This window comes from Leptothoe kymatousa TAU-MAC 1615 (assembly GCF_018739865.1).
Taxonomy (GTDB): Bacteria; Cyanobacteriota; Cyanobacteriia; order Phormidesmidales; family Phormidesmidaceae; genus Leptothoe; species Leptothoe kymatousa.
Genome location: NZ_JADOER010000004.1, coordinates 1 through 57,671 on the forward strand (window position 1 = coordinate 1; position 57,671 = coordinate 57,671).

The 57,671-nt window shown below is 49.3% G+C and carries 43 protein-coding genes and 1 pseudogene (1 of these 44 running past the window's edge); 15 read left to right on the plus strand and 29 right to left on the minus strand.

Going from position 1 to position 57,671, the window contains the following annotated elements; genetic code table 11:
• Positions 1-639: pseudogene (locus IXB28_RS02575) on the plus strand (hypothetical protein); the annotation flags it as partial.
• 60 nt (positions 640-699) lie between these two features.
• On the opposite strand, the gene IXB28_RS02580 reads toward IXB28_RS02575, so the two are convergent.
• Positions 700-1,404: a TIGR02466 family protein gene (locus IXB28_RS02580; RefSeq protein WP_215616992.1), complete on the minus strand. Its 705-nt coding sequence runs from the start codon at positions 1,402-1,404 to the stop codon at positions 700-702.
• Between the two features lie 119 nt (positions 1,405-1,523).
• Here IXB28_RS02580 and IXB28_RS16885 point away from each other — a divergent pair, with 119 nt between their 5' ends.
• Entirely contained in the window at positions 1,524-2,396 is an 873-nt protein-coding gene (locus IXB28_RS16885; protein ID WP_215616993.1) for a 4a-hydroxytetrahydrobiopterin dehydratase, read from the plus strand.
• Here IXB28_RS16885 and IXB28_RS02590 read toward each other — a convergent pair.
• Positions 2,386-3,951, minus strand: coding sequence for a phosphate ABC transporter substrate-binding/OmpA family protein (locus IXB28_RS02590; protein ID WP_216862949.1), 1,566 nt, complete (start codon positions 3,949-3,951; stop codon positions 2,386-2,388). The genes IXB28_RS16885 and IXB28_RS02590 overlap by 11 nt on opposite strands.
• A gap of 498 nt (positions 3,952-4,449) precedes the next feature.
• Between IXB28_RS02590 and IXB28_RS02595 the strand changes: the two genes are divergently transcribed.
• Positions 4,450-4,911: a DM13 domain-containing protein gene (locus tag IXB28_RS02595; protein WP_215616994.1), complete on the plus strand. Its 462-nt coding sequence runs from the start codon at positions 4,450-4,452 to the stop codon at positions 4,909-4,911.
• A 130-nt stretch (positions 4,912-5,041) separates the two neighbouring features.
• Here IXB28_RS02595 and IXB28_RS02600 read toward each other — a convergent pair whose 3' ends face one another.
• From IXB28_RS02600 to IXB28_RS02625, 6 genes are all read right to left on the minus strand, one after another.
• Positions 5,042-5,899 carry a carbon dioxide-concentrating mechanism protein CcmK gene (locus IXB28_RS02600; protein WP_215616995.1) on the minus strand — a complete coding sequence of 286 codons (858 nt, stop codon included), beginning with the start codon at positions 5,897-5,899 and terminating at the stop codon, positions 5,042-5,044.
• Positions 5,900-5,985: 86 nt separating this feature from the next.
• Positions 5,986-6,714 carry an LbetaH domain-containing protein gene (locus tag IXB28_RS02605; RefSeq protein ID WP_215616996.1) on the minus strand — a complete coding sequence of 243 codons (729 nt, stop codon included), beginning with the start codon at positions 6,712-6,714 and terminating at the stop codon, positions 5,986-5,988.
• Positions 6,715-6,741: 27 nt separating this feature from the next.
• Positions 6,742-8,733, minus strand: coding sequence for a ribulose bisphosphate carboxylase small subunit (locus tag IXB28_RS02610; RefSeq protein WP_215616997.1), 1,992 nt, complete (start codon positions 8,731-8,733; stop codon positions 6,742-6,744).
• Positions 8,734-8,773: 40 nt separating this feature from the next.
• Entirely contained in the window at positions 8,774-9,076 is a 303-nt protein-coding gene (locus IXB28_RS02615) for a EutN/CcmL family microcompartment protein (protein ID WP_215616998.1), read from the minus strand.
• A 3-nt stretch (positions 9,077-9,079) separates the two neighbouring features.
• Positions 9,080-9,418: a carbon dioxide-concentrating mechanism protein CcmK gene (locus IXB28_RS02620; RefSeq protein WP_006518195.1), complete on the minus strand. Its 339-nt coding sequence runs from the start codon at positions 9,416-9,418 to the stop codon at positions 9,080-9,082.
• Positions 9,419-9,472: 54 nt separating this feature from the next.
• The gene (locus IXB28_RS02625; protein WP_006518194.1) at positions 9,473-9,781 is read right to left on the minus strand and encodes a carbon dioxide-concentrating mechanism protein CcmK; all 309 of its coding nucleotides are present in this window, start codon (positions 9,779-9,781) and stop codon (positions 9,473-9,475) included.
• Positions 9,782-10,461: 680 nt separating this feature from the next.
• On the opposite strand from IXB28_RS02625, the gene IXB28_RS02630 reads away from it, so the two are divergent.
• From IXB28_RS02630 to IXB28_RS02650, 5 genes are all read left to right on the plus strand, one after another.
• The gene (locus tag IXB28_RS02630; RefSeq protein WP_215616999.1) at positions 10,462-12,297 is read left to right on the plus strand and encodes an NAD(P)H-quinone oxidoreductase subunit F; all 1,836 of its coding nucleotides are present in this window, start codon (positions 10,462-10,464) and stop codon (positions 12,295-12,297) included.
• Positions 12,298-12,307: 10 nt separating this feature from the next.
• Entirely contained in the window at positions 12,308-13,882 is a 1,575-nt protein-coding gene (locus tag IXB28_RS02635) for an NADH-quinone oxidoreductase subunit M (protein WP_215617000.1), read from the plus strand.
• Between the two features lie 8 nt (positions 13,883-13,890).
• Positions 13,891-15,033 (plus strand): CO2 hydration protein, encoded by a 1,143-nt coding sequence (locus IXB28_RS02640; protein WP_246559596.1) that lies wholly within the window; start codon positions 13,891-13,893, stop codon positions 15,031-15,033.
• A gap of 145 nt (positions 15,034-15,178) precedes the next feature.
• The gene (locus tag IXB28_RS02645) at positions 15,179-17,545 is read left to right on the plus strand and encodes a heavy metal translocating P-type ATPase (protein WP_215617002.1); all 2,367 of its coding nucleotides are present in this window, start codon (positions 15,179-15,181) and stop codon (positions 17,543-17,545) included.
• A gap of 981 nt (positions 17,546-18,526) precedes the next feature.
• Complete coding sequence (locus tag IXB28_RS02650; protein WP_215617003.1) at positions 18,527-21,499, plus strand: bluetail domain-containing putative surface protein; 2,973 nt, start codon at positions 18,527-18,529, stop codon at positions 21,497-21,499.
• A 144-nt stretch (positions 21,500-21,643) separates the two neighbouring features.
• On the opposite strand, the gene IXB28_RS02655 is transcribed toward IXB28_RS02650, so the two are convergent.
• Positions 21,644-23,812, minus strand: coding sequence for an AAA-like domain-containing protein (locus IXB28_RS02655; protein ID WP_215617004.1), 2,169 nt, complete (start codon positions 23,810-23,812; stop codon positions 21,644-21,646).
• Positions 23,813-23,825: 13 nt separating this feature from the next.
• The gene (locus IXB28_RS02660; protein WP_215617005.1) at positions 23,826-25,037 is read right to left on the minus strand and encodes an AAA-like domain-containing protein; all 1,212 of its coding nucleotides are present in this window, start codon (positions 25,035-25,037) and stop codon (positions 23,826-23,828) included.
• 790 nt (positions 25,038-25,827) lie between these two features.
• Between IXB28_RS02660 and IXB28_RS02665 the strand changes: the two genes are divergently transcribed.
• Positions 25,828-26,928 (plus strand): TIGR03032 family protein, encoded by a 1,101-nt coding sequence (locus IXB28_RS02665; protein WP_215617006.1) that lies wholly within the window; start codon positions 25,828-25,830, stop codon positions 26,926-26,928.
• A gap of 99 nt (positions 26,929-27,027) precedes the next feature.
• A complete protein-coding gene (locus IXB28_RS02670) occupies positions 27,028-31,413 on the plus strand; it encodes a beta strand repeat-containing protein (RefSeq protein ID WP_215617007.1) in 4,386 nt (1,461 codons plus the stop codon).
• A gap of 180 nt (positions 31,414-31,593) precedes the next feature.
• Here IXB28_RS02670 and IXB28_RS02675 read toward each other — a convergent pair whose 3' ends face one another.
• Together IXB28_RS02675 and psbP are read right to left on the minus strand one after the other, a co-directional pair.
• Positions 31,594-32,190, minus strand: a complete 597-nt coding sequence (locus tag IXB28_RS02675; RefSeq protein WP_215617008.1) for a Maf family protein — start codon at positions 32,188-32,190, stop codon at positions 31,594-31,596.
• On the minus strand, positions 32,191-32,739 hold the full coding sequence (gene psbP / locus IXB28_RS02680; protein WP_215617009.1) for a photosystem II reaction center PsbP: 549 nt from the start codon (positions 32,737-32,739) through the stop codon (positions 32,191-32,193).
• Positions 32,740-32,951: 212 nt separating this feature from the next.
• Here psbP and IXB28_RS02685 point away from each other — a divergent pair, with 212 nt between their 5' ends.
• Positions 32,952-33,332, plus strand: coding sequence for a 4a-hydroxytetrahydrobiopterin dehydratase (locus IXB28_RS02685; RefSeq protein ID WP_215617010.1), 381 nt, complete (start codon positions 32,952-32,954; stop codon positions 33,330-33,332).
• A gap of 158 nt (positions 33,333-33,490) precedes the next feature.
• Here IXB28_RS02685 and IXB28_RS02690 read toward each other — a convergent pair whose 3' ends face one another.
• From IXB28_RS02690 to IXB28_RS02700, 3 genes are all read right to left on the minus strand, one after another.
• Positions 33,491-34,042 carry a Uma2 family endonuclease gene (locus tag IXB28_RS02690; protein ID WP_215617011.1) on the minus strand — a complete coding sequence of 184 codons (552 nt, stop codon included), beginning with the start codon at positions 34,040-34,042 and terminating at the stop codon, positions 33,491-33,493.
• Positions 34,043-34,111: 69 nt separating this feature from the next.
• Entirely contained in the window at positions 34,112-35,635 is a 1,524-nt protein-coding gene (locus IXB28_RS02695) for a GTP-binding protein (RefSeq protein ID WP_215617012.1), read from the minus strand.
• A 27-nt stretch (positions 35,636-35,662) separates the two neighbouring features.
• Positions 35,663-37,027: a slr1306 family protein gene (locus tag IXB28_RS02700; RefSeq protein ID WP_215617013.1), complete on the minus strand. Its 1,365-nt coding sequence runs from the start codon at positions 37,025-37,027 to the stop codon at positions 35,663-35,665.
• A 65-nt stretch (positions 37,028-37,092) separates the two neighbouring features.
• Between IXB28_RS02700 and IXB28_RS02705 the strand changes: the two genes are divergently transcribed.
• Together IXB28_RS02705 and IXB28_RS02710 are read left to right on the plus strand one after the other, a co-directional pair.
• On the plus strand, positions 37,093-37,299 hold the full coding sequence (locus tag IXB28_RS02705; protein ID WP_215617014.1) for a hypothetical protein: 207 nt from the start codon (positions 37,093-37,095) through the stop codon (positions 37,297-37,299).
• A gap of 40 nt (positions 37,300-37,339) precedes the next feature.
• Positions 37,340-38,221, plus strand: coding sequence for a PRC-barrel domain-containing protein (locus IXB28_RS02710; protein ID WP_215617015.1), 882 nt, complete (start codon positions 37,340-37,342; stop codon positions 38,219-38,221).
• Between the two features lie 76 nt (positions 38,222-38,297).
• Here the strand turns inward: IXB28_RS02710 and IXB28_RS02715 are convergent, their stop codons facing one another.
• From IXB28_RS02715 to pgl, 14 genes are all read right to left on the minus strand, one after another.
• On the minus strand, positions 38,298-39,104 hold the full coding sequence (locus tag IXB28_RS02715; RefSeq protein ID WP_215617016.1) for a tetratricopeptide repeat protein: 807 nt from the start codon (positions 39,102-39,104) through the stop codon (positions 38,298-38,300).
• 238 nt (positions 39,105-39,342) lie between these two features.
• Positions 39,343-40,404: a glycosyltransferase family 4 protein gene (locus IXB28_RS02720; RefSeq protein WP_215617017.1), complete on the minus strand. Its 1,062-nt coding sequence runs from the start codon at positions 40,402-40,404 to the stop codon at positions 39,343-39,345.
• 119 nt (positions 40,405-40,523) lie between these two features.
• Positions 40,524-41,273, minus strand: coding sequence for a sulfotransferase family 2 domain-containing protein (locus tag IXB28_RS02725; RefSeq protein ID WP_215617018.1), 750 nt, complete (start codon positions 41,271-41,273; stop codon positions 40,524-40,526).
• A gap of 104 nt (positions 41,274-41,377) precedes the next feature.
• Positions 41,378-42,376 carry a glycosyltransferase family 2 protein gene (locus IXB28_RS02730; protein WP_215617019.1) on the minus strand — a complete coding sequence of 333 codons (999 nt, stop codon included), beginning with the start codon at positions 42,374-42,376 and terminating at the stop codon, positions 41,378-41,380.
• Positions 42,377-42,662: 286 nt separating this feature from the next.
• Entirely contained in the window at positions 42,663-44,012 is a 1,350-nt protein-coding gene (locus IXB28_RS02735; RefSeq protein WP_215617020.1) for an O-antigen ligase family protein, read from the minus strand.
• An 80-nt stretch (positions 44,013-44,092) separates the two neighbouring features.
• Positions 44,093-45,028, minus strand: a complete 936-nt coding sequence (locus IXB28_RS02740) for a glycosyltransferase family 2 protein (RefSeq protein ID WP_215617021.1) — start codon at positions 45,026-45,028, stop codon at positions 44,093-44,095.
• A gap of 50 nt (positions 45,029-45,078) precedes the next feature.
• Positions 45,079-46,344, minus strand: a complete 1,266-nt coding sequence (locus IXB28_RS02745; RefSeq protein ID WP_215617022.1) for a lipopolysaccharide biosynthesis protein — start codon at positions 46,342-46,344, stop codon at positions 45,079-45,081.
• A 127-nt stretch (positions 46,345-46,471) separates the two neighbouring features.
• Entirely contained in the window at positions 46,472-47,677 is a 1,206-nt protein-coding gene (locus IXB28_RS02750) for a polysaccharide biosynthesis/export family protein (protein ID WP_215617023.1), read from the minus strand.
• Positions 47,678-47,751: 74 nt separating this feature from the next.
• Positions 47,752-49,974 carry a GumC family protein gene (locus tag IXB28_RS02755; protein ID WP_215617024.1) on the minus strand — a complete coding sequence of 741 codons (2,223 nt, stop codon included), beginning with the start codon at positions 49,972-49,974 and terminating at the stop codon, positions 47,752-47,754.
• A gap of 995 nt (positions 49,975-50,969) precedes the next feature.
• Positions 50,970-52,790, minus strand: coding sequence for an ABC transporter ATP-binding protein (locus tag IXB28_RS02760; RefSeq protein WP_215617025.1), 1,821 nt, complete (start codon positions 52,788-52,790; stop codon positions 50,970-50,972).
• A gap of 190 nt (positions 52,791-52,980) precedes the next feature.
• The gene (locus IXB28_RS02765) at positions 52,981-53,679 is read right to left on the minus strand and encodes a lecithin retinol acyltransferase family protein (protein WP_215617026.1); all 699 of its coding nucleotides are present in this window, start codon (positions 53,677-53,679) and stop codon (positions 52,981-52,983) included.
• Positions 53,680-54,156: an FHA domain-containing protein gene (locus IXB28_RS02770; RefSeq protein ID WP_215617027.1), complete on the minus strand. Its 477-nt coding sequence runs from the start codon at positions 54,154-54,156 to the stop codon at positions 53,680-53,682.
• A gap of 83 nt (positions 54,157-54,239) precedes the next feature.
• Positions 54,240-54,992 (minus strand): FHA domain-containing protein, encoded by a 753-nt coding sequence (locus IXB28_RS02775; protein WP_215617028.1) that lies wholly within the window; start codon positions 54,990-54,992, stop codon positions 54,240-54,242.
• Between the two features lie 362 nt (positions 54,993-55,354).
• A complete protein-coding gene (gene pgl, locus IXB28_RS02780) occupies positions 55,355-56,128 on the minus strand; it encodes a 6-phosphogluconolactonase (RefSeq protein ID WP_215617029.1) in 774 nt (257 codons plus the stop codon).
• Positions 56,129-56,277: 149 nt separating this feature from the next.
• Between pgl and IXB28_RS02785 the strand changes: the two genes are divergently transcribed.
• Positions 56,278-57,012, plus strand: a complete 735-nt coding sequence (locus IXB28_RS02785; protein ID WP_215617030.1) for a glycosyltransferase — start codon at positions 56,278-56,280, stop codon at positions 57,010-57,012.
• Positions 57,013-57,109: 97 nt separating this feature from the next.
• Positions 57,110-57,671 carry the 5' portion of a DNA repair protein RecO gene (gene recO / locus IXB28_RS02790; protein WP_215617031.1) on the plus strand. Its footprint extends 317 nt past the window's final position, so only the first 562 of its 879 coding nucleotides appear in the window; it begins with the start codon at positions 57,110-57,112; the stop codon falls past the right edge of the window.

A 57,671-nucleotide genomic window follows, 5' to 3' on the forward strand; every position in this document is an offset into this window, starting at 1 on the left:
TCCGTTCACGATGATGGAATTGCTTACGAGCCAAGGCTTATCCAGTATGTCCTGTTAGCCGACCAGTGCCAGGTTCTTTATTCTTTGTATGTAAACAATAACGAATCCTTATTAAACCAGTTAACTTGTCTTGTTGCTGATAATACTCTTGAAGCATTCGACTTGGTGAATTTCAGATCAACACATGAAGAAAACAACGAGAAAGTTGGTTCTCTTACAAAGCAAGTAAGTTCAATCACTATAAAAGGCAGTCAAATTAACTTCCAAGATAGTCAAATAGAGGATATTCTGATGAATAACACCATCCACCAATACGGTTCTGGCGACAACATCGCAGGCGACAAAGTCATAGGCGACAAAATCAACACCCAAATCAACAACAGCCAGAACCTGACCCAAGCAGCCAAAGACATCAAAGAGTTGCTCACCCAACTCGAAACCGACTACGACGCTACCACCCCTGTTGGTCAAACTATGATGACGGCCAAGCTTGTCGAATCCGTTGACAACAACCCTACGCTCAAAGCCCGAGTCGTCAACGCCCTCAAAGAAGGGGGCAGCACCGCCCTCGAAGAAGCCATCGATCATCCAGTGGTTAAACCCGTAGTGGCTGCCCTGAAAGGGTTTATGGATGCATAATTGCCTCGGCTTGGTGGGTTGAAAATAGCGAAAACAATCCAACGGTGCGCGGTGCACACCCTACCGTCCAAATCTCTTCCACTGTTCCGGCGGCGGCAACAAAAACTCATAGCTGCCTGCCGCGCTGCCCGGTTTCGCCGCCAACACAATATCAAACGACAACGAAATCCGTTCCCCTTCCGTATGATTCACCGTCACCCCATGGCGCTGCTTCGACGGAAACAAAACCAACCGTCCCTCCGTGGGCGCATACATCGCCTGATCCTGATTTAGCCCATTCCAATCCACAACAATATTTGTATTCTCACTGCCTAGCCCAGGGCTCACCTCATTGGGCCGACTATCATCAAAAAATACCAAACTGCCCGCCTCATCACTGCCCGAGTTCGGCACCGACACATAGTACACAGCACTAACGTGGGATGTATTATGGCAGTGGGCCCCCACCTCCTGCTGATGGCGAGAGATTACAGGCCAGGCCCGCTGAATGTAAAGGTCAATCTGGTTTAGGTCCAAACCCAGCGCTTTCAGATAAGCCTGCACATGGCTTTCCACCTGGCCCACAATCCAACCAAACCGAGGATCCGTGTGGATCTGCTCTGCACCATGGAGGTCCCCCGTCCAAGCCATCTCAGGCCATGCCCTGCGCTCATAGCCATCCCGTTCTAGCTGCAGCACCGCATCCATTAGCTGCTTTTTGTGGTCCGTGGCTTCCGGCAGGTCTTCATAATAAACCGCCAGTGGAAACCAGGTATCAACGGGCATGCAACGCGTCTCCACTAAACATTTATCAACAAATATAAGCTTCTAATACATCAGCTAGAAGCCGTGATGAATCATATAGCACAATTTGAAAATTGCCGTCGAGTTAATGCGTTGTAACGGTGTCTGAGCAAATCTTTATTAGCTACCGTAGGGCTGACAGTACCTCTGAAGCAGGTCGTTTGTATAGTTCGATTACTAAAGAGCTACAGGGTGGCACAGTGTTTATGGACACGGCCGCTATTGATGTGGGCACCGAATGGGCCCAAGAATTAGAGGATGCGTTAACCGCAGCCCAAATTGTCCTGGTTGTGATTGGTCCAGACTGGTTGCGCATTAGTGATGAGTGGGGCATGCGCCGCATTGATCAACCCCAAGATTGGGTACGGCGAGAGATTGAACGAGCGCTGACGACGGATAAAAAGCTGTTGCCGGTGTTGGTGAAAGGGGCGAAACTACCCCCCGTTGATAAGCTACCGGAGTCTATTCGTGATTTGGTCCAATGGCAGGCGGTGGATATTCGTGATGCCTATTGGGATCATGATATTCAGCTGGTGCTGCAACAGCTGCGTATGGAAGTTGAGACGACCCAGGCTGATCGTGGGGAGATGGGCGACAGTCAGGTTTATCCGACGCCACCACCGGAAAAGCCTGATCCCCTTTCTGAGGAAAAGATCAGCATTGCCCTGGGTGCGTCCCTTGCGAGCTGGAAAATCGTGTCTAGCCCTTTACCTCAAGATCTGACTAAGGTTAGAACTGAGCTATGCCGTAGCTATCGGTTTAAGAGCTTTTCTGATGCCATTGGTTTTATGCACCAGGTGGCCCCTGGCTGTGACATTGCTATGCACCATCCCCGGTGGGAGAACCTTTGGCGCACGCTGAATGTATATTTGACCACCTGGGATATTGGCCATGCGATTTCGGATCGAGATATTCAGCTGGCGAAATATCTTGATCATGCCTATGGGGAATTTCCGGGGGCGGCTATTGATTAATGCGTACCAGGCGAATTTCTGTGCGCTGGTGGCGGGGATCTGCCGGGGGGATGGCGGGGAGTAGTTCGCTAAAGCCTTTGCCTTCGGCAGAAATATTGTGTTTAACCGCTTTGCTTTTGAGATAGGCGACAACGGCCTCTGCCCGGGCCTGGCTTAGGCGTTGGTTTTCGGCGGCACCACCGGTTTGGGAGGTGTGGCCAATAATTTGGATGGCTACGGTTTCGGTGTTGAACTCTTTGATTTCGTTAGCGAGTTCCGTCAGGGCTTGTTGACTTTCTTGCGCGATCGCAACAGACCCCACCTCAAACTTAATCTCCCCCTTAAAGTCCAAGTCACCGATGGGTTGCGACGCTTGAATCGCCTCAGGCGTTAGTTCCGCCGAGGTTTTGCCCGTATCTCCCCGAAGAAACCCCGCCAACTCAGGATTATCCGCCTCCACCATGGCAATTAGCGATTCCGTATTGGCCACCGCCTCCGCCATAAACTGATTGTTGTATAGCTCCTCGGCTATGGGCACATCGGTCATTTGCCCAGACAGTACCAGAATCGCCGCTGTGGCATCAATGCGCTTTGCCAGGGTGCCATCCTCCATCCAACGTCCCGCTTCGATGGAGGTAAAGAAGTCAATGCCGTCTATCACCAGATCCGTTTGCGCTTCCGATAGATCGCCATCGGTTTGGATCAAGGTTTTCAACGGACTATCGTCTTGGATTGCCTGGTCCATACGACGATAGTAGGTGGATAAAAATTCGGTCAGCTTTTGCTGCTCTTCCCAAATCAACTGATCCGAGGCCACAATCACATCCAAAATTGCCGTCGGTGCATCCTGGCTAGAAAGCACGACCGTATGCCCGCCTTCCCGCGCCTGACTCACAAACGGTTCCCAAAGCACCGCAACGGCAATATCTGCCTTAGATGTCTGTAATTCTTTCCAAGCTTCAGACGCCTCCGCCACTTTTATATGGTTAAAGTCCGATAGATTAAATCCATCAAAGCGAATGTCTAACACCTGGGCTAAAAATTCACTGGGGGTATCCGCCGCATAGGCCAAACTCAAAGGGTTCCCGTCGGCCACTAGCTGACTTAAGTCATTCAGCGACTTTAAATTAGGATATTTCGGCGTATTGAGCACCACCGCATCAGCGCCGACAGTCCGATCGATTAGGCCAACAATTTTGCCATCGGGTTCGTGTTTGAGATATTGATCCAGCGTGGTAACAATCAGGTCTGCCGTGCCATCTTCTAACCGAGCTGCCCGTGTTGCCTGGTCAAATTCATTTTCAAACCGCAGTGATATGTCGGATTGCTCAAGTTCTGCATTGAACTCGGGGGCGCGAAATGTGCTGTAGCCACTAAATGTGTCACCCAGGATCACGAGCTCACCCGTGCTGTCATCAGCACCAGCGACTGGCCGTTGCGCAGATGAGGAGACAAAGGTGCCCTTTAAACTCCAAAATCCTACGGAGACTGCAAAAATACCTAAAACGTAGACAATGGGTGGTGCTCCACCGATGCGACCTGACACGAATTCAATCTCCAGTAGCTTCCCATACATTACCTACAGGGTATGTACTATGAGGTCAGCACAATACGGAGATTGTTTTGGGATTACTTAGGGCTCAGAAATCATCGCTTTCTGAGCTTCCCTAGGGTCTTCAAACATTGCTGGGCACAATACTCTATACACTGATGGCGCTTTAAATCCGAAAAAGCAGCATTTTTGAGCAATAAGACGCATATTTTCGATATCTTCGGTGGTGCCCAAGGACCCTATCTAAAATGTGGCAGCCCCTGGCTTTGGGGCAATGTGATTTCGATCATCAAGCTTCCTCAGAATTATTCAGATAGCATTTATGGCCCCTTTAGAAAGTTTCCTCAGAATTATTCAGATAGCATTTATGGCCCCTTTAGAAAGTTTCCTCAGAATTATTCAGATAGCATTTATGGCCCCTTTAGAAAGAAATCAACTGGGACTCAGACACATCTAGGATATTGATAATCAAGCAGCGCACCAAGCGTACCCAAGCTTCACTGATTTAGGAGACACAACCCCATGAAAAATCTACTTTCTACCAGTTTGTCGGCGATTATGCTCACCGCTGTTGCCGTGCCCTTTGCCCAAATGGCTACCGTTGCTGATGCCCTAGCTGAGCAGCCCAGCGTTACTCAGGCCGTAGCGAAAAGTGTTATTTCGTCAGGTCAGTTCGTGACCGTTGAACAAGCCAAGGCCACCACGGGTACGGCCCGCATTGTGGAGAAAGATGGTCAGCGCTACCTAGAATTTGATGCTGGCTTTAGTACGGCCCGTGGCCCTGCGGTTCAGGTCGTTCTGCATACTGGAGATTCTGTGCCCGTTAGCCTGGATGAAAGTGATTATGTTTATGTGGGCGACCTGCAAAGCTTCGACGGTGCCCAGCGATATTTAATTCCTGAGGATATTAATATCGAAGATTATGAATCTGTTGCCATCTGGTGCGAAGAGTTTAACGTCACCTTTGGCTACGCAGATCTTTAAGCCCAAAACCAAGTGCTTGAAATTGATGCCATATGGGAAGCTAAGGGCAACCAAGTAGGATTGCCCTTAGCTCCTGTTGGTTACGGCGAAGGATAACAACCAGGGCATCCTTTGGGATGCATCACCCAGATTATTCAAACTCGGGTAAATCTAACGGTTTTTGTGACTGTACCTCTATGGTGGGTGGCTGAGCCTGCAACAACTCGGGCTCCGGTAAATCTAACTGCTTTTGTTTTTGCACCTCTACCACAGGAGCCTCGGCAGGCATAAGTTCTTTCTGACGCTTGTCTAGTTTCAGCGGTAGCTGTACCTTCTGTGGCTTCTCGGTCTTGGCTTGCTTCACCTTCGGTAGGCTGCGCTCTAAATCATTTAGCGGACGGGGAATAACCATCACGGCGCTGAGCTCGCCGATGCGTTCAGCTTCGTGCATACCGGCTTCCACTGCGATCGCAACATTCGACAGCGACCCACGAATCAAAATTGTGCACAGCCCTTCACCAATCGTTTCGTGGGAGATAAGCTCCACCTCCGCCGATTTGGTCATGGCATCCGCCGCACCAACCATGGCCGGAAACCCTCGGGTCTCTAACAAACCAATGGCGCCGCTACTCATATGGGTTTCACCGACGCCTTCCAATTCGCTAATTCTGGGTAAAATCGGCAGCACCTTTTCCATATCGGCCATGGGCCTAGGAATGAGGGATGACGACACCAACTGACCAAACTGTTTGCCCGTCTCCACCCCAGCATGCACCGCCATGCGCACATCGGCTACGCCACCCCGCACAATGGCGCTACATTGCCCACCGCCGGTTTTCTCGTAGCCAACGAGATATACGTTCGACGATTTCATCATGGCATCGGCCACACCGATGATGGCTGGAAAACTTTCCGTTGACACAATCCCGAGAGCTGAATCCTTTACCCGGTTCAGTAGTGACCTGGCTTTGTCTGTGGAAGTAGCGAGAGCGAAGGATTCTGCTGGCATTGTGAATCTCAAGTAGCGTTAGGCAAGGCCTTGAATCAGTGTTTTAGTCGATCAGATATTATGTATTCCCTATTCTAAGAGTCTTTTTACGATTCACCACCCGTATTTCCATTATTTAGGGGTTGGCGATGGGGAAATAATGCAGATAGTAAGCTGTTGAGGTGGTCACGACCATAAACGTCGTGATTTTGGGCGACCACAGCGGATGGTGCGGCGGATGTGGAATGAGTGCCATTGCCCTGGTTGAAAGTCTCGCCACTGCCATTTTGGTGAGCGGCAGCTGTAGGCCCCAAATCTGGCACATCAACGGGCTTGGGGGAAACGGCCTGGGGCTGAACCGTGGGAGATGTACGCGGCGTAATCGGCACAGAGGGCACTGGCCCATCCTGGGATTGAAAGTTAGGTGTGTGGAACGTAGTCCCACTTTCCTGGTGTGGAGTAGATGCACCTTGGTTCGATGGTTGGGAGCTACTGCTACTTAGCAAAGAACAAGGTGGAATAATTTCGTTGGCGGCGACCGCCGGATTCATCAGGGTGCTGGATGGCCCAATACAGGCATCTTTGCCGATGTGACCATGCCCTACAACCAACACCCCTGTACCCAAACTGGCACCGGACTCAATAAAAACGCAGCCCTTTTTGGCTTGAATAACCACCCCTGCGCCAATACATACGCCAGGGCCAACTCGGATGGAGGCACCGGGAGATGCCCGAAAGACAACACCGGGTGCGATCGCAGCAGACTCATCGATAACAATGTCGCCGCCGCGATAATAATGGGTGTGACTCACAAAATGTAGAGGCGAGGGTTCCATCGCGACGGCCCTAGAGACGACGTTAGACTATGGACGCTGAATAGTAGTTTCTAGCACACGACATTTGGCGCGGGGGTCAACGCCAACCAGACGTACATAATGGCCAGAATATTCAGCTAGCTGAGCCTTAAGGGCCGCAATCACTTCAGACGGGCGGTTACCGCTGATGGGCGTGCCCGTTTGCCATGCACCACTGCTATAGCGACGCTTGTCGGCATACTCAGTGCTGACCCGATAGCCCTGGTTTACTAACTGAGTTACCTGTTGCGCTAAATCAGCACTTACAGTAGCGCTGCTGCCGTTGCTCTTTGCGGAGCCAGCGCTACTATATCCACCTGTAGCTGGCTGAGCGGCACCATTTGATGACACATTTACTGATTGACCAGGCTTCTGGATAGTAAGAGCACGACCACGCTGTTTCACCCGGGCATCAATGGCGAAAATACGTACATAGTCGTTGCTGTGTGCAGCAAGTACTTGCTGCACGGCCGCCAGAGCCGCAGACTCGCTGGATGCAGATATGGCAGGGGCTGTCTGCCATATGCCACTGCGGTACCGGCGCTTATCGGCAAACTCAATTCCAATCTTTTGACCTTGGGCCAGAATGGAACGAATTTGAGGCACTAGATCGCCACTGGTAGTGGGCGCACTGCCGTTTTGGGTCGCAGCAGGTGCAGCCGCTGCACCATTTGAATTAATGGTGGCGGGCTTGCCATCGCCGCGCTGAATTGTGATGGGTGAAATGCGACTTTTAGCAACAGGATCAATCCCAAACATGCGCACATACTCACCCGCATGTTCTGCTAAGCAGCCTTCCAAAGCCGCCAATGCCTCAGCTTCGTGATTGGTGGTAATGGGACTGCAAGTTTGCCACACACCACTGCGGAAGCGACGCTTGTCAGCATGCTCAGTACCAATTTTGAATCCCTGCCGTATCCAGGCGCGCACCTGACCCGCAATATCTGCGACAACCGTTTTTGCGGCACCAGCACCACCGCTAGATGTGGCAGCAGCAGCGGGGGCTGTAGTGCTTCGATTGGCCTCAACTGGCTTACCGTCAGGACGTTGAACGGTCATCATACCCACCCGACTCTTGCCCACGGGGTCGATGCCAAAAATACGCACATAGCTCCCCTGATGCTCTGCCAGACACCTTTCTAGGGAACCGAGGACCTCGCCTTCGCGGTTGGACTGTACAACCGGACAGCTTTGCCATACGCCACTGCGATAGCGTCGTTTGTCCGCATACTCGGAACCAACTTTATAGCCTTGAGCTAAAAACTGACGGACCTGTTGAACAACTTCGGGTGCTAGTGCTTGCATAGTATCTATACCAACATTATCGGTGGTGTATGGGGTGTAAGGAGCGCTCGCCGCTGGGCGGGCAGAGTCAATGGACACAGCATTGGCTGCACCATCGGGATATTTAAAAGAGGTTTTTGAAGCGTTCCCCGTGGATTGGTCGTGGGAGCGCTCGTGAATATGGGGTCCGACTATATCTCTAACCAACGCCAGATCGGCCTGGGTTACCTGGGGTAGAGCGTCGGCCTGGGCCTGGGTCGTAATCACTGCACCAGAAGGGACGCACCGTCCCGGCGGCACTTCAACATCTTGCACCAAGGCATGCATCATGACGATCACACCCTCACCCAAGCGCGCATTGAAAATTGTTGACCTAAAGCCAACAAAACAGCCCTCGCCTAAATAGGCTGGCCCATGGATCAATACCTTGTGGGTCAGAGTGACATTTGGAGATAACCAAACAGCATAGGAATTGCCGTTGTCTCCGAGTACACAGCCTTTGCTAAGACCGTGTATGACAACACCGTCCTGAATATCGCAATGACTACTGATATAAAAGGGCAATCCCTCATCTGCCCGGATTGAGGTGCCAGGAGCAATGGATACCTCAGCCCCAACATAAACACCACCTACGACCTGAGAAAACGAATGAACGAAGGCGGTAGGATCAATCAACGGTTTTACGATCGATTGATATTGGGCAGGGGATGTTGCCATGGCTTGTTGCACCATTGGCTCCTATCCTCCCGAATAAGCTTTAACGAAAATCCTCACGCTTGTTGTAAAGCGAACCAGAATCCAAGCTAACGGTATCGACAATGGCAACCACGGCAGCATCAACCGGCCTCTCTTCATAGCCTCTGTGCTGACGTGCAGAGCTGCCGCGAGTAACTAGAACCCATTCTCCAGGTCCAGCACCCACGACATCAGCTGCTACTTCATAGTCTGGAAGTAAGTCACCATCCTCGCTAATAAACTGAATTAGCAAGAATTTAACACCCGTTAGACTCGGTTCCTTGCAGGTACTAACAACCGTGCCACGAACCTTGCCTAGGCGCATGCTTTATCTACCGTAGGGGCGAATGCCACTAACGCTCTCACGAAACTGCTCAACAGCTTCGGTGTAGCGAATAGGCAGAACGAACTCTAGGTTCTCGTGGGGGCGAGCGATGATGTGGGTAGACAGGGTCTGACCACCATTCACGCGCTTAACATTTTCAACGCCAGCAGCAACTGATGCCTGTACTTCAGACACGTCGCCACGAACGATAACGGTTACACGACCGCTACCAATTTTTTCGTAACCAACTAGGGTCACACGGGCAGCTTTGACCATAGCGTCAGCCGCCTCAACGACCGCTGGAAAACCCAGGGTCTCAACCATTCCTACTGCGATTGCCATCGATTTTCTACCTTAGTATGCTGACTATTTTTATTCAGTAACTTGGTTCAAAACCTAGGTTCTGAACTGTTCAACTGCTTCGGTGTAGCGAATGGGCAGCACGAACTCCAAGTTTTCGTGGGGGCGGGCAATAATGTGGGTGGAAAGCACTTCACCACCGTTGACGCGCTTAGCTGATTCAATGCCAGCAGCAACCGACGCCTGAACCTCAGATACGTCGCCACGAACGATAACGGTTACACGACCGCTACCGATTTTTTCGTAGCCAACTAGGGTCACACGGGCCGCCTTGACCATCGCGTCAGCAGCTTCTACAACAGCGGGAAAACCGCGCGTCTCAATCATTCCAACGGCAATCGGCATTGTCGTAAATCTCCTAGATAAAACAGCTTTAGTTCAAGCATCTCTGTCTCAGGTGACCTACATTCAAAAGCTTTATGGGCTCCCTCAGTAGACCGAGACTCATCTTGCAAACCGTTAGTCTGCAATAACTCCATGACTACATTTCAGAATACGAGGGGGTTAGCCGTTTGACAATATAAGTCTCAATGATTGTTTCTAATGTTAAGCATTATCAACGCTGATGATTGTTTGCTGCAAAGTGTAAGGAAATGTTGCTGTGCATTGCGGCGCTTAATGTGTGGCGAATTTGATTGAGTATTTGTGCTTAGGGCGGTTGTGCTGATTTTGGGCGTAGCGATTGGTGGAAAATATTGGGGATGATTCGCTGGAAAATAGGGTTGGCTAGTCAATAGAGAGGTTTCTTTGAGGCGCTGTTCATCAGGTACCATAAAGAAAAGTATGTGATTCTAAAAAAAGCCATAGATTTTTATCTGGGCTTTTGGATCACATTCACAGAGTTTGCTCCTGAGTCTTTTAGCGTGTCTGGTTGTTGTGATTGTCCGTGCTATTCGTCCTCTGGAGTCGCTTTGAACCTGTGTCAGGATGTTCGGTTTGGTCCGCGTTCTGATGCTACAGCGGGTTTTGCGTAGCGTAATTGCCTGGCTGAGGTGTTGTAGGTTGCTGGTGAGCTCTTTGATGCAATGATGCAGTCTCTGATTGAGTTAAGTTGGCTCATACCCATTTATGGGTTTATAGGAGTTATTTTGTCCTTGCCCTGGTCTACAGGGATGGTGCAGCGGACAGGGTCTAGACCTGCGGTCTATATCAATATATTCATGACTGCGATCGCATTTCTCCATGGCACCGTCGTGTTCATGGGTATCTGGAATGTGGGCGCAGTACAGCTTGAAGTGCCCTGGTTGCAGGTGGCCGATTTAAGTCTTAGCTTCGATTTGGACTTGTCGGTGCTCAACCTCGGTGTTATGGAGCTTTCCACCGGGCTATCACTGTTGGCTCAAATTTATGGCCTAGGCTACATGGAGAAAGAGTGGGCCCTGGCTCGGTTTTTCTCTCTATTAGGATTTTTCGAAGGCGCGGTAAACGGAGTATTGCTCAGTGGGTCTTTCTTCTTGGCCTACTTCTTGCTCGAAACATTGACCCTGTCAACCTACCTGATTGTTGGTTTCTGGTATGCACAGCCCCTGGTGGTCAAGGCCGCTCGAGATGCCTTTTTGACCAAGCGTGTGGGGGATATTCTCTTGTTGATGGGGGTGTTGGGGCTGGCCAGTTGGGCCGGTGACCTGCACTACAACGAGATGTACGAATGGGTCAAAACCGCTGATATTGGTCCCCTGGCCTCTAGTCTGCTCGGTCTTGCCCTAATTGCGGGACCCACCGGTAAGTGTGCTCAGTTCCCATTGCACCTGTGGCTGGATGAAGCCATGGAAGGCCCTAGCCCAGCCTCAATTTTGCGTAACTCTGTGGTGGTCACCTGTGGTGCCTATGTGCTGATTAAGCTGCAGCCTATTGTTGTGATCTCGCCTTTGGCGCTCACGGCGCTGATTGCCATCGGTACTACAACGGCCATTGGCGCTTCCCTTGTCTCCATTGCCCAAGTGGACCTCAAGCGCACACTTTCCTATTCCACCAGTGCCTACATTGGTTTGGTGTTTGTTGCCGTTGGGGCAGAGTGGCCCGGCGTAGCCTTGGGCTTGCTGCTCACCCATGCGGTGGCTAAGGCGCTGATGTTTATGAGCACTGGAGCAATTATCAACAACACCAGTTGTCAGGACATGACCGAACTGGGCGGCATTGGGTCTCGGATGCCAGCGACGACCATCGCCTTTGTTGTGGGCGGTGCTGGTCTTGTGGGGGTGCTTCCCCTGGGTGGTTTTTGGGCGTTGCAGCTAGGGGTGGACTTTTTGCACCGGGAGCATCCATTGCTGTCGGGGGTCTTCCTCCTGGTAAATGCCCTAACGGTCTTTAATCTGGTGCGTATTTTTCGCTTGGTGTTCTTGGGAGACCCCACCCCCAAAACCCGTCGTTCTCCTGAAGCTAACTGGCTGATGGCCACACCCATGATTGGCCTCAGTATTTTTGTGTTGGTTTTGCCCGTGGCATTTGTGCGTATGTCCCTGCTGCCGCCGCTGCGATATTGGAATCCCTGGGTGTTTGGCGCTTTGATTCTGTCCGGTTTGATCGGATTGGGGTTGGGATGCACCGTGACTTTGAGCCATTCCCTATTGCGCTCCACCCAGCGACCCATGCGAGTGCTTCAAGACTTGTTGGCCAATGACTTCTACACTGAGCAGCTGTATCGGGTAACGGTTGTGTTTCTCGTGAGTCAGTTTTCGCGCATTGTTAGCTGGTTTGATCGCTATGTGGTAGACGGTGCCGTCAACCTTGTGGGCATGGCCTCTTTGATGAGTGGTGAGGGCTTGAAATATAGCATTTCAGGTCAGTCCCAGGGATATATCTTGACCATCGTGGTCGGTGTTAGCCTATTGGGCTTTTTGATGACGTGGGCAATGTGGTAAGGAGGTGCTGATGCTGAGTGCACTGTTATTAATTCCATTGCTGGGAGCGCTGTTCGTCAGTTGTTGGCCCAGCAAATTAGCCAGTCGAGATGCTAAACGCCTTAGCATGATCTTTCTGGTGGTCAATCTTGTCGTCAGCTTGTATTTGCTGATCCAGTTTGATCTGGCCAATGTTGGCATGCAATTTGTTGAGTCCGTTCCCTGGCTCGACGAATTAGGTTTGGGTTACGAGCTGGGCCTTGACGGGCTATCGCTGCCGTTGGTGATTATCAACAGCTTACTGTCGCTGGTGGCGGTATATGCCAGCGATGATGACGTGCGTCGCCCTCGCCTTTACTATTCGCTGTTGCTGGTTATTACCTTTGCGGTGGCGGGTGCTTTTGTTGCTCAAAACCTGCTTCTCTTCTTTATCTTTTATGAGCTAGAGCTGATTCCCCTCTATCTTTTAATTGCTATTTGGGGTGGTGCCCAGCGGGGGTATGCGGCCACTAAGTTTTTAATCTATACGGCGATATCCGGCATCCTCATTCTGGCCTCTTTCCTTGGTTTAGTGTGGCTGAGTGGGGCCGAAAGTTTTGACTACAGTTCTACGATGGCCTACGGGTTGCCGTGGATTCAGCAGGCGGTACTGTTGGCGGCTTTGCTCATCGGGTTTGGGATCAAAATTCCCCTATTTCCTCTCCATACCTGGTTGCCAGATGCCCACGTACAGGCATCCACTCCGATTTCGGTGCTGTTGGCCGGTGTGTTGCTAAAGCTGGGTACCTACGGTCTTTTCCGATTTGGGGTGGTTACATTTTCCGAAGTGTGGGTGGATTTGGCCCCCTATTTGGCTTGGTGGGCTGTTGCTAGTGTTCTCTACGGTTCTTTGGCGGCCATTGCCCAAACCGATATGAAGAAAATGGTGGCCTACAGTTCTGTTGGCCATATGGGCTATGTGCTGCTGGCCGCGGCCTCTTCGAACCCTTTGAGTTTTGTGGGCACCGTATTTCAGATGGTGAGCCATGGATTTATCTCGGCGCTACTGTTTTTGGTGGTGGGCGTGGTTTATAAGAAAACCGGGACCCGCGACCTGAAGGTTTTGCGGGGGTTACTCAATCCTGAACGGGGTATGCCGTTGATCGGCAGTGCCATGGTGCTGGCGGTCATGGCCAGTGCTGGTATTCCTGGCATGGTGGGCTTTATTTCTGAATTTATTGTCTATCGCGGTAGCTTTGTTAGCTTTGCGCCCCAGACATTGCTGTGTCTCTTGGGGTCTGGCTTGACGGCGGTTTACTTTTTGTTGTTGGTCAATCGCGCCTTCTTTGGCCGCTTGGCCACATCTGAAGATCAGGCGGTGGAGCAAGATCCTGTGCTGCCGGTGGTGACTTTGCAAGATCGATTGCCGGCCCTTTTGCTAGTTGGTTTGTTGTTTGTATTTGGTCTTAGCCCCAGTTGGATGACTCGTTGGATTGAACCGACGACAACGGCCATGTATGAGGCGATGCCGATCAAGCTGGAGCTGTCGTCCTATAGTGCTTCTGAGCCCCTTGCCAATGCTTCAACAGATATTGCCACCTGTTCGGATGGAGACTGTGCGCTATGACTCAAACTATGCATTCTAAGTTAAACAATGTGCATCCGTTTGCCCACTACGCTGAACGCATTTTGTCGGGGGAGACCCTGCTGCCCGATACCCCCGAAAATGTGATCGAGGTGATGGGAGCGCTGGATAGTTATGGCATTGTTTTGGATTTTTATTCAATCAATCTAAACCACGTTGCCGATACTCAGTTTTTGAATTTGTTTCCCATCTTTAAGTATTTTGATGGGGAGATTAATCCGGCCAGAATGTGGCGGCATTTTTGGCACGATCGCATCAATTATGAGTATGCCGAGTACACCATGAAGGCCATGATGTGGCACGGTGGCGGTGGCTTAGATGCCTATCTTGACACCGATGAATTTCGGGCTAATTGTGAGGCTGCGATCGCAGCCAAAATCAAATACAATCCCGTCCTACAGGTGTTCCATCGAGTCTTCCCCGAGTTCCTGATCGAACAGATTCGCCAGCTCTGTTACTACAGTGGTCTGGGGCAGTTCTGGCGAGTAATGAGCGATATTTTTACCTCATTAGCCGCGCGCTATCGAAAGGGAGAGATTGAGCATATTGCCCAGATTGTTGAACACGTTAAAGATGGTCTAGTGGCCGATGCCGCTCGCCCCATCACCTATAGCGTCAACATTGGCGGCAAAATGTACGATATTTTGCCTGCCTCAGCCGGGCTTACATTCTTGGTGGATACCGCCATTCCCTACGTGGAGTCCATTTTCTTCCGGGGTGGTCCCTTTTTGGGCACGGTTTCCTACAACGCTCAGGCCCAGCAAATTTCGCCCGATCAAAGTCGCTTTACCTACGGCGCCCTGTATGCAGATCCATTGCCCATTGGCGGTAGCGGCATTCCACCCACGCTGCTGATGCAGGATATGTTCCGCCATATGCCTGACTATATGGAAGAGTATTACATGCAGACCGTCCGCCAATTGGGGGATGTGCGCGTGAAGATTTGCGCCAGTTTTCAGCGTTCGATGTTCTGTGTGACCAATGCGGCCCTGGTGGGGCTGTTGCCCAAGGGGGCAGGGGCCACTGAACCAGACGATATTCAGGCCAATCGTGAGTTTTTGATGGTGTGGATGGATCGCTTAGCCACGTCTCAGCTGGAGGCGGTACAAACCAATCCTTTAGGCTCAGATTAGCGTGTACTAGCTAATTTCCCCATGGGGAAATTAGCCCGTCACTGCCCCGGCGGGGAAATCAAAAAAATCCTTGAGAGTTTATAACCATTGGCCCAATGCATCGTGATCAGCGTTAGGCTCAGACTGGTTCGATTGTTGTGTTCCTATGTCTTCAACGGTTTCACGGGCGCCTGTTTCCCCTGTCGTGTCTGAATTATCGTCCTCTACTGTAGCTGTGCTAAATGTAGATGGGATGATGTGTGCCGGGTGTGTGCAGGCCGTAGAAACCCAGTTGCGCCAGTGTGATGGCGTCACCACAGCAACCGTGAATTTGGTGACCAAGGCCGCTGCCGTACAGTATCGCGCCGACATAGTAGAGCCCGAACACCTGGCGGACCTCCTGACGGAGGCCGGGTTTCCGAGCCAAGTGCGCCAGGGGCAAGACCCTGGCAACTGGGCTGAAAAACAGGCGGCGGCGCAGCAGGGGCAAGCATGGAGAGTTGCGATCGCTCTCACGCTGCTGGTGCTTTCAATTTTTGGCCATCTAGAGCACCTTGGTCTTCCGGGCCAGCATTTTTCGGTGCCAGTGCTCAGCACCCTCACCTTTCACTTTGTTTTAGCCACCCTCACCCTCATCGGTCCGGCCCGCGAGATTTTAGCCGATGGCTGGCAGGGCGGCCGCCGTGGGCGGCCCAACATGAATACCCTGGTTGCGATTGGTGCTTTGAGCGCCTACACCACCAGTGTGGTGGCCCTGCTCTTTCCTGGCCTAGGGTGGGAGTGCTTTTTTGATGAGCCAGTGATGCTGCTCAGTTTTATCTTGTTGGGGCGCACCTTAGAAGAGCGGGCTCGTTTTCGGGCCACCGCAGCCCTACGTAGCCTCATTGCGCTGCAGCCCCGTGTGGCGCGCCTGATGACCAGTAGCGCCACGACCGCTGCCATGGAAATTCCCATCAGCCAGGTGCGAGTGGGCGATATCCTCCAGGTGTTGCCTGGGGACAAAATTCCAGTCGATGGTCAGATTCAATCTGGGCAAACCACCATCAATGAAGCCATGGTGACCGGGGAAGCGTTGCCCGTGGCGAAATCAATGGGCGATCCGGTCATCGGCGGCACCTTAAACCAGTCCAGCACAATATTGATCGAAGTTAACCGCACCGGCGCCGATAGCACCCTGGCCCAAATGGTGTCTTTGGTGGAAGCGGCCCAAACCCGCAAAGCACCGATTCAGAGCTTGGCGGATAGGCTGTCTGGCTATTTCACCTATGGCATTTTGACCCTGTCCCTGGTCACATTTCTATTTTGGTATTTTGCCGGGGTCGCAATGTGGCCTGATGCCATTCAGGGGGCGCTGAATCCCCATCACCATGGCGACCATATGGCCCATGCCATGGCCCACACATCCAGGCTATTGGTCAGCCTTAAACTCGCGATTTCGGTGGTGGTGATTGCCTGCCCCTGTGCCCTTGGGTTGGCCACCCCCATGGCCATGTTGGTGGGGTCTGGCATTGGTGCCCAGCGCGGATTGTTGGTGCGGGGGGGAGATGTGTTAGAGACCACCCACCATTTAGATACCATTGTTTTTGATAAAACTGGCACCCTGACCACGGGGCAACCTTGGGTGACAGACTGCGGCAGCTATGACCCTAGTCTGACGGAAAATGACATTTTGCAGCTGGCGGCCAGCGTTGAAAAAGGAACTCGCCACCCCCTAGCTGCAGCGATTTTGGCCGAGGCCCAGCAGCGCCAGCTGACATTGGCTGACGTGACAACCAGTACAACCACCGCTGGCCTAGGGGTGAAGGCTGATGTGCATAACCAAACTGTGTACCTTGGTAATGGTGCTTGGATGGCGGCAGCAGGCATTGCCACAGATATGGCTAGCGATCGGTCCGTGGCTTTAGAAGCCCAAGGAAAAACCCTGGTCTATGTTGGGGTGGAACAGCGGTTAGTGGGGCTAATTGCGATCGCAGATCGTGCCCGAACTGAAGCCCAGGCTGTGATCCAACAGCTACAGCAACAAAACCTGGATGTGCAGCTCCTGAGCGGAGATCGGCCAGCGGTGGCCCAGCAGGTCGCCACGACTTTAGGCATTCCCGTCTCTGCAGGTGGCATGACCCCCGCGGATAAGGTCAAAGCGATTGAAGCATTGCAGCAAGCGGGGCACTGTGTCGGATTTGTCGGGGATGGCATTAACGATGCCCCCGCCCTTGCCCAGGCAGATGTGGGCATTGCCATGGATTCTGGCACTGATATTGCCATTGAAACCGCCGATATAGTGCTGATGCGGGACGAGCTTACCGATGTGGTGTCTGCCCTGGAGCTGGGGCGCAGCACCTTTAACAAAATTCGGCAGAACCTGGCCTGGGCCTTTGGCTATAACCTGGTGTGTATTCCTTTGGCGGCGGGCGTTTTGCTACCCAAGTTTGGCATTGCCCTGAGCCCTGGTTTTGCCGGTGGCTTTATGGCCTTTAGTTCCATTGGCGTGGTGCTAAATTCGCTGTTGCTGCGCTGGCATCTACGCGAAAGCTAAGGGCTTATTAAAATTAAAATTATGGTCTTGTTCCTTGAAATCATAGCTTAACAAGCTTTTTCGGATTAAACCGTGAAGTAGTTTCTTAACAGCACCTAATCATACTAAGGGTTCTATTTAGCACGACTGTTGATCCACAGCTAGATAACGTTATTGGTATTTAGCGTGACAAGTCGTGGTTGCTCGGCTCAAAGTTCCCCAGGATTAGGGTATACAAGGGGCTTTCGAAAGCAATAGCGATTTGACGATTAACTTGGTTGCACATGTCAATCTTGAGTCAGGTTGACGCTGTAGTTTGCTGTATCTTCGAACCCATTAACCAAATCTCTTAAGCTGTGTCGGGAACTTTGTGAGTTCCATAATATTGGATGATCTTTAAAGTGTTCGACCATAAAGAAATCATTAAGTAATACATAATCCTTGTGGATTTTCAAAAATCTGAAATTAAAGCGAATCTCGTCCAAATTCAAAGTTCTAATCAAGTTTGCTTGGCCCAGGTAATCGGTCATGAGACCGTTGTCTTACAGTGTGAAGTATCAAAGAAAAAAAGGTGGCTCTAGCGTGGGATGCCCCAGAGAGCTTTCTCAATCTAATTACTCTACCAAATCTTTGAGCTAGCTGGGTGGGACCTATCAGCGAGTCAACCAATAAAAATTTAAATTCCCTAAGTTCTCAATCGTCATGTTATATGCCCTTTCGACTGGATTAGTCCTTGAGACGACATCTGAGCTAACACGAGAAATGCTAACAGCATTAGAAGATGCATTGTTTTTGGCACAGGATCGACTACGGCTATTTTCCGAGGATGTTGAATTTGCTGAAAAGGTGTCAGTGGCGTTTGGTGAGAGTGTCGATGCAAGTAGACTCCAGTTGGACTGGCTGGAGGGGACCTTTGAAGTTTTTGCTGGGGGAGAGGTACGCGCTAGCGCGGAACTGAACGGTGCGCTAGGAGCCTATGCCGCTTCACTAGATACGATCTATTTGTCGCAAGAGTTGTTGGCAACAGGGGATGTAGAGCAGATTGTCGCGGTATGGCTAGAAGAGGCAGGGCATCGGGTAGATGCGCAGATTAATGTAGCAGATAGCACGGGGGATGAAGGTGAGATTTTTTCACGGATAGTGCAGGGTGAAGTGCTCAGTGAAACGGAGTTATATCGGTTGAAATCCAAGGAGGATAAGACAACTGTTATATTCGATGGTCAAGCGATTCAAATCGAGCAGGCACATGTAAACGAGCGTGAGCCGAATAATTTTCCAGGAAACGCTCAGTTTATTGCTCCATCCAATTTCACGCGTGATTTTGATGCTGGAATTCAAGACCTATCGGGCAATAATATTTCTACTACTTATTATCACGCTACCATCAACGGCTCAGGGGATTTCGATTACAGTAACGACTTTTATCGTTTTAGTGCTCTTTCGGGAAGTACGATTATTCTTGATGTTGACGATAACACTTTTCCTGCAGCGCTATATCTATATAACTTAAATGGTTCTTTTCTAGTCAGATATGACTCCTTCCCTCCTGCTGAACCAGGACATACAGGTTCTCAAGAGTCTTCTTTTATTACGTTTACTGCACCATATACGGGTGACTTTATTGTTGGAGTTGGCTCCTATAATGGGGGGGCTATACCTGGCGATACTTCATATGAATTAAATATTTCACTTTCTGAGCAACCACAGTTAAATGAGCGTGAGCCGAATAATTCTCTAGGAAGTGCTCAGTTTATTGATTCATCCAATTTCACGCGTGATTTTGATGCTGGAATTCAAGACCTATCGGGCAATAATATTTCTACTACTTATTATCACGCTACCATCAACGGCTCAGGAGATAACACCAGCGACTTTTATCGTTTTAGCGCTCTTTCGGGAAGTACGATTATTCTCGACGTTGACGATAACCTCCCTCCTGTCGGTCTATTTTTATATACCTCAAGTGGGGGGTTGTTAACCAGACATGAATTCTTCCCTCCTACTGAACCAGGACATACAGGTTCTCAAGAGTCTTCTTTTATTACGTTTACTGCACCATATACGGGTGACTTTATTGTTGGAGTTGGCTCCTATAATGGGGGGGCTATACCTGGCGGTACTTCGTATGAATTAAATATTTCGCTTTCTGAGCAACCGCAGTTAAATGAGCGTGAGCCGAATAATTCTCCAGGAAATGCTCAGTTTATTGATTCCTTGAATTTCACGCGTGATTTTGATGCTGGAATTCAAGACCTATCGGGTAATAATATTTCTACTACTTATTATCACGCTACCATCAACGGCTCAGGAGATAACACCAGCGACTTTTATCGTTTTAGCGCTCTTTCGGGAAGTACGATTATTCTTGACGTTGACGATAACCTCCCTCCTGTCGGTCTATTTTTATATACCTCAAGTGGGGGGTTGTTAACCAGACATGAATTCTTCCCTCCTACTGAACCAGGACATACAGGTTCTCAAGAGTCTTCTTTTATTACGTTTACTGCACCATATACGGGTGACTTTATTGTTGGAGTTGGCTCCTATAATGGGGGGGCTATACCTGGCGGTACTTCGTATGAATTAAATATTTCACTTTCTGAGAGCCCCACAGCTCCTGATGCTGTGGATGATGCAGTCACTATCAATGAAGATACTGTCCTCATCGGCGATGTCTTTGCCAATAATGACAATGGAATCGATAGTGATCCCAATGGTGACAACTTTACTGTTACCGAAGTCAATGGTGTCGCTACCGATGTCGGTGCCGAAATTACCCTGGTCTCTGGTGCCTTACTCACGCTCAACAGCGATGGCACCTTCGACTATGATCCTAACGGTCAGTTTGAGTCTCTTAATGATGGGGATACTGACACCGACAGCTTCACTTACACTATCGACGACAACAACGGCGGCACCGATACCGCTACGGTGACAGTGACTATCAATGGCCTCACCGATGGTGGCCCCATCGTCGGCGGGACAGGTGCTGACACCTTAACCGGCAGCGCTGCTGGCGAACTGATCCAAGGTCTAGGCGATAGAGACGTTCTCTTTGGCCTCGGCGGTGACGACACCCTAGAAGGCGGCACCGGTATTGACCGCCTGATTGGCGGCACCGGCGCAGACACCATCATCGGCGGCCCTGGCAACGACATCGCCGAATATAACGAGTCCGATGCCGGAGTAGTCATCGACCTGACCCAGGGCACTGGCTTCGGTGGTCATGCAGAAGGCGACACCTTTATCGACGTCGAAAACCTCAAAGGTAGCAACTTTGACGACCAGCTAACCGGCAATGCCAGACGCAATGTCTTGTTTGGCCTAGACGGCAACGACACCCTGTCCGGTGAAGCCGGAGCCGATGCCCTGATTGGCGGAGCCGGAGCCGACACCCTGGATGGCGGCGCAGGTAACGACATCGCCCTATATAACAACTCCGCCGCCGGAGTGACCGTCAACCTAGCAACAGGTGTGGGCACAGGGGGCGATGCCGAGGGCGACGTGCTGATCGATATCGAACGCCTCACCGGTAGCGCCTTTGACGACCAGCTCATCGGCAATGAAAAACGCAACACCTTGATCGGTGGAGCCGGAGCCGACACCTTGGTGGGCGCAGGTAATCGCAATACCTTTGTCTATAACCGTCTCAGCGATTCACTGTTGGCCAGCCATGACGTCATTAGTGACTTAAACATCGGCAGCGCCTTTGTGATTGATACCATCAATGGCCCCGCCGCCGTTGCCGCCGCCGATGTCGCCCAGCTAGGTACGGCGGCGAGTCTGACCGAAACAGACATTCAGGCAGTGCTGAGCGCCACTGACTTTGTCAGCAATGGTTTGGCTACCTTTAGTGTGGGTAGCCAAACCTATGTGGCGCTAAATGATGGTACAGCCGGGTTTGCCGCTACCAGCGATGCCGTTATCGAGATTACCGGATTCACCGGTAATCTCAGCGATCTGAATATTGTTTAATCCCAAATTATCCCGCCAGGTAATTTCCTAGAGATTTTCTGGGAATTTAACAAATACAGCCGTATCCTTTTCACTAAAGAGATAAGGATACGGCTGTATTTGTTAAAAATGGATATTTATCTCTATTTTTTCAGAGTATCAGTCTCACAGGACTGAAAATGCCTGGGCAATTTTCTCTACAATAACATTCAAAAAATTTGAAAGCACAATCAGAAATAGCAGCAAAAAGCTAACATTAGAACCAATTAATCGTCCCAGAAGCTGAAATAACCCATTATCTGTTCTAAATTTTGATGTGTTCTCATCTTGAAGCCGCAAAAGCGCATCAGAGGAAGTTTTCAAAGCCTTAAGATATTGAGATAGGGAGACAAAAAGGATTCCTAAAACTGATGCTGAGAAAAAGTATGTGATTTTCTGAAAACTTTGAGCATCAGGGGTGTAGGTCATCAGACCAACTCTATCTTCAAAGATACGAATGGCTTCAACCCATATAAACAGAGTTGTATAGGGACTAATGATGTTGATAAAAACCAAGAAATATTGCGCGAATAGATTTCTGACTGTCTTTTGTTTAAGGCGATTGGGGATGGTCGAATAAGTATTGATGACTTTTGCGATATTTGACTTCAATTTTGTATTGTTTTGCCAGTTTTTCGTTAGGTCATTAGTCACTGCGTAGACACTAATGACTGTGAACTTGAGCGCAATTGGAACATAAACAATAAAGCCGTAGGCTATATAAACTATTGAAGGCAGCTGATATTCTTTAAATCTATCAAATGGATCATTTAGTTGTTGATCAATAGAAGGATATTTGGCCTGCAGGTACTGTGGAGCATTAAAAAAGTTATGCCAGGCCAATGCCGCAAATAAACAGATAAAAATAGCTAAGATTGCCCACCTAAAAAATTTTGCTTTCTTAGATTTACTTTGTCTCAAGTCATCTGCCTGATCTTTCCAGCGAAGATCCATCATGTAAGAGGCACCAGACAATAGAATAAGAAGCCTGAATAATTCAACCAGTCCAGGATTATTTAAACAGTCTTGACAGTTTATAAATTCTTGGGTTCGAGATTCTCCTAAAAATACTCCATAGTGAAGATATAACGACAGTGTTGCAACTGTTATCAAGACAAGGTTGAAGGTAAATAATTTTATCGTATATTGCTTAGTAATGGAGGCAGCATCCCTCTGTGTAAAGGTATCTGCCGGGTTACTGATTTCCCAAATATTGTCTAACTGTCGTTCAATCCAATGTTGGTTGAAAATGGTTTGATAGACTCGATTAGCAACTATTAAGCGATTGTTTTGGCAGGTTACCAGGCCAGATAGTTGCAGCTCAATGTCTTCCGGTTCATTAGAAACGGTTACAGATGAGTTGAGTATGGTTTGATATCGATATAACAATGCGATTGCTTGTGATGGATTATAGAGTATGCGATCTCGAATGGTTTTCAAATGCTCAGGGTCATCCTGGGTTTCCCAATTTTTGATGATATACCTATGAATAATGTCTTCAAGGCTACTAGAATGGCCTTCGGCATGTTGACCAACTAGTTGACATATTTTCTGAGTCAAAAAAGGTTGTCCCCCGGTCCAGGCAAGAATTTCCTTAAGACTCTGTTCTGGATTATTAACCTTGCCAGCCATTCCCTGGGTCAGTTTCGTACGGGCGTGTTGCAACTCTAACCCATTGAGTTGTATCGCTTGACCGATATTAAACGGGGTTAAGCGTCGGTTTTCGATCAGATCAGAGGGGGTAGTTACTCCTAGCAGGCAAAAAGTCAACCTTCGGTAAATCGGGTTTTCTGCGCGCTGATTGTAACAGGCACGAATAAAGGCAAAGAAATCATCCGTTCTAAATTCAAAACTAAGTACGGCCTCAATCTCATCAATGAAGATAACAATATTTTGTTGGAGAGACGGTAACAATACAGTTTCTAATAAGTGGCCAAATCGTTGTACGACCGGCAGCGTGCTGTGATTGGTCCATTCTGTTTCCCAACTGGCTGCGCTGACCTGGGGAAACATTCTAAATATTCGGTAAAGTAAGCCCCTATACCATTGGTCTGGTGTCGCAATACTACCTGATGCCGTTAAGTCGATAAACGCACAGGCTACGTCTGCTGCCTGAAGCCGAGCCATGGTCCGCACGCGCAAGCTCGACTTGCCCATTTGTCGTGAGGTCAAGACATAGCAAAATCGACCAGCCATTAGCTGCTCGTACAATTCATCATCAGCAGACCGCCAGACATAGGTGGGGGCATTTAACTGTAAGCTGCCCCCAATGGAATAGACGGACGGCTGATTCATGGGTTACCTCCACTCACTGGCTCAGGCAAGCTTGGAAATAGAGTCTGTAGAGATGGCATCGGGGTTCTGCTTTATCACCATGCCAGCGTAGCAAGCCCAGGCTACGCAGTCTAAAGCCTTGATCTCTATCCACAAGAATGGGGTGATCAGCCGCTAAAATCTGGCGCAATAGATCGACAGATGTCGGATGTCGCATCAATAGCGCTTCTATTTTTCTGAGAAAATCATTGTAATAGTGGCCTGCTGGGGTGTGGGCCGTTGCTAAGAACGTTGTTAGCGTTAACTCTGGGTTGTTTCTTAGAGTAGATAGGGCGATGGTCACCAAATATGGATGGCCGCCAATTATGGCCATCAGTTGATTAATTTGATCCGTCTGCAAAGCTACGTTGTAGCGTCTTGCTAATTCAATAACGTCATTACGACTAAAGTCGGGGAGTTCAATACAGGTACCAACATTAAAAGGGGAATGGTTAACCTCCAGGTCAAGGTAAATATCAGTGGAGTGAACGATAATTAGGCGCAGATTATTCCACCCTGGCAGGATACGGGCATCGTCATGCCATGACCGTAACAGTCTAAAAAAGTCAGTGGCCGTATGAGCATAGGGAAAGACTTCATCGACATTGTCGAGAAAGATAGCCAATGGCGCATTTAGCTTCGGGAAAATGACCCGCTCTAGGTAGGCTGTGCAGTTATCGTTACTGCCCAATTCTGGATTCCATGAAGTATCTACAATGGTTGGGTTGATATCCAGTTGCTCACTGATTTTGCGACAGAACCATTGCAAAAACATGTTGACATTATCCAGGGCATCCTGGCTAACTCCCATAAAGTTTAAGTAGGGCTTGTAGTACTTTTCAATGGCTGGACAGTCAAATAACCAGTGCAACAGCTCTGTTTTGCCCATTTTTTTAGACCCTTTGATTCTTAGCAGGCTGCCTGGTTGCATGATGCATTGATAGGCTGCAGTCTCCACTGCTGGGCGTTCTATATATAGGAAGTTATCACTGGCAATGCTTTCGTGATTATTAATGCCGACGGCAGTGCAAATGTTAATAAAGTTGTTTTCTTTGATTTTTTCTCCTGCCCAAAATCGTCTCAGGGTGGTGGGTCTAACCTCGGCTTTGTCACACCAAATTTCAGCTCGTTTGGTCCAGCCTCGCTGCTTTCTGGCAGCATCAACGATCAATAGTCCTGCTTCGGAAGCTCTTAAGGTAAGACCCACTGGGCATTGTCCTCAGTACTTACATGGGTACATGATAGGCGTGTGTCGCTGTATCCCCAAGCATCTTTAGAATGATTAGGGCAACTGGGCTAAATTTAAGGATCTTTTCCAAGAAGTGACCTAAATACTGACCTATTTATTTAGATTGTTTGGTTTATTATGAGCATAAGGGGATATGGTGGAGATTTATAGGTAAAACATCTGAATTTTCTATCTTTGGGATCTACTCGAAAATAAAGTATCGGTGCGTCAAGAGTATCGCATAATATCCTCTACGTAAGGTGGGTGCATTATTTAATAGCACGTCCTTTTGAATAGGTGTGTTATACAAATCATCTGTCCTCAACCTTTATAGCTAAACAATCAGGGCCACAACAGAGGGTCGTACTACTATTTCTTTCACTTAGCAATAGAATTTCAAGGGACATCACCATTCAAAGCAACTCTAATGATGTCTTTGAATAGATATCTACAAAAACATCAAAATCACATTAGAAACGAGACGTGTGGGCTTTCTATCCATAATTCGAGTCTGACACAATTGGATTCTGTTGAAATTTTCTAAATTCTGAAGACTTTCAGCTACTTTTGCCCATGGCCTCATGCGCTACAAAAAGGATGAGAAATGCTATAAAAGTTGTTCTCGTGAAAAAATCACAATGACAACTGTCTGAATAAAGAGCATGTTGTCATAGCTCGAGCCAGCTATGACAACCAATATGGCTGACAACACTCCACCAAATAATAAGAAAATTTCTTTTGTGACGCTTTCGACTACCCCCTTACTAAAATGACGGATCAACCCGCTATACCTTCCTCTGCCTCTCGTCTGGAGATTACGGGGTCACGCCAGTTTACATCTTGGTTAGCAGAACATCATTTGAGCCTTGCCTTTAGCACCTATCAGGCAGGCAAAGTCTTTTGGATTGGCCTTCAGCCCGACGGTCGATTATCAGTCTTTGAGCGTACCTTTGATCGTTGCATGGGACTATGCGTCAACGGCAATAGCTTATGGGTTTCTACCCTGTATCAACTGTGGCGGTTTGAAAATACATTGCAGCCAGGTCAAAAATACCAGGGCTATGATGCGTTGTACGTACCACAGATGAGCTATGTTACAGGAGATTTAGACATCCATGATATTGCGATAGAGACCGCTCAAGCAGCTCAGGATAGCTCTTCTGCAGAAAATACTCTTCCTATTTTTGTTAATACGTTGTTTGGTTGTTTGGCCAGCCCCAGCCATACCCATAGCTTTGTTCCGGTTTGGCAGCCACCGTTTCTCAGCAAAATGGCAGCTGAGGATCGCTGTCATCTGAATGGCATGGCCCTACAAGATGGTCAGGTCCGCTATGTAACGTCAGTGAGTCGGAGTGATGTGGCCGATGGCTGGCGAGACCATCGGGTAGACGGTGGCTGTGTTATGGATATCTCTAACGATGAGATTATTGCCACCGGATTATCGATGCCCCATTCTCCTCGCTGGTACCGAGACCGGCTGTGGTTAGTGAACTCTGGCACAGGAGAGTTTGGTTACTTAGACATGGCCACAGGAACCTTTGAGGTAGTGACGTTTTGTCCAGGGTATTTAAGAGGTCTGGCCTTTTTTGGAGATTTTGCCGTGGTGGGTCTTTCAGAGCCACGGCATAACAAGAGCTTCCAGGGACTGCCCCTGGATGATGCCCTCTCTCGCAAGGGAGCAACGCCACGCTGTGGGCTGGGGGTGATTGATTTGCGCAGTGGAGATTTGGTGCATACCCTGCGTATTGAAGGAGTAATTGCGGAGCTGTATGACGTGGCGGTAATGCCCCAGATAAGGCGGCCTATGGCCATTGGCTTCCGTAATGATGAGATTCGTCGGGTGATTTCTGTGGGGGAGCCTAACGAGTGATCTACCAGGGATAGGATGCCTTGCTCAGGAAGAGGCCCTATCCAGTTGTCAGGGATGATTTTGAAACTAGTGTGAATAACAACTGTAGGAATCTGTTAAATGAGTTCTCTTAATTTAGCTGACCTGAATGGCAGCAATGGCTTTGTGCTCAACGGCATTGATATCAGTGATCAATCAGGCACCTCAGTAAGCAGTGCTGGGGATATCAATGGCGATGGCATTGATGACGTGATTATTGGGGCACGCGGTGCCGACCCCAATGGCCAATCTAATGCGGGCGAAAGTTATGTGGTCTTTGGCAGTACCAGTCCTTTTGCCGCCAGTCTAGATCTATCGGCTCTGGATGGCAGCAATGGTTTTGTACTCAACGGCATTGATAACGGTGACGGATCAGGCATCTCGGTGAGCAATGCCGGGGATGTCAATGGGGATGGCATTGATGACGTGATCATTGGGGCACGCTATGCCGCCCCCAATGGCCTATCTAGTGCGGGCGAAAGCTATGTGGTCTTTGGCAGCACCAGTCCTTTTGCCGCCAGCCTAGATCTATCGGCCCTGGATGGCACTAATGGCTTTGTCATCAACGGCATTGATGGCTTTGACCGATCAGGTCGCTCAGTGAGCAGTGCCGGAGATGTTAACGGCGATGGCATTGATGACGTGATCATTGGGGCATATCGTGCCGATCCCAATGGCCAATCTTATGCGGGCGAAAGCTATGTGGTGTTTGGCAGCACCAGTCCTTTTGCCGCCAGCCTAGATCTATCGGCCCTGGATGGTACTAATGGCTTTGTCATCAACGGCATTAATAACATTGACCTTGTAGGCCGCTCGGTGAGCAGTGCCGGGGATGTCAACGATGATGGTATCGATGACCTGATTATTGGGGCAGAGGGGGCCGACCCTAATGGCCAATCTCTTGCGGGCGAAAGCTATGTGGTGTTTGGCAGTAGCAGTCCTTTTGCCGCCAGCCTAGATCTATCGGCTCTGGATGGCAGCAATGGCTTTGTGATCAACGGCATTGATAGCGATGACCTATCAGGTCGCTCAGTGAGCAGTGCCGGGGATGTCAACGGCGATGGCATCGATGACCTGATCATAGGGGCACGTTTTGCCGACTCCAATGGCCAATCTGATGCGGGTGAAAGCTATGTGGTATTTGGCAGTATTAATGGCTTTGCCCCTAGCTTGAATCTATCTGCCCTGGATGGCAGCAATGGCTTTGTCATCAACGGCATTGATCGCGGTGACGAATCAGGCAGCTCGGTTAGCGGGGCTGGGGATGTCAACGGCGATGGCATCGATGATCTGATTATTGGAGCTGTTTCGGGCGAAAGCTATATAGTCTTTGGTAGTACCAGTCCCTTTGCCCCTAACTTGAATCTATCAGCCCTGACTGGTAGCAATGGCTTTGTACTCAACGGCATTGATGGCGATGTCACTTTAGGCATCTCGGTGAGCAGTGCCGGGGATGTCAACGGCGATGGCATCGATGACCTAATTATTGGGGCAACCCGTGCCGATCCCAATAACCAATCTAGTGCGGGCGAAAGCTATGTGGTCTTTGGCAGCAGCGCAAATGCTACCAATACTATCCCCATTGCCACCGATGATATTATCTTCACAGATGAAGACTTTGTTAACGACAATAACAACGTTATTGTTCGAAATAACTTTAATGGCATTGATAACGATCCCGATGGAGATACCCTTACTGTCATTGCAGTTAATGGCGATACAGCCAACGTTGACACAGAAATCACCCTAAACTCTGGGGCACTAGTAACCGTCAGCAGTGATGGCTCCCTACGTTACAATCCCAACGGTCAGTTTGAAGATCTTGTTGATGGTCAACTAGGCTTCGATAGCTTTACTTACACTATTTCCGATGGAAATGGCGGTACCGATACTGCCACCGTGACCATGAGGATCAATGGTGCTGCTGATTTCCCTGATAGTGCTTTCTTTGATTTGAACACTCTGGACGGCACCAATGGGTTTGTCATGAACGGTATTGATGCCGATGATTTCTCGGGAGACCAAGTGAGCAGTCTTGGTGACGTTAATGGTGATGGCTTTGACGATGTGATTATCAGTGCCGTTAATGGCGATCCGAATGGCAATACCGATGCTGGTGAAAGCTACGTCATTTTTGGCACTGATAGTGGATTTACCAGTAGCCTGGATCTGGACAGCTTAGATGGCACCAATGGCTTTGTCATTAACGGCATTGATCAATCTGATTCAGCAGGGGTATCGGTCAGTGGTGCAGGAGACTTTAATAATGATGGCATTGATGACATTTTAATTGGTGCCTTTGGGGCTGATCCTAACTTTACCGGTGCTGCTGGTGAAACCTATGTCATATACGGTAACACCAACGGTTTTGGCAACAGCTTTGATCTCTCCAGTCTGGACGGCAGCAACGGTATTGTTATCAACGGTATTGATGTCCTTGACATCTCAGGGGTCTCCGTCAGCAGCCTGGGTGATATCAATGGTGACGATATTGATGACATTATTATTGGCGCAGAACAAGCGGATCCAGATAATCGAGCAGAGGCTGGAGAAAGCTATGTTGTCTTTGGTAGTAGCAGCTTAGGTAGCAGTCTTGACCTCGCAACCCTGGATGGCAGCAATGGGTTTGTCATTGGTGGGTTGAATCCTGACGATCGCTCAGGGCGACCTGTGAGTGGGGCTGGCGATATCAACAATGATGGCTTGAATGACATTATTATTGGCGCATCCGGTGCCGACCCTGATGGTAAGTCAAGTGCCGGTGAAAGCTATGTTATTTTTGGCAGCAGCGCTGGCTTTAATAGCAGTTTTGATCTATCAACACTGGATGGCAGTAATGGGTTCACCATTAAGGGGATTGCTCCCTTTAGTCGTTCGGGTGGACGCGTTAGCGATGCCGGTGATGTGAATGGTGACGGCATTGATGATGTAATCATCAGTGCGTCGTTTGCATCTCCAGACGGTAAGCCTGTTGCTGGTGAAAGCTATATCCTCTTTGGAGGTGACGGAGACTTTGACAGTACCTTAGAGCTGTCTGCCCTGAATGGCAACAATGGGTTTGTTATTAAAGGTGTGGATGTATTCGACCGTTCAGGTTTTTCGGTGAGCGGTGCTGGAGATGTCAATGATGATGGCATTGATGACTTGATTGTAAGTGCCTTTAACGCAACACCACCAGGTGCCAGTGGTGCGGGAGAAAGTTATATCATCTATGGCAGTCAAGATGGCTTTGGCAGCAGCTTTGATCTCTTAACCCTGGATGGCAGTAATGGATTTGTTGTCAGCGGTCTCGATGAAGATGATCGGTTAGGCAGTTCGGTAAGCGGTGCAGGCGATTTTAATGGCGATGGTGTCGATGATATAATTATTGGCGCTTTCCTTGCAGATCCGAATGGCACTTCCAATGCCGGTGAGAGCTATCTAATATTTGGGCAGAGTGACGAAGTCACCGAAGGGGATCCCATTGTCGGCGGGACAGGTGCTGACACCTTAACCGGCAGCGCTGCTGGCGAACTGATCCAAGGTCTAGGCGATAGAGACGTTCTCTTTGGCCTCGGCGGTGACGACACCCTAGAAGGCGGCACCGGTATTGACCGCCTGATTGGCGGCACTGGCGCAGACACCATCATCGGCGGCCCTAGCAACGACATCGCCGAATATAACGAGTCCGATGCCGGAGTAGTCATCGACCTGACCCAGGGCACTGGCTTCGGTGGTCATGCAGAAGGCGACACCTTTATCGACGTCGAAAACCTCAAAGGTAGCAACTTTGACGACCAGCTAATCGGTAATGCCAGACGTAATGTGTTATTTGGCCTAGACGGCAACGACACCCTTTCTGGAGAAGCCGGAGCCGATGCCCTCATTGGCGGAGCCGGAGCTGACACCCTGGATGGTGGAGCAGGTAACGACCTGGCCCTATATAACGCCTCCGATGCCGGAGTGACCGTCAACTTGGCCACAGGTGTGGCCACAGGGGGCGATGCGGAAGGTGATGTGCTGATCGATATCGAACGTCTTGTCGGTAGCGACTTTGACGACCAGCTAACGGGTAATGCAAAACGTAACACCTTTATTGGTGGAGCTGGTGCTGATACCCTATTCGGTGCGGGCAATCGCAATACGTTTATCTACCGTTCCCTAAGCGAGTCACTGTTGGGCAGCCATGATGTCATTAGTGATCTAGACATCGGCAGCGCCTTTGTTATTGATACTATCAATGGCCCCTCTGCCGTGGCCGCTGCCGATGTAGCCCAGCTAGGTACGGCGGCGAGTCTGACCGAAACAGACATTCAGGCAGTGCTGAGCGCCACTGACTTTGTCAGCAATGGTGCGGCCACCTTTAGCGTCGGTAGCCAAACCTATGTGGCGCTAAATGATGACACAGCCGGGTTTGCCGCTAGTAGCGATGCCGTTATCGAAATTACTGGATTCACCGGTAATCTAAGCGATCTCAGCATTGCTTAAAGGAGATGTGCTTCATTCTGGTCGATAGTTGTGACGGGACTGAAGCACAGTTTTGATAGCTAATTCTTGACACCAAACGAATAAGGAACAACGGCGTAGATATTGCTCCCTATGCCGTTGTTTTTTCTTTCGCCTAATTTCCCTCTGTGGGCTCAACATCTGATGCATTTAACACAACGTTTAAGCTGACCAAAAGTCGGTCACCCGATACCCGAGCTCTCCGAGCATATCGCGCAGCATGGGCATGCTGAGGCCAATCACATTGGTGTGGCAGCCTTCCAGTTTTTCCACAAAAAAGCCACCCTTGCCATCGATGGTAAAGGCCCCGGCGCAGTTCATTGGTTCGCCGGTGGCCACATAGTCTTCAATTTCGCGATCGCTAACCCAGGCAAAATGCACCCGAGTCACCTGGCAGCGAGTGATCGTCTTTCTAGCTGCGGGCGCTATCAGCGTATGCCCCGTCAACAGCTCCCCCACCTTGCCCCGCATTTTCCACCAGCGCTTAATCGCAGCGTCTGGCGTTTCTGGCTTGCCATAAATTTCCCCATCAAAAGCCAGCACCGAGTCGCACCCCAGCACCACCGCATTGGGAAATAGGGGCGCTACAGCCTCTGCTTTCCCCAGTGATAGAGCCTTCACCAAAGCATCTGGCTCGTCTAGGGTAATCTGGTCTTCGTCAAATTTACTAGGGGATACAAAAGGCTGTACCCCGGCATTTAGCAATAGCTGGCGCCGAGCAGATGATGCCGACGCCAACACAAATTGTGGAGCAGACATTTAGTAAACCGAGAATGATGCAACGGATCGAGTTAGGGATGTCTTTAGTCGCTTCCAGCGCCCTTCGGGAACTGACGCATTAAAGGTAAACAACTGACCACGACGGACAATGGCGCTAGCCAAATTGTGTCGCTGTCCATCAGGTGTGGTCGCCAAATACTCAAGAATGTAATAGATTTTGCCCTCATCCGTTTCCACATTTTGGGCGCTGATCAATTCCACATCGCGGTTATCACCGGCCATGTCGGTGATGCTTTTCGAAAGCTTATAGCCCACTTCCGTGGGGCCGCCCAGTTCTTCTAAGGTTTTGCCTTCAGCCACCGGGCTCACCACGACGCTGACATTTTCCGTAGGGTTAATGATGTCGTGGAATACAACTTGAGGACCGCCAGAGACATTGACCTCTACCCAACCGGTGGGGTAGCCAAACTGATATCCTTCGAAGCTATTCACATAGTCCAGCAAGCTCACAGGGGCGGAGCCGCCGCAGGCCTGAAGGCCAAACATCGTGGCAAATACAATGATTAGAGCAGCTAGTCGCTTTAGCATTGGGAATACCGGTTAAGTAATGTGAAATGAATTGACACCCCCCATTGTCGCATTTCATGGAAGCTCTTTGCACCCTTCGTCAGGGGGCAAGTCCACCAGGCTATCCATACTCATCAGTTTTATGCGGCCACTCCTCGGTATGATCTCAGGCAGAAGGTGCTAAGCCACAGTACTTTTCAAGGTTCGTTTTACTCTACCAATAGCAACGTTCTATGCTTCATGCATTATTTTTGATTAGTAGTCTCCATGCGGGGGCAGAGGTGTTAGCGCTTCCCACCCAAGGCGACCAGGGAAATGTTGTTGATACGAAAAATAAGCTAACCCGCCTCAGCGATGGGGAGATTCAGCTGCGGATGCAACAGTTGCCAGGCTGGACGACGGATGGCAAAAGTCTTTTCCATACCCGCACGTTTGAGGATTTTGTTGCGGCCGTTGAATTTGTCAATAGCTTGGTAGACCCTGCCGAAACACTAGCCCATCATCCAGACATTACTATCAACTACAATCAGGTCTCTCTAGAAGTGACCACCCATGATGCTGGTGGTTTAACTGAGCTGGACTTCGAACTGGCAACAATTGTCTCGCAGCTTTAATATTGTTGCTTAGGAAAGAGGGATCAATTAAGTCCCTAGGTTGCGCAGCTATCCATAGATTACTGGGCGGAGTCGTTCGTGCAACGTCTCCCTCGGAGTTAGTCCGGCAAAATTGGACGTTATTTAATCGCCGTTCCTTAGCCCGTTAAACAACTTTTCTAACACAGCTGATCTATAAACCGTTGATGTCGTTCTGTTCCGATATTCCGCTGAACTTGAGTCAGGACGGTGGCTAAATCTCCTTTCAAAAGAGCTAGTATAGGGAGATCCAATCCAGGAAATACCTTGCTCTGGATGATTCCCTGACCGTCAGGCAACAGGGGCTGATAGTCTCCATTCTCCAATGAAAACCAACTGATTTCATTCTCGGTCACCTGCCAAATAACATACTCTCTCACCCCGTTACGGCGATAAACTGTTTTCTTCTCATACAGATCATAGGCCGCACTGCTGGCCGCAATTTCAACAATCAGTTCCGGTGCACCTTCCACATAGTCATCATCACTAATGCGCGACTGCCCACCGCAGTCTGCATTAATATGCGGTAAAGCATCTGGCTGGGGCTCATTATCCAAATCTAGCCGTACAGTCGTATTGTCAGCCACCTCTACGCCTGGAGTAAAGGCCCCATAGGCCGCGAGCCAACCCATAATCGCACCGTGGGGTTTGCCGTGGCGTCGATATCTCAGAGCTGCGGGGACGTAAACCACTCCTTGTTTTGGAAAACCAGGCTAATTGCTCAGAACGCTTGCATGGGCCGATTCTAACGCCTTGACTTGTTATGGCTGCTTTTGTTTATATTGCTCTTCCACCGACTGGCGCACTTCTGTTTGTAGCCTTTCCAAAGCCGAATCGTCCTTAGCATTGTCCACAATGGTGCGCATCAGGGTTTTAATCCCCTGGGGTCCCCAAGAGCATCCTTGCTCTAAATAAATGCGGGCCGCCTGACCTACCGCATAGGTACCATAGCCTGCGGCGGCGGCCTGGGCCCCCATGGCCCCGGCATAGGCCGTTAGCCCCGAGGCTCCATCCACCAGGCTCCATAGGGCTGCGCCACTTTTGCCGATGCCTAAAAGCAAGGTACTGCCGAGCTCGCTTAACACGAGCGTGCCAGAGCTACGGACAATGGCCTGCCACAGCTTGCTGGCTTCGAAGTTGGTCATGGGGAATCCGTAGAGCTTAGCCAGGTTGCGAATCATCACCAAGTCGGAGGTGACACCGCCGAGGATGTCGAGCACTGCGACGGGGTTAAGGGCAATGGCCGCGGCTTTATATTTGGCGAACTGCAAAATAATCTCATCCGCTGCGGCCTGGTTGAGCTCTGTCGTTGCCTGCGCTAGGTCTGTATCTACTCGATTGGCTTGGTGGAGGGTATTCAGCGCTACTAAGGTGGGGCCTTCTGCCTGAATGAGCTCAATTAACGCCGTTTGCAACGGCTCAATTTCTGACGGTGGGGTTTCCCATTCGGTCGTGGTGCGACCATCGGGCCATTCGATCCGTACTTGCATAGGCGCGGGGGCGGCCGCTACTAAAATTACATCATCCACCACGGGCAGATCTGTGGCTGGAATCGGAGAATTCTCTTCGGTTGCCTCTTCTTCGGTTGTCTCTTCTTCTTTTGTTTGTTCTTTGTTTAGCTGGGTCTGGAGTTTTTGTAGGTTGTCGTAAACGGCCTGTTTATCTGTGTCGGGGTATAAATCTGTTTTGTTGAAAACCAACAACAACGGTTTTCGAGTTGCGTGTAAGGTTTGCAGGGCCGTATATTCGGTGCGGGTAATGTCCCCCGCGACGACAAACAAAATTAGGTCTGCTTGCTGGGCCACTTCCTGGGCCACCTGCCCCCGTTCTGCCCCTTCAATTTCATCTAGGCCAGGGGTGTCGATGAGCTCAATTTTTAGGGTAGCTTGTTCGTCTGTGGAGTCTTGTTCTATAGCAGGTGTCCAGTAAATGGACCGTGGCCACTGGGTAACGCCGTTTAGGGGACCTGTTTCTAGAATTTTTTCGCCTACTAGGGCATTGAGCACTGCTGATTTGCCACGGCTGACTAGCCCGAAGACGGCCACCCGCAATAGGGTGCTGTCGAGTTTGTTGAGCAATGTGGTCAGTTGATCAATGCCCGATTTTACCGCTGCCTGTCGCCGGAGCTCATCGGCATTTGACCGGGTGAGCTCCAGTTGAGGAATATAGCGGTCAATGGTCTGGCGTAGGCTTTCGCGGGCTTGTTCAACCAGGGGATATGCGCCAGTGGCGGCACTGGTGGTATCCCCTGGGGAGACGTCCTGAAGGATGGCTGGGTCTGTCATGGTGCGAGTAGGGGCGTGACCCGATCTCTAGGCACTGGCCGCGGGCAAGTGAGGGATGGCCTGGGCCACAAAGTCTTTGAGGGCCAATCCCTGGCGTGCTTTTTGGAATAGGGTTTGTAGCCGGTCGCCCAGGCTGGCAAAGTCTAGTTCGGTGGGTTCTAGTAAACTTTGCTCTTCGAAATAGTCGATGAGGGTGAGCCCTGCCAATCGGGTGAGATAGGCGGCGCTGATCCCTTGGAGGGCACCCCCAGCGACATAGGTGGTGACATGGCCTTTGAGTACGGTACCCAGTGCCTGGGTGGCTAATTCTACTAGGCCAAGCTTGACTGTGAGTTCGGCAATGGTGCCAGCGGCGGCTTTGGCTTGCTCCATGGAGAATTTTTGGCCGTAAATCGTGCCGAGATCTAATACTAGCTGGCCGGTGATGGCTGCTGTGGCTAGGAGGTCAACGGTGACAATGGGGTTGGCAAATGCCGTTCCTGCTGCAATCCATTGCATTTGCTCAATTGTGGGCATGGCCTTTTGGCGGCGATACCCATTCAAGCTGTGGGTAATGCTTTGTTGCAGGGATTGGATCTGCCGTAGGGTCGTGGCCATGACCAGGGGCGCGGGCTCTGCGATGATGCCTTCGAGTTTTTGGTTGAGGGCGGCGACATCGGCGGCCGGTTGCTCGAAGAATTCGGTGGTTTCTCCTGATTCTGTATGGCGACGTACTTTGATGGGGTTGGGTTGGGCTGCGATCGCAACAATTTCCACATTGCGCATGGCCAGCCGTGCTTTAATCCGATCCATCACCACCGCCTTGTCCATGGGGGTGTACTGGTCCTGCTTATTGAGGACCACGAGCACCTGATACCCATCATCAATCAAGGTTTCGACCCGGTTGAGTTCCGATGCGGTCATGTCCCCGGTGATCACCATCAGCACTAGGTCGGCGGTGTCACATTGTTCAGTAATGGTTAGGGAGGGCAACTCAGAGGCTTGCAGGTAGTCCAGCAGCGTGGTTTTGCCCGTGGCTTTATTGCCCGTAATCCCAATGGTTAGGTGGGTGCGCTCCAGGCTATCGAGCAGCACGTCATGTTCAGTGCGGAAAACTTCTGCCTGGGCAGCGGCCTGGCTATCTTCGGTTAATAGTAAGTCGATTAGTTGGTCAGCTCGGGCCAGGGCTTTGTCAATGGCCTCGCGCTTCACATCTGTTTGCTGGGGGATAGTAGGCAGACCCATGGTCTGGGTTTGCTGACGGAACCACCAAACGCCTGCTGCTCCTAAGGCGATGCTGCCCAGCACCAGGGATCCATCCATGGGCATGTGATGGACAATATCGAGCAGCCACAGACTAGCACTTAACCCCAAACCACCGATTAGAATAGGACGCTTGATTGCGATGTCCATAGTCCCTACATCCACGAGTTTCTTTTTCTACATTACCTTTGCTGACCTAGAAGCTAAAACGCTTTGTGCAATCAGCGAACGGCGGCGAGATGATTTATAAAATCATGCTGCAGCCCAGCAACGCTCTTTTATTTTATAAAGCCCTGGGCAAGTCCCTAGGGGGAAAACCCAACAGAATTAACACAACCCTTAAAGATCAGCAAATTGGCGGTGGGGTTTCTACGCCAATGTCTGACGAAGTCGGCGGCTTTGGTTTCTCTACCGCCAGTTAAGGGTGCTATAACTCAGGTGTCCCCTATTGTTTATGCAGGTATGGCTGCGTCTGTTCTTTGCCACAGTACCCTCCTGGGTCGTTTGATCCTTGATTATGACACCACCGATGAGCTGGGACTGGTGGATGGGTTGCTAGTGGATGTCCCTCGGGCCGTGGTGGTGGGTTTGGTGGTGCAGGCACCCCTTTGGCAGCGACAGCGCCCAAGCTATGGCTGGCACCAGGTGACCAATATTGGTGCGGATAGCATTGTGCTGCAGCGCGGAGAGCCGCCTGCCCAAGCTGAGGGTGGTGCCCAGCAACCTATGGCCGGAGCCCAATCCATGGCCGGAGCCCAACCCATGGCCGGAGCCCAATCCATGGTTGGCATAGAAGTGTGGACGGATACGGGCAACTGTGTGGGCCAGCTTGTGGACTATCGGTTTGATCGCCGGGGGGCCATTGTGCAATATCTATTTGCCCAGCCCGACCAGGCTGGGCTCTATGGTTTATCCCCCGATGCCATTATTAGTGCCGGTCGCAAGCGGGTGATGGTGTCTGATCAGGCGGTGGAACAGGCCGTCCATTTTGCCGATGCAGCCGTGCCTGTCGATCAGCAAGATTGGCAATCCACAGCCCAAACGACGGCGCAGTCTTGGGTTGGCCAGGTGCAGCAGCGGGCCCAGGGGCTGTCGGACTATGCCCAAGAGCGCTGGCTTTCTGAGGATCAGCTGCAGTCGACGTCCCAGCAGTTTCAGGACCGTACGCAGGAACTGCGATCGCAGCTAAATCAACGGGTGTCTAAGGCGAAAAAACGGCTAGGCCCCCTGAATCGAGCTTTAGAAAATACCTTAGAGAACACGCTGGACAAATTTAATCAGCCAGGGGAAACTTCGAATATTGATTTGGATTCCTTTGAGGTTTGGGAAGAGGAGGACGATTGAGCCCCCGCTCATCCCTGTTGTGGGTTCTTTGTTGTGGGTTCTTTGTGGTGCTTTGTAGTATTGGCCTTACGCCACCCTAGGATGATGTTGAAACTATCACTGGGATGGACAAAGCCTGCTGTTGTCGTTGCTTCTGTCTTAACGGCGCTGTAGACACGTCCGAGACCTCTTGATTGAGCTGGAGTGCCCGATCGTAATCTGCCATCGCCCCTGCATGGTCTTGCATTTTGGTGCGCAGGTCGGCTCGATTGTTATACGCTTCGATAAAGTTTGGATTGAGTTTGATCGCCTGGTTAAAATTTTCTAGCGCGCGCTCGTACTGGTTCAAATACCCATAGGCAAGCCCACGGTTGTTATAGAGTTCGGCGCATTCGGGGGCGACGTCCAAGGCCCGATTAAAGTCACGAATGGCTGCTTGGTATTGCCCACACTCTAACCAGCTCAGCCCTCGCCACAGTCGCCCTTGGGGGAAAGAGGGCTGTAGCTGTAGTGCATAGTCAAAGTCTCGAATAGCGCCGCTGTAGTCCTGGTGCTCAAAGCGTAGCAGCCCCCGGTTGTAATAGCCGGGGATGGATAAAGGGGCCAGTCGAATGCTGTATTCAAAATCTTCTAAGGCCTCTTCCCCATGGCCGAGTTTGCGATGGGTATTGCCTCGATTGATGTAGGCGTCGCCATAGTCGGCGTTGATCTTAATGGCCCAGCTAAAGTCCTTTAGGGCGTTTTCATAGCTGCTGATACCAAAGTGGGCACACCCGCGATTGTAGTAGGCTTTGGCGTAGTCCGGTTGATGCTCAATGACCTGGGCAAAAATTGCGATCGCCCCCACGCAGTTTCCTTGCCTTGCTAATGCAACACCTTGGTTTAAGAACTTTTTCGCAGTCATAGCGCTTTGCCCTATCAACATCAGCTCTATCACCTAAAGCCTGATGAAGCAAGTTCAGGTGTTACTAATAAGACCAGACATAAAACCCACAGAGTAAGTTTCGTCCCTAGCCCATCAAGAAACTTATTCCTATGGAAAAGGCATACATCAGGCAAATACTTCCCTTAGCAGGATGTTTGCTCACAATGTATGCCTATATAAAATTAAAATTAAGCAATTTCTAAATTACGATTCAAACTTAAGATGCGACAGCATTAATCAAAACTTCCTTGTCTTGATCAGTCACATCGTCCAAAATTCTCTCCAGTTCCTTCGCCGCCGCCGCCTCTGTGAAATGTTTCTCAGCATAGGCCTTGGCATTACGACCTAGACGGTTGCGCAGCTCATCATCATTCCAGAGGAGTGTAATGGCTTCTTTCAAGCTGTCTACACAGCCAGGCTTAACCAACCAGCCAGTCTCACCATGCTTAATGTAGTCACCCATGCGATAACAATCGCTGACAATGATCGGCCGCCCCATGTGCATAGCCTCAATCACCGTTACATGACCTGCCGCTGTGACGTCTGCCTTGGATTGCAACGCAATAACATTAAGCCGACCTTCCTGGGCAATTTGGTGGCAATCGGCTCGGGATATGCCAAACGGCGTTTGGACATTGCTAGGAATATCAATTCCTGCTAGTGCTGACTTTCCAGACGCTACCGTCGTAGGAATGTCTAAATCCTTAACAGCTTCGAAAAAACAGGGAAAATCACGATGGGCCGAACCGAGGGAGGCAATAAAGGGCGCATCGGTATTCTCTTCATAATCTCCCTCAATGCCCGCACAGGGAAAGGGCACAAATTCAAAGCGCTCTTTGGGTAGACCTAGCCAATCGCTATAAATATCGATCTCTTGTCGGCTATGAACAATAAAGCGATCAATACGACTTAAGCTAAGTTGAGATAGTCGCCGTCGCAAAGGTCCAACCTTGTAGTTCCCAATGTTAAAGGTCCAGGCGACGACGGGCTTTCTAGAACCAGTTAATAGCTTTTGTAGACCAATAACCGTTGGGAGTTGAGGGAATAGCGTAATGACACCTTTCGCCTCGCTATTGAGGGCTGCGGCCGCATGCTTCCAGTGAATTAACCATTGAGGCAACGTTGTAAACTTAACGTCTCTATCATGCCAATTGGTAATGGGCTTGGACCGCATCATCAACTGGAAATCATATTTTTCCGGTGATACGAAACGACTTAACCAAATATGCTTCTCGATATGCTCTTGTCTAAAATACGCAGCAATAACAGCCCACTTCATTACTAAATTCCTCAGTGATTACTCTATATAAACAATGCGAAACTGCGTTTTACGAGCAGGATTAAAGAATTTAACTTAGCGATATTCTCATTGGTTAAGCGACTTCGTTAAGCTATACCTTAAATTGTATAACTAAACCTTTCCATATCCTCTTTGTATTTGACCTCTAAAAAGTTCAAATCATCCAAGCTAAAGTACTTTTTCCAATCTTTATACTTGCGCTTGGACTTATTGGCATGGGGCAATGTCACCGATAAACCAATCTTGTTACAAACGTGATCCCAGTCAGCGTTAATATCTTCTAAGCGACCCACATAATCCACGAGCAACTCTTTCCCATCTTCATCAGCGAGCTGATGAAATTGAGACATCGTTCCATAGGACTGCCAACACTTTTCCGAATGTATGAATTCAGACACTGAACCACTGTTCAGACAGGCAACAATCCCAGGCCACCTAAACGCGTCGTAAAGCTTAGGTAGTTTGGTTAATGGTTCAGGAATAGAACTTACCTGATCCATCGTATACATCATCTTAATCGCCGCTCCCCTAGGCCCACCCAGGTAGTACGTTTTGAGGTACTCGTAAAATGAGACCATGCGATCAATGGGATGCCGCACTATGGAGAACGTAAAATAATTGTCCCAAACCTCATCCCCCATTAAACTCTTAATTTCGGCAGCAGAAGAGTGTTTATATATACCAAATTTCTTTTCGTATACCTTTTGTATCTTCTCGCCGTACTTAGTGCTTCCTAAAACAATATCGTTCCACTGCGTTTCTTGGTCTAAAGCACGCTCGATACTGGTGCCACCACATTTATGTAGATGGACAAATACAAACTTCTTGCTATTTGAAATAAAGGTCATTCTGAGAACCTAGTTAAAATATTGACTTTACACATACTACATATTTGCCAATTGCCTGCCCACATCCATGTGCTGAGCGATAGAAGTCTGATGTACTTCAGTGCTTAGAATCCTTTAGCGAGATTCATAGCAGCCTGCTCGAGCTGAATATATAGCTTGATGGGGACTAAATAGAGGAAGTAAGCCGCGCCCATGGTTACTAGCGTTTTAATCGGTTCTTCGACCAGGATTCTAAGATCGCTTGCCAGGGCTCTATGCAACATCTTCACAGCTAAAGTGCCATCTCTCATGCTGACCGCTCTTCTAGCGATGTATCGCTGGAAGTAAGCCTTTGCGAGGCTAACAACATCGGAAAAAATTTCTGGATAAGCGCTGTTATACTTATCAATAATCTTTTCTAAGTATTCATACTGCATCAGCACGCTGGCTGATAGACCACCAGGATTGACCCGGTATAGGGTGAGTAGTTCAGGAATGCCCTCACAGCCCCACTTGGTCTCTACAGCTATGCGCAGCCAACATTCAACATCTTCGGCGCGCTTAAAGCTTTCATCGAAATAAAAGGTTTCTTCGGTGCCGTAGAGGTTGGCTTTGAATTCAATATCTTTGAAGACTTCCCGCTTAAACACTGGTGTGGAACCATTGCCAATCGGATTCCGGCGCAGGATATAAGGAGGCGTAATATCTTTGATCTTGGTGGGAATTTGTTTTAAGCCAGTTGACTTATCATGTTCATCAATCAACTCAGAATAGCTAAAGCTAATGCCAATTTCTGGCGAAGATTCTAGATGCGCAACGTGTTTCTCGATTTTATCTTTAGTCCAGAGATCGTCCGCATCAATTAGGGCGATGTAATCACCGATGGAATTACGGATGCCCGTATTGCGTGCTCCTGCTAATCCCCTATTAGCCTGTTGAATAATTTTGATTCTTGGATCATCAAACCCTCGGCAGACATCAATGCTGCGATCAGGTGATCCATCATCAACAATAATGATTTCGAGTTCTTTATAGGTTTGCCCCAAAACCGAATGTATTGTTTTTCCTACAAAATCCTCGGCCTTATAGACCGGGATTACGACAGACACCAACTTTCTTTTCATTAAAAGTCTCCCACGTTTGACGAGGCAGTTATCTAGACAATGTATACATTTGAAGACGGTAGTTTCAGATGAAAGCCCACCACTTAAAGATGAACTTTCATACTAATTTTTTACTATTTCTTAGTAGATTAAGTTTGTTTTACATCCTACCTTGAATTAAGTTCGTATATTCAGCTCATTAAGTTCCCCATTTTTGAGAAATCAATCCTTGGGAAAACAGAATATAAGAAAAGGTTATATCGCATTCCTTTAGAAAACTCTGGCTAGGTAAAAAATGGCACCATCATTATGATGTTTGAGTTGCTTGACCAGATAGCTCAGGTTGCCTCTCATAGCTCACTGTAGGTGGATAGTCAGCAGAGTCGTCACGCTCAGCCTCTTCAGCAGACCAGGTGGATAAAATTGGGATAGAAGATAGTGCTGCCCAGACGTACAAAATCCAGGAGTCTCTAACAAATAAATTGCTTTCCGTCATATTACTAAGGGTGAGGAAAACAAGAATAATAACTGGGCAAATTGCATAGGACTGTTTTGTGATTCGTACTAGTTGGACGGACTTTGTAACGGTAATAAAGAAGCTAATAAAAAATAGAATGCCCCCAATCCAACCAACGGCTAATAAGATTTCTAGAAAACCACTGTGAGCATTGGGTGCTGGCCAGCCGACCAGTTGCCTCAAGAGGTCAGCGGGTCCTCCAGCCGGCCCCCAAAAACCCTCATATCCATAGCCTAGAAAGGGTTTCTGTGAAACCATGTGCATGACCGCTGGCCAGAGCTCATCTCGACCTGAGATGTCAGTACCCTTTCCGAGAGCTCCTAGCAATGCTTCAGCATTGGCTTGGATATAGACAATGGCTGATCCCGCGGTTAAAACAATGCTGCTGATGGCAATAACCATGAAGCGGTAGTTGAGCTTCAGCGCATTGCAAACGAAGAACGTTAGCGCCATGGTGAATGATGCTAAGAGGGCGGTGGTTGACTTAGAGGCAATCACCATAAAGGCAGCCAGCAGAATACTAACCTTAATGATTTGTTTCCAATGGCCTTTGAATAAATTTATATACTGCGTGGTCAGTAAAAATACGGCTGATAGAGCCATCTGAGCGCCCAGTTTGTTTTTGTGGGTATATACGCCACGCCATGCACCGGTATGGGGTGGCACATGCATGACGCCCCATTTGGGCAGCAATGCGCCCATCAAGAAACATACGAATGTATTGATGCAGAGCGCAATGGCTAAAAATCGCAGCTGTTGTTTGAAACTAAAGCTGAAGGAAAAGAAAATGGCAAATGCGGTTGAACCTAGAAATAAAATACTTCGTCGCGAAGAGATATTGGGTCGAGCCGACCATTCAGGTGAAATGAAAATTAGTATTAAAAAGGCGACTAGCAATAGGGACTGTGGGCTGGATTTGAGTCGCGCTAGGATTAATTTCCAACGCAGAAGAATGCCTACGGTCGCCACCATATACAGCAGCATACTGATGGCTGGTAATAGGAAGTTGCTATTAGCTTCGCTAACATCAACCAGCTGACCAGCACCACCGCTAGTAATTAAGTTGATAGGGTTACCTAGGAAGAACCAAAGGCCAAAGCAAACAAAAATGTATTCTATAATCCTTGGGATTTTCAACATGGTGGGCCCTATCAGGTATATGAATTACGACTTAATAATTTTCAAAGAAATAATGGAGTCACGATCTAAAATAAGCTGCTTTAAATGTTTAATTTGAACATATTAAAAGTCGCGAACTTAAAGTAAATCAAAATTGCTAGTGCGACGAGCTTTGGATTTTTATAAAGGTTTGGCCAATTACTAATCAATGCTCGATTGACAAACGATACTCCTAAAAGAGCTGGTAGATCTAGGCGCAATGTCTGCCGTGCTAGATATTGTAACTGTGCAGATTGAGCCGCACTGTAGTGTTGCTCAACCAAGTTCGGCGCTACTTGACGGGCCTTTTGCATTAATTTTACCCAACCGTCTTCCATTTTTTTCAATGTGGATGAGAGGCCAGATGCATGTAGGCGGTATTGCACGAGCACTTGGTCAATGCCTTCTAGTTTCCAATCGTTTTGGATGGCTAATCTAAATAGGAGGTCAATGTCTTCGTTATATTGCATGGATTCATCAAATCCATTGAGGTCTTGGAAGACCGATTTACGAATGACAAGATTTGATGTGGTAACGGTTGGATTGCTGTAAAAAAGGTCTTGTGGGTTAACCTCTTGCGCAATATTGTCTGTCAGCTTATTAGTTGTTTGACCATCGGATTCGATCAGTTCAACTCTTGAAAAACTAACCCCCACCTTGGGATTCTTTGCCATGTGGTTAACGTGAACTAATAACTTGTCTTTTAACCACAGGTCATCGGAATCTAGAAAGGCAACCAGGTCACCTTTTGCCAGTTGAGCCCCTAAATTACGAGCTACAGAAACTCCACCATTCTCTTTAGAAATAAGACGAACGCGGCTGTCTTTCTGGCAAAAATCATTGACTACTTCAGCTGTGTTATCTTTTGAACCATCGTCAATGACTAACAGTTCCCAGTGCTTATAGGATTGGTCGATAACAGCTTGAATGACCTCTGGCAGATAATCGGCTGCATTATAGGCGGGAATAACAACAGAGACTAATAGATTTGAAGTCATAGTAATAAGTTGACGTGAGTCATCAAAAATCTAGAATTAGTTAGCTGCGGTTAGGACGGTGAAAACGCCCCTCTGCCGGAAAACACAGATTTTGATGCCAAAAGTGTAAATACGGGAAGCAGTAGCAAGTGAAGTACTAATACTGTGGCTGCTACTATAAATGTATTAAACTGGGCCGCTACTAAAATGGCAGCGGTAAAGGCAGTAGTAAAGAATATATTCCATTTGAGTCCATCACCACCGCGATCTACCGTTAGCAGCAATTGCTCTGCCACCAGGGCAAACGGTCTGGGTAGGGCGGATAGGCAAATAAGGATCAGCACTGGAATGGCTGGAGCCCATTTGGCACTAAAGACAATAGGCACATAAATAGGAGCCAAGCTGCTTTGTAAAATAACCAACGGAAATATAATTCCTGCGCATATTTTGAGACTTCGCTTATAGCTCTTTTTCAGAGATGTAAGGCTGTCTCTTGCTTCGCACAGGTATGGGAATACCGAGTTAGATACCATATTGATTGCGGTCAAACTTAAGCCTAGCCCTGCGTTGAACGCAAAGAAATAAAGGCCTAATTGGTCGACGCTGAAAAAGCGGCCAATTAACAGATAATCAATGTTAGATCTTAGGTAGTTCAGCATTTCAATACCCAGTGGGTATTTGGAAAAATGAAATATGTCTTCCCAACCTTTCAAGGTTATTTTACCGCTAGGTCGCCAAGAATGATTTTTTCTGTAGACAACTAACCAGCAAATTTGTGCAATGAGCAGTGCAGATACAATGCTCCAAATCCCCATCCCCATCAGGGCTAAAACAACAATGAGAGTCTGACTAACAAAGGAGCTAAGCGCTGTCGCTATAGCTCCAACTTTTAGTTTGTTCTCTCGTCGTAATAGGGCATCTTGAATAGCGTAAAATGGATTAAATAGATAAATAGCCCCCATAATCATGATGGGCAAAGCTAAATTTTGATTGTCATAGAAAAAGGCAATGGGAAATGCCAGTAGGCATTGCAAGATAAAAATAGATAGGCAAAGGATCCAGTTGGTCCAATAGGCTGTATCTGGTAGGTATTTGATTTCTTCTTCGCTAGCTTGAATAATTTTGGGCGCAACGCCACCTTTTTGTATAAATACGTTTGCAAAATCGGTAATTGCAAATAAGATTGCCATTAGGCCGTATTCTTCGGTGCTAAATGCGCGGCCTAAGACTACGACAATTGCGATACGAATTACACGCCTAAAAATTTGGCTGGCTGTTAGCCAGCCAATATTTTTTACAAGCTTGTCAGAAAGCAAGTGCTTGAATTTGTTTTGCATTGTGGTGCAAGTTTTAGTTTAAAGCTAACTATAGTAAGTTTAGATTTGCTCCCTTCATCTAGAGAAATACTGACTGCTTGCTTGGAGGTATGGTGTAGTAATTGGGGCTAAATTGGCTGAATTAAGCCTAGTTATTATTGTCGAAAATTCTGAACAGGAAGTTGAATGGATTCACTAGTCGTGCTGCTAAATCTAGCACGGAACCACTTCTTGTCTTCGGTACAACAATAACGTCACCATCTTGAACTTGATAGTCATCTATCAAATTACGAAGATCTACTTCTTCTTGTAGTACTTCACCGGTAGTGTCATCCATCCGAACAAAAGCGACTGTTTTTAGTCTGGCATCGTCGGTGGGGCCACCTGCGATCGCAACAGCACTTGACAATGAGCTATTGGGCGGAACCGCTACTTCACCGGGGCTAGTAACCTCTCCAACAACGCGAACCCGAACAGTATCCGGCGCTAGGCTGGATGTTGCCAGTAAACGATTGTCAACCAGGGCTTCGCCTTCAGCCAATTTCGGCACAAAGACAGTATCTCCATCCCTCAGCAACATATCCTCAGGAAGCGTGGCAGACCAAAGCGCATCCCAAAGATTAACTTTGCTGCGAGTGACGTTGCCATTGGGCATTTCACGAATAACAGTAACATCACGTAGATCGGCTGTCCGCTTGATACCACCGGCTTCAACTAAAGCTCTACTCAGGGACGGGGGAGCATAGGCATAATTATTGTTCCCACCACCACCACGGGCAATGTTGGTTGTTTCCTGTAATTCCAAAGGTCCTGGACGATAAACTTCTCCAGCAACATTAATGACAACTGGTCGAAGGGCACTCAGGGTAACAGAAACCGATGGCTCAACAAGAATTCGATTTAAGGCGGCTCGCAAATCTTGAGTCAGCTGGTCGGCTGTTTTACCGGCTGCAGACATATTGCCAATAATGGGCAGTACGATGGAGCCATCGGGCAAGACAGATGTTGAACCCGTATATTCGTCATATCCGTAGACACTGATATCAATCAGATCACCAGGTCCTAATACATAGGTTGATGCCAGGCTGCCACGAGGTTGTGTTGTGGCTGGCTCCACCATTTCTGTGGCGGGGATCTCTTCAATCTCTTCTAGGGGGGGGAGCCCAAACGGCAATGCTGGTTCGGTTGGAGGTGGGGCTTCCTGTAATGCTTGAGTACTCGCCGCTGGTGCAGCAGATTCAGCAGCGGCAGCCGTTTCCGCCAAGGACTGCGCACTTGCAGTGACTGGAAAACCACAGATCAAACCCAGAACTATGGGCACAACAGTGGGCAGACGATTATAACTAGGAATCATAGGACGATTGTAATATCTGAGTAATATCGAGGCTGTCCTGTTAGGAAGGAGGACAGTGGAGAGTCAGGTTATGTCTAGCGCGGTTGATGAGCCTTAACTGCATGATTACCATTGCTGGTCACATCAACTAACTGTTGCGAACTAACGGTTACGTAGTCCTGATTTTTGGAAAAGTAGTGATCGGTCTTGCCTTTCACATGGATGCCATTGGCAACCAGACCCAAGACTGACTGGCGAGCCTGGGTGAGTAGTGCTTTGGTAGTGCGAATGCTGGCTGCATCTGCCATGCCAGGTTTCATCACCAGTAAAACGCCATCCGTTGCCCGACTGACTGTCAGGGTGTCAGACAGTCCGATAATCGGTGGCGTGTCGATGATGACATAGTTGTATGTCTGCTCACAGGCTTGGATCAGAGAGTTAATGTACTCCGAACCTAGAATTGCAAGCGGATCCAGAGGAATAATGCCAGCGGGAAGGATGTGAAGGTTGGGCTCTTTCACAACGATCACCTCTTGTAGAGGTAGTTCACCCGTGGCAAAGCTGCTCAGACCTTTGACATTAGGTAGATCCCAGATTTCATGTTGGATGGGGCGACGCAAGTCTGCATCTACAAGCAGCACCGAATGCCCTAAATCAGCGAGTGTGACGGCTAAATTCGCCGCAACTTTCGATTTGCCTTCGCCTGCAACTGCGCTCGTGACGGTGACTGTTTGGACAGGTTTTTCTATCGCCGAAAACTTGAGATTAGCTTGCAGAGACTGATAGGCCTGTCTTACAGAGTAAGGCTGGGTTTCATCCCGAACAACAATTTCAGGCACATTTTTGCCTTTTAAACCTACATATCTGCAGGCTGGAATAACACCTAATAGGGGATATTCGTAAAGTTCTTGACCCTCTTGAACGGTCTTTACAGAGCTATCAATGAGGTCCGCTAGGAAGGCCGCTATGACCCCTAGTAGGGCGCCACCAAAACAGCCAGCCATGAGGAACAGCTTGAGAGAAGGCCCTAGGGGCTTGGTCGGTAGGATGGCGGGGGAAATTACCCGAGCATTACCTGTATTTTGATTTTCCAAAACCCGAGCTTGTTGGAGATTTTGGAGCAAGGTTTCATAGGTGGTCTGGGCAATGTCAAGCCTACGCTCTAGCTCACGCTGTTGTCTTTCGAAAACAGGAATTAACCGCGCTCTGCTCTGTTGCTGAGTAATTGCACTATTGAGCTGTGAAACTTGCTGCGCGAAACCAGACTGCTCGCCTTCAAGCCTTAAGTAGCTGGCAATTAGGTCTTGCTCTAGCTGGCCAGACTGTAAGTCGTCGGCCGGTAGCTCCAGTTGCTGTGTAGTGCCTAGGGTTACGCCAATGCGGTCCCGTAAAAGGCTCTGCAACGCTACTTCCTGATTCCGTAGACCAACGACTTCAGGGTGCTCCTCGCGATAGCGCGTGCGTGCCAACGCCAAGTCAGACTGAATAGTCTGTAGCTGTAGCAAAGCATCTTGGATTCCTGGAGATTCGTTGATCAGACCGACTGTGTAGGCTTCTTGGGTATTTAAATTCAGTTTTTCTTGAATTTGAGATGCCTGAGCCGTCCGATCGGCTAACTGAGACTGCAGCTGAATCCGTGTACTCTCTAAGGCGAAGAGTGACTCAACAAGATTTGTGGACTCTTCTTCAAGGTTGACAATCCCGTTGGTCTCTTTGAATCGGCGGAGGGCAGATTCAGCATCGCTCACCGCTGCTTCAGATTCGGGTAGCTGAGTGGTAATGAATTCCTGGGCGGCAACCGCAGCAGCGCGGTTGGCCTGAATATCATTCTGAATGTAGAGCTCAGTGATTGAGTTAACAATTGTTTTGGCTAACTCTGGATCATCGGATGTGTATGTGACATTCAGAACGTCAGTGCCTGGAATACCAGTTACCGTTAATTCTTTTAAGAGATCCTCAGGAGACAGGGTTTCACCTTCGTCATCCTCAAGATTTAATTTCTCGATTACCTCTTGGGCAATGGGAACGGAGCGGAAAACCTCAATCTGGGTATCCAAGGGGTTATCCAGATTAGTTAGCGCCCGCAGCTCTCGGTTAGCTCCTTCCAATCCAACTAAAGAAGAGGCTTGGTTGGATAACTCAAATAAGAGCTTTGCTTCGGCTTTGTATTTAGAGTCCTGCGTTACCCCAACACCAACCGCGGCGGCTGTTGTGAGGCCGAAAACTGTGAAAAGAATCAGCCAACGGCGCTTGAGGACCAGCCAATACTTATTTAAATCTATCTCAATCTCTGGAACAGAGTTATCTTTAGATGCCATTGAACCTCACTGGGGAAAGGAACGAACTACGACAAGAAGAATAATTTTATTGAATCGATATCAGAGGTTAAGGTCTGAATCTTCAGCTTGTATGAATTTCAATAATTAGCCTTGTTTCTGTCTCTGAGAAAGTACCGGAACATAGAATCTGCCTCACTAGTATAAACATGCATAAGTCACTCTAGAAAATGCAGGTACTACTTGGTGCCTCCTACAGAGTTATACCTATAGTTTCAAGTAACTCGCTGACTAACAGCGATCATTTGATAGGGTTACGAGAACTTTACGGCACGTACTGATTTTCTAAAAAGTCGATAAAGGTCGCTAGATATCATAGAAAATTGTTGGCGTCAATGGCTCCTCTGCTGTTACAGCTATTAGCTAACTTTTCGAGTTGACTATTCTGAATCAGAATATGTTTCTCTATATGCCAAAAAACGTTTACGGGTTTCACGGGGTTGAGTGAAAATCCGCCAATAAATTTTTTAATTAAAAAGAAACCGTGTGGTGTTTCTTAATTGTGGTTTTTTCCCGCGATCGTGTGCTACACGAAATTCACCCTAGATGTTTTTCGAAATTAGTACAAGCTATATGAATTAACTGTGAATGTTTGATGCTGCTGATGGATTTTGGATGAAGCTATTTCAATTAGCCCCTGTCAGATGCTAACCAAATCCTATCCAAAGGGAACCATAGGAAGGGAAATGATAGGGATGTACTAAGTACTGCGATGTAAAGGACTGTCCTCCTATAACAAATATCGAGATCCGCTTTTAAGTTGCCCTACTTTAGGGAGGATCTCACGTTATGGGTGAAGACGCTACGGCGACCAGTACATGCCTGAATTAAGGACATTCTATCATTATCTGTGGTGCATTTGTCCTAAACCCCAAACCCATCAGTGGTTCTGTCTATATTGGCAGTCTTTACAATGCCTCTAGCTGCTGATATTTCTGGGCTTTATTTTTTCTTCCTAGGACAACTAATCCTCTGTGTCATTCCCTAAGGTCGGTAACGATATCTCCGGTTTGCTGTAGGCTATGTAACCGTTGATAGAGGCCTCCTTGGGTGAGGAGTTGATGGTGGTTGCCGATTTCGCTAATGTGCCCTTGGTCCAGTACGACGATTTGGTCAGCTTCACGGACAGTGCTGAGGCGGTGGGCAATGATAATTAGGGTGCGGGTGCCGAAGAGCGATCGCATGGCTATCTGAATGGCCCTTTCTGACTCATAGTCCAAACTAGATGTCGCTTCATCAAACACCAGCACATCTGGGTCCATAATCAGCGCCCTGGCAATACCAATGCGTTGACGTTGTCCGCCGGATAAACGTACGCCCCGTTCGCCGACAGTGGTGAAATAGCCAAGGGGCATATTTTCAATAAAGTCATGGGCCTGGGCAATCCTACAGGCCCCATGGACTTGTTCCACGGTGGCATCAGGATTGCCATAGAGCAGGTTTTCCATCAGCGTGCCGTTGAAAATATCTACCTCCTGGTGCACGATAGCCAGCCGCCGTCGATAGCCGGTGATGTCCAAATGGCGTAGGTCCTGGCCATCGATTAAAATTGCGCCGCCATCGGGTTCAAAATATCTAAAGAGTAGTTTCACCAGTGTGGATTTTCCCGAGCCTGAACGCCCCACCAAAGCTACGGTTTGGCGAGGTTGAATCAAGAGTTCAATGTTCTGTAAAACGGGTTTGTGTGGGACATAGCCAAAGGTGAGCTGGTGGAAATGGACTTGACCTGTGAAGTGATAGTTGGGGGGATTGCCTGTGATTTGGCCTGCATCTGTGCCTGCCGGGAGGGCAATAAATTCCTGAAAGCGAGCCATGGCGCCGTAACGGCGAACGAACATCTCCGCTAAATTGCAGATCGGTTCCACTTCCGCATAGGCCATGCTAGACAGCGTGAGAATGGTGACAAAGTGGCCAAGGGAAATATTTCCCTCCACCGTTGCCCAAAGGGTAAGAGCTAGGACCCCAAAGGTACAGCTTTGTACCACCGTGCGTTGCCAGGTCCCCAGTTTCACATATCCCAGGTGAATGCGATAATCCACCACCTTAAACTCTCGGTTAAGCCGCTGGTGCTGTCGTTTAAGTTCTCGAGTTTCGGTGGCAAATGCTTTTACTGTTTTGATGTTGGTGATAATTTCCGAGGTGCGACTCTCGGTGTTCTCCATATATTTATCGATTTTCTCTTCTTGCAAGGACAACCCTTTGAGCCGCGACAAGCTATAGCTAAGAATGATGGTGAATGAGATTAACACCACGAGGGCAATGGGCCGGTCTAGGCAGGCGATAACGGCGAAGATCCCTAGGACCCTAAACAGTTTGGGGATGAATTGACCCACAATTTCTGGATAGGTCCAGGTGTAATTGGCTAGCCCCTTGGCCACACGGGCGGCAATGCGCCCAGGGTTGTTTTCATCGTAAAACTCCAGGGGTAACGTGAGGATCTTTTCTAGGGAACGACGGGCTTGGTCTCTTCGCGCTCGCAATGCCGTATCCCAGTTAAACCAAGCGCCGATCCATGGTTGTATGGGGGCACGGCCAACGGAAATGACACACACTAATCCTAGGATTACCCATAGGGAGAATGTGGCGGTGTTTGGTCGCTCCAACACCCTGCTCATCCAGCTGATAAAACTCTCTAAAGGCTGGTCCAGGGGCTGCTTGGAGAGAACATTGAGTAGCTGGCCTATGGCATAGGGGACAAACAGATCCAGTATTTCAAAAGTCCCCATGGCTAGGGCATTGAGGGCTGTGGTTGGCCAATAGTTTCGATAGTATCTAAGGATGGAAAGAAACTTATCCATGCGATGCCTCCCAAGGTCATTGAACTCAATGACAGTTTTTGTAGTATTAGTAAACTTCAAGTGCGCTGTGTGCCACTAAGATCGGCCAGATGGTTGCAGTGCCCTAGGGCGGGCTTAGATCAGCGTGCAATGGAAGCTCTAGTGAATGGCAAGATCCTTTAGGTGCCTATCATAACGATTTGTTGCTCGGTTAGGGCATGGTGGGATTCTGACTTAGGCGCTTGAGGGCCAGGGTTTGGTCGGTTTGGATGGAGATTTGTAGGTCCGATAGTTCCTGGAGTCTGGCCGCGAGGCTCTGGGCTTTTTGGCGGGCATTGCGGCGTTTGTGGAGGGCTGCGCGTGCCAAGTCTTCTCGTCCTCGTTTAAGGGCGGTTTCGGCCACATGCTTCCATTGGTCGCTATCCTTTAGCGCCTGCTGATAGTCGGGAAGCAGGGTGGTCGTTGCGATCGCAATATTATCCAGGGCTTTTTCAAATAAATCCAAAATTGCTTGGGGTGTCTCTTCCTGGGCCGCTTGCCGCGTTAATCCCCGAGGGACTTTTAGCTGATCTAACCGAAGGCCAAACTCATTCAGTTGGGGGCTGAGATTTTGTCCGGTGGTGCACCACGTTGCAAAATGTTCGCAGTTATTGAAGAAGAGATTGTAGCGTTGTTCTCCCAAACGACTTTCCGCTCGTCCAATGATGACATCGGGGAGAAAAGACACAGACTGCTCAAAGGGATATACCGGATTGCCCCGGGCAAACGCTGCGGTGCTAGTGCGTGAGATGGTGGCAGTGCCTACCTTCCGGTAGTGAATCACCGTGCCATCGCCACAGTCGATGCCATGATGCTGATAGGGCACGCCCATCACATCGCGCATCACGTAGACCTGATCCCCCCTAGCCATTTAGGTTAGTCCGCTATCCAAGGGTTTGGCATTACTTGGAGGTAGCTTGTCCCGCAGGTCTGTTTGCATGGCCTCCAAGTCTGTTCTAGTGGTTTGCCTAGATGCGGTGCGATTGAACTGCTGTTGTTTGCGTCTGGCCAGGAGTTCTTTGATGGACGCGGCTGAAGACTTCTCGGGCTGATCGATGGAAATCTGAAGATTGGGGCCTGAACGGGCCAGGCGCACCACTAACCCATCTTCTGCGGTAACGTTTTGGATCCGTTTTCCATCTAAATAGGTGCCGTTGGTGCCCAAACTTTGAATGGCCCAACCAGCTGCCCCCTTATGGATTTCCAGATGGTGCCGAGACACAACCGCACTGTAGAGAACAACATCATTATCCGTGGAACGGCCAATGCGGATAATGTCCTGTTCCTCAAAGGTCCAATTCTGTATGGGGGTCTTATTCAGGGGGTGGAGTAACGATAGGGTAATCACGTTAAGACATCGAAGGGCAAGGTAACAAGTCGGTTCGTGGGAAAGCGCTCGCTAAAGCACTGGGTATATGTCTGATCTATCCCTCATACAAGTTGAAAAATAAAGCTCACTTTATCACCCTTGCCAAGGGCGATGCGATCGCCGGGGCGCAGGCGATGTCGATTGCCCACGGCGAGGGGTAGATTATTGATGTACGTACCATTGGAACTACCCACATCTTCAATATAGTGGACATCTCCCTCAATCAAAATAGCCCCATGGACTCGAGACACAATGTCTGATTCTGGAAAGCCTGAAACATCGATGTCTGGCGGAACGCGGTCATTGGGTTTGCCGATGTTTAATCGACTGATGCCCACGGGGAGTTCTAATAGGGTATCAGTTTGCACATGGAGCAAACGCGCTGAGAAACTTTGCAGTTGAGTTTGAGGCGCAGCCCCTAAGTCCGCTTGTGGTTGAGTCGTTACGGGGACATTTTCAACATTTACAGCGGTGGGAATATTGTCAGGGATTGGATCCGGGGGAATGGGGGGTGGGGGTGCCACGGCTAACGGGTCTGGGGGCACCAGGGGATCGGCCTCTATGGGAGCTGTGTTGATTGGGCTGGCGGGTGGCTCTACTGCGGCTGGGTCTTCGGCAGGGAGCGGTGGCGGTGGCGTGCTAGCTGCAGGTTGATTGGCTAAATTATGACCACATTGACCACAAAAACTGGCATCTGCTTGGACCTGGGCACCACAGTTTGGGCAGGTTGTTAAGGACGGTAGGGGGGTGTAACAGGCTTCGCATTGAGAGGCCCCTTCCGGGTTCTGATAGTTGCAGTTTGGGCAAATAATCATTAGCAATGTGACTCACACTAGCCATGTATAAACTACATGGTTTCGGTGATTTTCTGTCGGTGGGTTGCAAGAAGTGTAGGTAATCTTTGCTGCGTTTCCGCATCTAGCCAGGCATAGGGTAGATGCGGAATCAGTGATGGGCAGCAACAGGGGATATTCCCCTGGGTCTGATGCTCTGGCGTTGCCGATTTTCGAGATGATCTGAATCTGGGCAATGTTGATGGCTGACACCATGGGCAGATCGGTTCATCCTTAAAACCAGCAACGGTGATTTCCTGATGCAGTCTCTTCCATACACGTGGGAAAAGGGCGTATTGCCCGTTTCCATACGGCGTATTGCACACCTGCATACGGTCGTATTGCTAGTGTGCCGTACGATTTATGTTTTGGGGAAGGCCGTGGCTCGCATCCGTATCTAGTAGCCAATAGAGGGCTCCCTGGGGGGCAATTAATCTGGCTGGATACAGGGCGCTGTCTGCGGTGGGTGCAAAGACTTGGGCCAGGGCGTTTTGTTTGTTGCTGCCAGCTACCAAAAAGAGGACGTGGCGAGCCTGGTTGATCAGACTGGCGGTGAAGGTGATGCGGGGCTGATCGTCTTTTTGGCCAACGGTGATCCAGCGGTCGGTTGCTTTGAGCGCTGCCGTGTGGGGAAAGAGGGAGGCTGTGTGGCCATCGTCTCCCATGCCTAACAAAATGATGTCAAACTCAGCGGGGGTATTTAAGCTGCCCTGGAAGCTTTGCAGCAGATCTTGTTGATACTGATCGGCACTGGCTTGGGGGGGGGCCGTGTCTGTGGGGACGATAAAGATATTTTCAGCAGGAATTGGGACGTGGCTCAGCCAGGCTTCCTGGGTCATTTTGGCATTGCTGTCGCTGTGGGTAATGGGCACATAGCGTTCATCGCCCCAATAGATATAGAGCTTCTCCCAAGGTAAATCGGTTTTGGCTAGGGCCTGGTAAAGCGGTTTGGGGGTGCTGCCACCGGACAGGGCAATGGTGCATCGGCCACGGGTTGAGATCGCAGCCCGAATCAGTTCGATTACCTGTTCGGTAGCCGCTTGCACCAGGGCAGCTTTGTCAGCAAATACATGCACCTGGGGCGCAGACTTGTGGATAGAGGGTGGGGCGACGGTCATAGGTCAAAATCACCAGTGTCAATATGCTAAAGACGGCTTGAAAACCACCTTTTTATGAACGCTAGCGCAGCTTTCCCAGGACACCTCATACTCTTAATAGACTTTGTATTATTCTGAGGGGCATTAAGGAAGGGGCTGAAGGGGGAGGTGTGATTTCTATTGTTTTGCCATGTCTAAACGAGATCAGGCATGGTTATTTACCCAACATTCTAGATAACCTGGCGTTACAACCTGGAAATAAGCAAATCATCATTGTCCTGAGCCCGAGTACGGATGGTACCTACGATGTGATTAATCAACATCCTGCGGCTAGAGACTTTAAGGTGATCGAAGCTGAGGCTGCCAATCGCGCCCAGCGATTAACCATTGGGATTGAAGCGAGCCAAGGTTCGATTGTGCTATTGCACCATCCGGCTACGCTACTGCCCCCCCAGGCCCTGGGGCAAATCGAGACATTAATGGCCGATGGCACGGTGGTGTGGGGGGGCTTTCGCCATAGTTTTGACTTCGACCATTGGCTACTAAAGTTTACGTCCTGGTATTCCACCACCCAGCGTCCGCACGCTAGCGGCATCCTTTATCTAGATCACTGTATTTTTGCGCGGCGGCAGGCATTGCTGGATATTGGCGGTGTGCCCGATATGGATATTTTTGAAGATACGGCCCTGAGTAAGGCCCTGGGGCAGTATGGTCCTCCGCGGTTGGTTGCCGGTACCATCGTCACCTCGGCTCGCCGTTTTAGGGAACGCGGGCTTTATCGCCATGCGGCGCTGAATCAGTTGCTTAAGTTGATGTACTACGCTGGTCTAGATCCTAAAAAAATGAATTGGCTCTACGAAGGTAAGAGCCAAATTAACGTAAGCTACAACGAACGAAAAAAATAGATATATCGATTGCTTAAGTGGGCGATGCATAGTTTAGGGGTGGTTCTACCCTTGGCCTAGTCCCTAGGTAAGCTTTGCCAACCCTATTGCTTTTTCCATGTCTCGTACCTATAAAGCCACTGGTATTAACTTAAAGGCCTCTCCCATGGGGGAGAACGATCGCCTGATGACCATTTTGACGAAGGAGCATGGGTTGCTGCGTGCGATCGCGCCGGGGGCCCGCAAGCACAAGTCACGTTTGGGAGGGCGCAGTGGCCTGTTTGTGGTGAACGAGCTCATGCTGTCCAAGGGGAAGTCCCTAGACAAGATGATTCAGGCCCAAACCCAGCAGTCCTTTCCGGGGCTGAGTCGCGATTTAGCCCGATTGACCGCCGGGCAATACTTGGCAGAGTTGGTGCTGTGCGAGGCCAGCGAACAACCCCAGGAAGAATTATTTGAGCTATTGGTGGCCCATCTAGAACGCTTGGAGACAGCTTCAGCGGGGACCGTATTAGCCTGTTTGGCCCAGGGGACATTTCATATATTGGCCCTGGCTGGGGTGGCCCCAGAACTGCGTTACTGCTGTGTCAGCCGGAAACCGATTCAACCCCGTTTAGATCGTGGGGACAGTCCCTGGCAGGTGGGGTTTAGTATCGCCGCTGGAGGCGTGATTACCCTAG

Excerpts from the sequence above, each read along its gene's own strand:
- IXB28_RS02580 (WP_215616992.1), bottom strand. The coding sequence starts at position 1,404 with ATGCCCGTTGATACCTGGTTTCCACTGGCGGTTTATTATGAAGACCTG.
- IXB28_RS02590 (WP_216862949.1), bottom strand. The coding sequence starts at position 3,951 with ATGTATGGGAAGCTACTGGAGATTGAATTCGTGTCAGGTCGCATCGGT.
- IXB28_RS02595 (WP_215616994.1), top strand. The coding sequence starts at position 4,450 with ATGAAAAATCTACTTTCTACCAGTTTGTCGGCGATTATGCTCACCGCT.
- IXB28_RS02600 (WP_215616995.1), bottom strand. The coding sequence starts at position 5,899 with ATGCCAGCAGAATCCTTCGCTCTCGCTACTTCCACAGACAAAGCCAGG.
- IXB28_RS02605 (WP_215616996.1), bottom strand. The coding sequence starts at position 6,714 with ATGGAACCCTCGCCTCTACATTTTGTGAGTCACACCCATTATTATCGC.
- IXB28_RS02610 (WP_215616997.1), bottom strand. The coding sequence starts at position 8,733 with ATGGCAACATCCCCTGCCCAATATCAATCGATCGTAAAACCGTTGATT.
- IXB28_RS02615 (WP_215616998.1), bottom strand. The coding sequence starts at position 9,076 with ATGCGCCTAGGCAAGGTTCGTGGCACGGTTGTTAGTACCTGCAAGGAA.
- IXB28_RS02620 (WP_006518195.1), bottom strand. The coding sequence starts at position 9,418 with ATGGCAATCGCAGTAGGAATGGTTGAGACCCTGGGTTTTCCAGCGGTC.
- IXB28_RS02625 (WP_006518194.1), bottom strand. The coding sequence starts at position 9,781 with ATGCCGATTGCCGTTGGAATGATTGAGACGCGCGGTTTTCCCGCTGTT.
- IXB28_RS02630 (WP_215616999.1), top strand. The coding sequence starts at position 10,462 with ATGATGCAGTCTCTGATTGAGTTAAGTTGGCTCATACCCATTTATGGG.
- IXB28_RS02635 (WP_215617000.1), top strand. The coding sequence starts at position 12,308 with ATGCTGAGTGCACTGTTATTAATTCCATTGCTGGGAGCGCTGTTCGTC.
- IXB28_RS02640 (WP_246559596.1), top strand. The coding sequence starts at position 13,891 with ATGCATTCTAAGTTAAACAATGTGCATCCGTTTGCCCACTACGCTGAA.
- IXB28_RS02645 (WP_215617002.1), top strand. The coding sequence starts at position 15,179 with ATGTCTTCAACGGTTTCACGGGCGCCTGTTTCCCCTGTCGTGTCTGAA.
- IXB28_RS02655 (WP_215617004.1), bottom strand. The coding sequence starts at position 23,812 with ATGAATCAGCCGTCCGTCTATTCCATTGGGGGCAGCTTACAGTTAAAT.
- IXB28_RS02665 (WP_215617006.1), top strand. The coding sequence starts at position 25,828 with ATGACGGATCAACCCGCTATACCTTCCTCTGCCTCTCGTCTGGAGATT.
- IXB28_RS02670 (WP_215617007.1), top strand. The coding sequence starts at position 27,028 with ATGAGTTCTCTTAATTTAGCTGACCTGAATGGCAGCAATGGCTTTGTG.
- IXB28_RS02675 (WP_215617008.1), bottom strand. The coding sequence starts at position 32,190 with ATGTCTGCTCCACAATTTGTGTTGGCGTCGGCATCATCTGCTCGGCGC.
- psbP (WP_215617009.1), bottom strand. The coding sequence starts at position 32,739 with ATGCTAAAGCGACTAGCTGCTCTAATCATTGTATTTGCCACGATGTTT.
- IXB28_RS02685 (WP_215617010.1), top strand. The coding sequence starts at position 32,952 with ATGCTTCATGCATTATTTTTGATTAGTAGTCTCCATGCGGGGGCAGAG.
- IXB28_RS02695 (WP_215617012.1), bottom strand. The coding sequence starts at position 35,635 with ATGACAGACCCAGCCATCCTTCAGGACGTCTCCCCAGGGGATACCACC.
- IXB28_RS02700 (WP_215617013.1), bottom strand. The coding sequence starts at position 37,027 with ATGGACATCGCAATCAAGCGTCCTATTCTAATCGGTGGTTTGGGGTTA.
- IXB28_RS02710 (WP_215617015.1), top strand. The coding sequence starts at position 37,340 with ATGGCTGCGTCTGTTCTTTGCCACAGTACCCTCCTGGGTCGTTTGATC.
- IXB28_RS02715 (WP_215617016.1), bottom strand. The coding sequence starts at position 39,104 with ATGACTGCGAAAAAGTTCTTAAACCAAGGTGTTGCATTAGCAAGGCAA.
- IXB28_RS02720 (WP_215617017.1), bottom strand. The coding sequence starts at position 40,404 with ATGAAGTGGGCTGTTATTGCTGCGTATTTTAGACAAGAGCATATCGAG.
- IXB28_RS02725 (WP_215617018.1), bottom strand. The coding sequence starts at position 41,273 with ATGACCTTTATTTCAAATAGCAAGAAGTTTGTATTTGTCCATCTACAT.
- IXB28_RS02730 (WP_215617019.1), bottom strand. The coding sequence starts at position 42,376 with ATGAAAAGAAAGTTGGTGTCTGTCGTAATCCCGGTCTATAAGGCCGAG.
- IXB28_RS02735 (WP_215617020.1), bottom strand. The coding sequence starts at position 44,012 with ATGTTGAAAATCCCAAGGATTATAGAATACATTTTTGTTTGCTTTGGC.
- IXB28_RS02740 (WP_215617021.1), bottom strand. The coding sequence starts at position 45,028 with ATGACTTCAAATCTATTAGTCTCTGTTGTTATTCCCGCCTATAATGCA.
- IXB28_RS02745 (WP_215617022.1), bottom strand. The coding sequence starts at position 46,344 with ATGCAAAACAAATTCAAGCACTTGCTTTCTGACAAGCTTGTAAAAAAT.
- IXB28_RS02750 (WP_215617023.1), bottom strand. The coding sequence starts at position 47,677 with ATGATTCCTAGTTATAATCGTCTGCCCACTGTTGTGCCCATAGTTCTG.
- IXB28_RS02755 (WP_215617024.1), bottom strand. The coding sequence starts at position 49,974 with ATGGCATCTAAAGATAACTCTGTTCCAGAGATTGAGATAGATTTAAAT.
- IXB28_RS02760 (WP_215617025.1), bottom strand. The coding sequence starts at position 52,790 with ATGGATAAGTTTCTTTCCATCCTTAGATACTATCGAAACTATTGGCCA.
- IXB28_RS02765 (WP_215617026.1), bottom strand. The coding sequence starts at position 53,679 with ATGGCTAGGGGGGATCAGGTCTACGTGATGCGCGATGTGATGGGCGTG.
- IXB28_RS02775 (WP_215617028.1), bottom strand. The coding sequence starts at position 54,992 with ATGATTATTTGCCCAAACTGCAACTATCAGAACCCGGAAGGGGCCTCT.
- pgl (WP_215617029.1), bottom strand. The coding sequence starts at position 56,128 with ATGACCGTCGCCCCACCCTCTATCCACAAGTCTGCGCCCCAGGTGCAT.